The organism is Elstera cyanobacteriorum (assembly GCF_002251735.1).
Taxonomy (GTDB): domain Bacteria; phylum Pseudomonadota; class Alphaproteobacteria; order Elsterales; family Elsteraceae; genus Elstera; species Elstera cyanobacteriorum.
Genome location: NZ_NOXS01000029.1, coordinates 112,064 through 165,234, shown reverse-complemented (window position 1 = coordinate 165,234; position 53,171 = coordinate 112,064). Strand labels below are relative to the sequence as shown.

The window sequence follows — 53,171 nt, the reverse complement described above, 5'->3', positions numbered from 1 at the left end:
CATCCGTCATCGCGTCGATTTTACTGAACGCACTTTTCAGCTTCTCGCCGTCATTATTGAGCAGCGACCCAAACTCTAAAGCCAGACGCGGCATGATTACCTCACGAAATAGAGATTAACAGTGTCGGACAGCGCGCCAATCAACCGCCAGCGCGGGTTGACCGTTTGTCCGGCCCGGACCGGGATTTGCCCCAGCAGGCCGACCAGCGACCATTCGGCCCGCTGCGAGCGCCGGACATAAGGGCGGGATGGGTCGAACGCCGGGTTTAGCGCCCAGCGGCGGAAGGGTTCGCCATCGTCGGTAACCCCTTCCTCCCAGATCGGCGCCCCGAAATCGTCGGTCAAATACTGCCGCGCCCAATGGGCTTCGGCGGCATTGCCGATCAACGCCGCGCGGGTTTCGCGCGGGCGGGTCACCCCGATGATATGGCTGGGGCGGTCGCGGGCGGCATCGAAGCGGCGCACCCCCTCCGCCCCCAGCACTACCGTCACGCCGACGCCGATATCGGGCTGCCCTTCAAACCATTCAGCATAGTCGGCGGCGCCGATGCTGGCGTTGCTGGCAAAAATCGATCCGGTCATATCGACCGCGAATTTCCGCACCCCGCCGGGATTGGCCGGGACCGAATTGGACGCCGCGACGTAGAAATTATGGTCCGGGCTGGGATCGCTGAAAATCGTCGCGTGGAACAGCCCATTCCCCGATCCCGCGAGCGGCTGCCCTTCGTAGACCGACGAGCGAATATAGCCATTGCCGCAACTAATGACGCCGGAAACGCCAAGCTCGCCATTATCCCAGGAAGCCTGTTTGCCGCCGCCTTGCGCAGCGCGAAGGCCGGTCCCCGAGCCAATCGCCAAAATCCCATCGGGAATGGCCGGACCTTCCCCGCCGCCGCTGCCCCCGCCCGCCGCTGTCAGGGTAAAGGTACCGGCCAGCACATTGATGGTGCCGGTCACATTACCGCCGGACGGGGTAAGGCTGGTGGGGATCGTCGGGCCAGCGGGGGCGTTTAACCGAAACTTGCCGCCCTTGATGGTGCCGGTCACATTGCCGCCATCCTGCACATATTCGAAACTCTGCAGAATATCGGTAACGATCTTGGTCGCCCCGGCCATGATCGCGTCCCACAGGTCGAGGTCGCGGCCTTTGGTAGCCGGAATCCCCCCTTCGCGCAGGCAGCGCATAATATTTTCTTGCAGATCATTCAGCCAGCCCTTGGTGACGACTGTCGGGATTTCCCCTGTTAATGGGTTGCCCTCGGTAAACCGCCCGTCCGGGGTTGCCCCCTCCCCATCGATCCTATGCATTTTTGAACCTATCCATTAGGTCAGGGCACAACACGTTCCACAGCAGCAGCGTGTGCGCCGGTTTGTTCCGGTTAATCAGGCAGAGCAGCCAAACGAGGTTATCCTCGTAGATCCGCAACGGGTCTCCGGCCCGACCCAGCGCCCCGATTTGCGCCGGGTGCGGCTTGGCCCCTGCCCTGAATTTGATTTCTTGCGCGCCGGGTGGCGCGCTGGCGGGATCGCAGAGGCAGACCGACCAGACGAAACGCCAGTCGTTGTTCGACAGGGGCGCGCCCGCGTGCCCGTAGAATTCGGACTGCAACCGCCGCCCGACGACAAAGCCGGTCGGTGCCGCCCCCCCAGCGCTCTGCGCGTTCACAGCACCGGGCGCATAGACGGGATCAATCGACGGGCGATCCGGCCCGGCCCGAAACGGGCGGAATTCCCGCACGCACAGGCTGATCCCGAAGCTATCGCGCGCTAGGTCTTTATAGACCTGGATCGACTGCCCGCCCCGGTGATTGAGCTTCGCCACTACCCGGCGCTGGCGGGCCTCGATGGTTGATTCCCCCGGCGGTTCACATTCGTCCGGCAGGCCGGTGACCCGCTCCAAATCCGGCAAAAGCTCCACCGAGTCGGACGGCACCGCCTCCCGCGCCAGATCGCAGCCCCGATTATGGGCGCGGGCCAGTTCGGCGCCGAAGGCTAGCAGCAGCTTTTGCAGGGTACTGTCGCGCCGCCGGGGCCAGACCGGGCCGAGCGGCAGCAGGTCCGCCATCATTTGGCGGTATTCCTCGTCCGTCGCGCCGCAGGGCACCAGCAGTTCTTCCGGCAGCGCCGGGACTATAGGGGCAGCCATGTGATCGTCCCCAAAACCGGAATGCCGGTCGCGTCGGTCATGACGGCGTTGCCCCATTGATCGTTGGCGATGCCGGGGCCGGTCGGCGGATCGACCACATGGTCCCATTCGCCCAGGGCCGTGCTAATCGCTTCCCGAATGTGGGAGATCAGCAGCACGCCCCCCGGCGCCCCCTCGCGCATGAAAAGATCGAGCAGATTGGCGCGCACCGCATCGCGCACCGCTTGGGTCGGCGGCTTGAGCCGGATCACGAGGTTGATGGCAACGGGGCGCAGGGCAAAGACGAACAGCCCGGCCGTCACCGGGCGGCGGTCATCGATAGTGTTAAACACCAGTTGCAGTTCGGCGTCCGTCGCTGGCCGATCCGCGCCACCGCCCGCTTGCCACATGACCGCCACGCCGACGGTGCCGAGGCCCATCCGGTGCGGGTAGACCCAGGCGCGGCTAACGCCGGGCACTGCCAGCGCCCAGGCGAGGTAATCGTGAACCGCACCCCCTTCTGGCGGGCGCTGGATGCGCGCCAGCAGCCGTTCCCGCAGGCTCTCGTCATCCTCCACATCGGCGCCGCCCGACCAAGCGGTTTCAACCCGCGCATCGGGCAGCACGCCCGGCACGGCATTGACCAGCGATAGGCGCGCATCGGCGGGCAAACTGCCGCCACCCCCCGCTTCCACCGCGCGGGCCGATACAAGGGTAAAGCCCGCTGCGGGGATTTGCGCTTCCGCCACCGCCTCCACCAGTACGGTCGGCAGCACCTGCCCATCATCCCCAATACCGGGTTGATAGGCCCAGGCCGTGCCCGCTGGAATGACCGCGCCGACGAAGCCGGTGACGCGCAGCGCGCCAAAGGCCCGCGCGGCTGGTTTACGGGTAACGCCCCAGATGGCAGCCCAGCGGTCGAGATACGCGGTTTCGGCCGTATCGGGAAAAATCTGGCGCGCCAGCCAGGTCAGATAGCCATAGAGGCCATCGACCGCGCCCGCGAAAACGCGGGCCAGTACCCCCAGCACTGACCGGCGCAGCCCGGCATTAGCGCCGGGCAGGCGCGCGGCAATATCCGCCCCGATCCGCGCTACTTGGTCGCGCAGAGACGGTCTGAAGAACGGCATGGGATTGCCCTATTGCTGGAGTTTAAACAAATCCGACCAGGCCCAATCGAAGCGCCCGGTAAACACCGCGCCGCCGGTACGCAGGATTTCCACATACAGTTGAATGACCTGAAACGGACCGCGCGCCACCGCAACCGTCACCCGGTCGGCAACGCCATCGTCGATCAACCAGGCCAGCGCCTCTTCGGCGTAGAGCCGCAGGCGTTCGGCCACCGCCGCCGTCCATTTTTCGCGGGACAGCAACCAGAGGCGCGAGCCGATCCAATCGGCCCGCCCATCGGGCAGCGCGTCTAGGGTCGGGTCGGCCCACCAGCCGCGCCGCCCGGAAAGCACCGGAACAGCATCCCCCTCCACCCCGCGCCAGATGCTCACCCCATCGGGCAACGGATCGTCCGGCAACGCACGGCGGTCGGTGAACAGGCTGATCAGCACGGCGGTCATTAGATCGTCGTCATGCTGCAGGTCGGGCGGCAGAAACGACAGATCGCCGTCCCAGGTTTCCGATGACCAGATGATTTTAGGGTCCATAGCAAATCCCGCGCGGGCGCAACCCGCGACGACGCATTTGCGTCAAAAATAAATAGCAAATCCCGAGCGGGCGCGACCCGCGACGACGCATTTGCGTCAAAAAAGAACCTATCCCTAACCGGCCCTGACGATATCGGACCCGCCAATAATCGAGCCGGTCTTGCCATCCACCTGCACCGGATCGCCAAGCCGGGCGACCGGGCGTAGATCATCGGTGCCCAAGCGAATATCGCCACTATCGACAATCACTTGCGGCGCTGTGACCCGCGCAGCCGTTGGGCTGGTTAAGGCGAGTCCGGCTGCCGAGAGCAGCGCTTCATTGCCGTGGCGGTCGCGGACGCGGATTCCGTCGCGGTACAGGTAGACGTGCTGCCCCTGATCATCGTACAGCGCGACTTCGCCGGTTTTCAGCGGGCCGAATCGATACCGGGCATCCTCGACGGCGATGATGATTTGGTGGGACGCATCGCCCGCCAGCGCTACCACCACCGCCTCTGCCCCTGGATGCGGGCGGCTGGCAAAACCATAGTCCTGAAACACTTCGGTATCGTCGCGGGTTTCCTCGGCATAGCGCCCGGTCTGTGCCACCTGCCGCCCTTTGATCAGCCGAGTGACCCCAATGATTCCCCGCGCAATCATGCGCCCGGCGCGCCGCCCCAGCGGGGCGACCGCCCGACCCAGCGTATCCTGATCCATAAGGTTGCCCCTGGTTAACCGTTCACCCCGGTCGAAATTTCCCCGCGCGGACCGAACAGGCCCTGCGGCTTGGTTTTGCCGTCGCTATCGCGCCCGCCGCCGCTTTTGGGCTTTTTGGCTTTCAACGGCTCGGGCAGGTAGGCTTCTGCCGGGGCCAGGGTCAGCCGGGTCACCATGCCGCCCTGATTATCGAGGGCGAATTCCAACCCCGCGACGATCAAGCTGCGATCCAGCGCCGCCAGCGGGTCGGCTAGCCACACCGTGCCATTGGTTTCCCACAGACGGGCGGTCGCGCTGCGCCAACCGGGCACCGTATAGGTTAGCTCCAAACTCTTGCCCAAACGGTGCGCGGCTTCCCATTCGGCCCGCCCTTGGACGCCGCCCGCCTCCGCCGCCGTTTCGGCCTGCACCACCAGCAGCCGGTAGCGCGGCACGCCCGCATCGCGGGCAACGCCCTGGGCGACTGCCACCGCTTCGGCGCGGTCAGCGATATCGTCCCGATCCTCTGGGGCTACCGCCGGGCCGTCAGCCGCAGGCCCATCATTGTCCGTATCGTCGGGGTCGATAAGTTCGTCGTCGTCACTGGTGCGTCCGTAGGCGTCTCGGTGCAGGCTGGGGGACTGCCCGAAGACGCGGTATTCGGAATATCGGTCTTTGATCGAGAATTTGGCGTCTCCGGCCAGGATGGTTTTTCCGAGGGTGAGCGTGCCTTGATCGCGGCCACCGCCAGGCCGGGCAAGGATAAGATTTCCCCGCGCGTCGTCGCTCGCCAAAAGGCCGCGCAACCGGCACAACCGTTCGATGACATCGAAAACCTTATCCCCTTTCTCGACCGTAATGCCCGGTAACGGTTCGCCCGTATCACCGACTGCCAGCACCGTTACGCCATAGGGGCGCGCCAGCGCTTGCGCCACCTGCCCCAGCCGCTGCCCGCGAAAATGCCCGCCTTCCGCCGCCGCCGGGGCTTGCTTGACCGGTTCGGCCTGGGTCGCCAGCCCGGCGGTCACCGCTTTATCGCCGCGCACGCTGCGGGCAATTTCCCCGCGCTTATCAAACAGGCCGGACAGCGGCTTTTCCTTACCGCCCTTACCTGCGCCCGAATAAGCGGGATCGACCGAACAATCCACCAGATCGCAGGTTTTTGACCGGCCCGAAACGCGGATGGCGTGGCTGGTGGCGGTATAGCTGATCGACACATCATCGACATAGCCGGTCAGCACGATATCGCCGCCGATGGCCACCCGGCACTCCGCCCCGCAATACAGCCGCGCCGGGACCGCCACCCCATCCGGCCCCCGGCTTTTGTCGGTCAGCCCGAGGCTAAAATCTCCCGCAGCGTGATCAAGCGCGCGCGATACCCGGACTTCGGTCCAGCCTTCGATGGCCCCGCCGTCAAGGATCAGGGTCACCGGCTCCATTGGGGGGACCAGTGGGGTATCAATCATACCTTCACCTCCAAGGGCACCCCAGCGGGCAGGGCCAGCGGATGGATGATCCGATTGCGCAGAACGATATCGTCGGCGCCGCGTTCGTCCTCGCTCCGGTCATAGGCCAGCACCACAGCGGGCAGGGTCTGGGTTAGTGTCACTTGGGTTAACCGCACGAGGCTCGCCGCCGCATTCAGCGCGTCCGCCGCGCCGATAACGCAGGCCGTCAGCGCCTCGGTCAGCGCGGCGGATTGCCCCCGGTCGGCATCGGTTGCTACCGTATAGGTGGCATCCCATACCTGTATTCGATCCACCGCTTCATCCAGCCCCTCGATCAGCCGGTCGCGCCGGGTGATGGCGTCGCGGGTGCTGGCGGGGGTGTAGTCGGTGACATGGCGGGCGGTTTCGATCACCACCGCCTGCCCCAGAAGATCGGCCAAAGCCGAGCGGTTGCCGCGCAAAATCTGGCGATTGCTGGACATCGGCCAATTGGCAGCCCAGCCGGGTTGCGCCGATCCGCGCGGGTAGGCTACCCCCGTACCCGCCGCGCCCCATTGCGGCACATAAACCAGCGCGGCAAGCGCGCGCAACAGCGGGTCCGCCGCCAAAGTGCCCGCCACCGGATCGACCAACCCTGCCACAATGCCCAGCAGCCCTTCCGCCAGCGCCGCACCATCACCGATACTCTGGCGGTCCCCCGCCGTGAAATCGCCCAGCAAGCTACCCAGCAGGACGCCGCCCGCGCTGGTCAGACTGCCGGTATCGCTGGCAACCGCCGTGAGCGCCACCAGCAACCCGCCCCATTCATCGCCTAAAGCATCCGTCACAAGGCTCGACAGCAGCCCGCCGTTTGGCTGGCGCATGCGCCAATCCCCGGCAAACCGGTCACGCGCCGCCCGCCGGGCAACGGTAACCCGTTCCGCCGCCGCGTTCGGCCCGCCGCCCGCCGCTGCCGGATGCACCGGCTCCCCCGCCTCGGCAAACTGCAACGATATCCGACAGATGCCGCCTTCCTCTTTGCTTTCCGATAGGCGCGCGGGTGCCGCAAGCACCATTTGCTGGGCGGGCCAGGTCGGCAGGATCAGGGTTCCGGCGCCGCCGGTTTCAAGCGCCTTGAGCAGCCGGTCACGGGCATCGAGATAATCCTTGCCCAGCACATAGGCCGTTACCCCGAATTTCCGCTGCGCCCGCCCCAAATCTTGGGCGGACGGCAGGTCGCGCAGCGGATATTCGTGCAGCACCACCCGCCGCCCCGCTTCTAGATCAGCGGAATCGACAAAAAACGGCACCCCGCGAAAGCTTGCGGGCTGCAAACGGTCGCGCCAAGCCATGTTGATTTTACCCTTTGGTTTTACGCGATGCCCCAGGCCGGTCCTAGATCGGGACGGAAAGTCAGCCCGGGCGTGTCGCTGGTCGATTTCTCGACCGTCATGCCCGGCGGCGGGTTTTCAAACCGCACCACCATTTCGCCGCCAACCTGCGCCCGCGCCGGTCCCGCTGCCGGGGGGATTAACCCCGTCCCCTCCCGCAGTCCCCCGGCATTAACCACCGGCCCGCCACCGCTGCCCGCGCTGCCCGCCATCGGCGCCGCCCCGCCGCCCGTAATCGTATTGGTCACAAGCCCCGACACGGCCCGAATGGGCGCAGTGATCAGATCGACCAAGCCGCTAACCGCATCGGTAATCCAGCCCCACAGGCCACCCCAGGCCGATTTCAGCCCGCCCCATAAGGCGCCAATCCAGCGCCCGCCGATATCGGCAAACCAGCCGATCAGCCCGCCGAATAGCGCTTTGATGCCGTCCCACAGGCCGGTAAAAAAATCGCCCAGCGCGGACCAATTATTGATGATCAGGTAGACCGCCCCGGCAATAAGGGCGATCCCCGCCAGCAGCCAGCCAATAGGGGTCGCCAAGATCGCCGCGCCGACCGATATAATCGGTGGGATCAGTGCCATCAGCGCGGGCACCAGCCCGGCGAGCGCCAGGGCCAACCGCCCGCCCAAGCCCACCGCCAGCGCCGCAACGCGCAGGCCGAACCTTGCAAATCCGCCGGTTGCCGCCGCCAAGCCCGGCAGCAGCCGCGTGAGGGAGATGGCAATTTGCGCCGTGCCGCCTGCCACCGAGACCATCGGCCCCAGCAGCCCGGTCAGGCTCAAGGCCAGCAGCGTCAGGGCGTTTGACCAGCCGCCCAGAAAATCGACAATCCGCTGCACCCCCGCCGCAAAATCGGTAATCCCCTGCAAGACCGCATCAAAATCAATGCGCTGCAGCCAGCCTGCCAGTTTCTCGACAAACTCCCCGGCCTTGGTGGCGATCAGCTCGCGATTAGCGGCGATCCAGTCGGTCATCCGCAACACCAGCGGCTCAAGGTAAGGGATCACCTTGACGGCGATGCTGCGCGCCAGCCCCTGGATCGACTGCATTAAGGTACTGACGTTATCGCCAAAATCCTTAACCGCATCGATGCCATCGCCCCCCATAACGATGCCAAGGCGCTTGGCCTTATCCTCCATCTCCCCGATGGATTTTGACCCACCTTCAAAGAAGGGGAGAAGCTGCGCGCCCGCCTTACCAAAAATCGCCATTGCAGCGGCAGATTTCAGGGACGGGTTTTCGATCTTTTCAAAACTATCGGCCAGCTTTCGCATAACTTCATCGGGCGATAGTTGTTTCAATTCATCGACCGACAGGCCCATTGCCGCGAACATTTCAGCGGCTTTTTTATTCCCTGAACGGGCATAGGCGATGTTTTTATTCAGAATATTGAAGGATTTGGACAGAACCTCGGTCGGCACATTGGCCTGATCGGCAGCATAGGCCAGGGCCTGAAACTGTTCGACCGCCACCCCGGCGATCTGCGCCGCGCCAGAAATCTCGTCGGCATAGTCGCTGGTCGCCTTGACCGCCCCCAGTATCCCGGCAATCGACGCCCCGCCGAAGAGCGCCGCGACCGGCGCCGCCAAGCCCGCCGCCTGCCCCGCAATCCCCTTAAGGTGCCCCAGCACGCCGCCCAACCCGGCTTTTAGCTTATCGAGGCCCTTGATTTCACCCAAGGCTGCCAGCGCCAGCCGCGCCCGCGCCGCCGCTGCTGTGATGCCCGACAACCGGGCTTGCACAGCGCGGATCGGGGCCGATGCCCGGTCGACTGCCGACAGCAGAATTTTAATCGCTGCCGAGATGTTTCCCGCCATTTTTGACTCTCTTCGGCGCAAACCGCAACTTATGGTGGAAGAAACAAAGGAAGCGACTAGGGCGACCGATGGGCTAGGAGCGCTGCATCTCCTGTGCCACGCGCCGGGTGTGCCGCACCCACCAGTGGAATTCGTCCGCCGTCATCGCCCGCACTTCGGACGGCGCCCAATGGTGCAGGCAGGCAAGATCGCCCGCTAGGCGGTCCCACCCAGGCCCGAAGTCGGCAACAAAGGGAAAAGCACTTCCGACACGGCCCCCAGATCGGCAACATCCATCTGGCGCGCGCTGGAGAGGGGGATTTTGAACGCCCCAGCGATCAGCCCCGCCAGCTTGCCGATTTCGCCCTTTTCATTGTCCATCAATTGCAGCGCGCCCAAAGTCAGCCGCGTCGGCACGGTCAATTCGGTCACGTCTTTGCCGTCCACTTGGATCGGATGCGTCAGTGTAATCACCGCCATGTTAGGCCCCCATCTGTTCGGTAATGTCCATGCCTTCGAATTTCACCGAAAACTTACCGTCCTCGGTTTCGATCGACAGTTCGGAAACCAGCCAAGCTTCTGACAAAACATAGGTTTTGCCGTTCACAAGCTCGACCGTCACGGTGGCGTTTTCGATCTGGCTGAGTTTATCGAGGCTAAGTTCGCCCCGGTCCGTCACTTCCCCTTCGACCGAGGGAATCGCCGGTTTTTCCGTGTAGCCATGCACGCGGTCCTGGCCCGCCACGCCTTCGCGCACGGTTCTCGCGAAATTGACTTTCCAGGCGCCGCGCGCCCAGAGCATCTCGCCATCGACCCGCACATAGATCGTCCCGGCAATGCGGTTCGAAAACGCCTGGCCCGCGCTGCCGTTGGCGCGGGTGGCGGAGGTAAAGCCGGTCATCGCTTAAGCTCCAAATTCTAGGCGGAACTGCACAACCCCGGCGATAAACCGCAGTTGGTTCACCAGGTCCGGCGGCAGCAGCAGGTTGACGCGGTTCGGGTCGGCAGGATCGCGTTCAACGATCAGGTACTCGACAAACGCGCCGATATTTTCGACCAGCCCCAGGCGTTCCAGGGTGGTGTAATGGGCCAGCACCTCCGCCTTGATCGTCGCCAGTGTGACCACCGCTTGGCCCGGGCTGATCCGCGCCCCATCCCGCGCCAGCTTGGCGCGGGGGAACTTCAGCCGCAGTCGCTGCCGTAGGGAGCGGACGTAATAGCTGAGGGTGGCGGGGGTGGTCAGGTCAAGGTAGGACGGGTCCGGCTCCCCCCATTCATTCACCCGATAGGTGGAGATTTCGCGCTGGATGCGCAGGGTGCCGTCCGACTCGGTCTGCGCCGTCGCGATACCGCGATAGAGCAGACTGTTACTGTCGGTAATTGTCAGCCGGTCGCCCTGGGCAGGCGGCAGAATGCCGGTCAGCGGCAGGGTCTGCAACGGGCGGGCCGGGTCGATCCCCAGGGATAGGGCGGCTTGACCGCCATAGGCGGCGGCAATTTCCCACGGCGGGGCCGGACAGGCGGGGATACCCATCACCGACTGATAAGGGCCGTTCAGGGTTTGGCCGTAGTCCAGCAGATCATCCAGCGGCGCAACCAGGGCGGAAAACGCCAACCCATAGACCTGCCGGTCCGGGTGCCAGCGCGCCGCCATTTCTTCCTGCACCACCTGCTGCGCGTCGCCTGCGGTATAGGGGCAGACGATGGCAAACCACTGCTCGTCCCCCAGCTTCGGCAGATAGGTCAGCATCGACGGGTCACCCGCGCCGCCCGCCATTGGCGTCAGCACCACCGCCGCGCCGGTCGGCAGCCGTTCCCCGGCAATCGCGCCGCGATAATTCAGCCGCAGGTCGATTTGATTGGTGATTTCGCCCCGGTGGCGGGCCGTCAGCACCACGCCATCGCCGTCCGTCACGGCGGTTACGGGCAGATCGAGGGCTTGATTAATGGCGATGGTGGTTTTAACGGCCAATTGCACCGGGCCGTCCGCCTTCGCCGCCGTAACCCGCACGCGCTGCCCGCCGATATACAGCGTGATCACCCCCGCCGCCGTCACCGCGCTACCGGTGTAATCGATGCGGCCGGTGGCCGGGATCACCTCCCCGACATAATCAATCGGGATATCCTCGTTATCGATGGTCAGATCGTCGGGCAGGGTCGCCAGATCGTTGACCGGCAGGCACCAAAGCTCCGCCGTGGCATTGTTGCGGCGGAAAATCTCCACCATGCGCGCCAGCATCGACCCGCGCCCAAACTGGGTTTTCGCCTGATCGACGCCCTGCACCCGTTCGAGCACGCCCGCAGGCGCGGTGCCGGTCGGCAGGCGCGCGCCGATCAGCACCACCCGCACCTGTTCCTGAAAATACCCGGCGCGGCTGCTGTCAAACTCGAACGACTGCCCCGGCACCCGCCGATCCGGCGGGATCAGGTTGAAGGAAATAGCCATGTTATCCTCAGATGTTGGCCTACCGCGCCTTGCGCTACTTGAGGCCTGTGGCAACTATTTCGCCCGGTGAATAATCCCGGCGTCGATTTCGATGCGCCCATCGGGGCCGGTCGGGCGCGGCGGATCAAACCGCCCCAGCCGGTTCGGGTCGGCGGCGGGGTCGATCACATCGACCCGCATGCCCAGCACCAGCGTGCCCGCCGGGGTTTCGGCCAGCGCTTCCATCGGGTATTCCAGCCGAAATTCGATCATGGCGCTGCCGGGCACAAACGCCCCCTCCGCCGCAAACCCCATCCGGGTGTTTACATCGGTGATCGTTGCAACGCGGTTCAGCCAAGGGTCGAGGAAAAGCGCGGTTTCGACCTGGGTACAGAGCCGGTCTAGGACGCTATCCCAATTTTCCTCTTCATCCGCGCCATCGGTGCGCCCTTGGTGATGACCTTCCGCCGCAATCACCTTTAGCTCGACCGCCAAGGTCAGGCTGCAATCGTACAGCGTCGGGCTGTTCGGCTGCTGCTTGCGGGTTTCGGCCATCGTCCAGACCACCAGCGCCGCCGGAATATCCTCCGGTATCGGGTGGACTTTTGACCGGTAGACAAACTGCCCGGCATCGGTGCGATAGATCAGCAGCGCCGCCACATGGTCGCGGATCAGGGTGCGCGGCGGCGCGGGCAAGCGCGGTAGCGGTGCCAGCACCTTCGGCGGCGGAAAGGGATAAGGATCCATCAATCTATTCCCTCGGGGTCGGTGATCCGCCGGGTCGAATCGATCCGGTCCGGCTTGCGCCCATCGGGGCGCTGCTGGGTTGTGGTTAGGATCAGCAGGCTGCCGATGTTCGGCCCATCGGGCTGCACATCGGCCACCTCGTAGACCCGCCCGCGAATGACGATCCGATCAGACTGCCGGGGCGGCGCCGGAAAATCGCTGTCCACGATCCCCAAGCTTGGCGCGGTGGTGGAAAAATCCACCTCCCCCTCGCCCGATAGCGCTGTGTGTGCCGCATTAAAAACGCCCCGAACCGGGAAGGCCGGGGCGTGTTGCGGGCGGTACTCGACCCATTCGGCAAAGGCACGCTGCGCAGGCCGAAGCGCCAAGCGCGCCAGCCGCGCGGGGTCCATCAGATACCCTTCACCAGCACTTTCGGGTTCAGGCACATCGGGATGATATTGCTTTGCGCGTCAATGCGCCGCCCCAACTTGGGATCGGACAGGCTTTCAAGCGCCGCATAGAGCGGAAGGCCGATGGTATTGGTAACGCCTTCCCAGGGGGCAGGCGCAAAAACCTTATCGAAGGTCTGGCGCGTTCCTTCGGGGTAGAACCGCGCTGTTTCTTCATCGATGTACCGCTGCGGCACCCCCTTCGAATTCGACACTTCAGCCGAATATTCCTCGAAGGTAATGCCCTGAAAGGTAAAGCCGCTGCGCACGTCATCCCGAACTGGGTGCAAGCCCACCCAGGTTTCATAGGCTTTAACAACTTTCGGGTGCGAAATAAACTGATCAAACCATTCCGGCGAACACAGCGCGCGGACGCCGGTAGAAACATCCCCCTGAAGGTTCTTTTCGATCAGCCGCTTGACCGCCCGGCAATGGCCGGGAACGTCAGAATTCGCGTTGGTCAGATCGAAATTGACCGTTTCCTCGGTAAACCCGAAGGTCTGGAAACAGTCCAATAGAACTTCGCCCAGCGGATCAATAACGATACCGTGCAGCGCCCGCGCGTACAGAAACTCCCACGTCGCATCAAACTGGGCGCGCAACAGGGCTAACCGCTGGTCAACCAGGTCCATGACCGTCACGAATTGGTTGGTCGAGCCGAAGGCCAGAACCCCGGTCGTTTCGTCCGCCAAAATCGTCGCTTCTTTTGGGAAATGCGGGACCAAAATCGGCACTTTTTTGCGGGGTGCCGTTTCCAACTGAACCGCCGGGGTACCGCGCGGCTTGCTGTCGATCAGCACCAGCTTGTTGCGCTGATACTCGACGACTGCCGTCGCTGTGGTGATGCCACGCCCCGGACCGAAGACCTTCAATTGACCAATGCGACCGGGAACCGGCGGCTGCTGGTTCAGGGCGTGCGTCATTTCAACGACGCTAAAGGCATCGCTGTTCCAAACATCCTGCATAAGCATGGAAAAAACTCCTTAAGCCTGCGGCAGAACGCGGATACCCAGCGTTGCCAGCAGGTCAGCATCCTGCGCGGCTTTTTCGGCCACGGTGTCGATGGATGGGTGACGGATCAGCGATCCCTCGGTAACAGAGGCGGGACCGCGCCGAAGCACTGCGACCCGCACCGGCGGGCCGCTGACCGGCACCGTATCGTCGGGATACTGCCGATAGATCAGGATGGCCGCGACAGCCGCGCGCCCATCGGTTGCCGTTGGGTCGTGCGGGCCAAATTTGCCCTTATCCGCCCCATCTTCGGTAACAATTCCCAGGATAAGGCCTGCCGGATAGGCGTGCCCGCGCAGCAAACTCGCCTCCTCCCGGCAATATTTGGCGTCGGTCTCGTGAACGATCTGCAGGGCCACCGCCGACTGAGTTAGGGTTTTAGCCATTGTTCTGGCCCTCCCGTTTCCGGCGGCTAAACTCCGCCATGCCCATCTTCAGCGGCGACCCGGCCAGCCCCTGACCGGTGCCCGGCTGGCCCGAATCGACCGGCCCGCCCGCCGCGTCCGACGCATCGGCGCGGGCGCGTTGCAGACTGACCGCCGCCGCTTCCAGCGCGCTGCCGTCCGTGATCAGCCCGGCGGCGCGCTTCGGCATTTGCGCCACATCGCACAGGGCAACAATACCCGCCGCCCGCTCACGCTCCGCCGCGACGCCTTCTTTACGGCCCTCTTCCCGCGCGGCAGCGATTTGCGCTGCCAGGCGGTCGCTCAGGCTTTGCGAATCGGCGGCAGTGCCCGCCGACGCGCCGGGGGCCGCGCCCCCTGCTGGATTACTCATGGATGTGTCCCCGATTTGTGTTTTCAGCCAGTCTCGCGCCTGCGGCGCCCCGCCCAGCGCATCGGCCAGACCGGCGCTTACGGCAGCCGGGCCAGACAGGCAACGCGCCTGCAGGCCCTGAATTTTGGTACTGGATAGCCCGCGATGGGCGGCAACCAGCCCGATGAAATCCGACCAGACCGCGCTAATTTCAGTTTTAATATCGGCGCGGTCGGTATCGTCCAGCGGCTCCAGCATGTTCGGGCGCGCTTTACGCTCACCCGCCCGAAAAACGGTGGTGGTTACTCCAGCCTCCGTCAGCATCCGGCTGATTTCCTGATGCACTTGGATCACGCCGATGGACCCCAGCCCGCCGTCCTTCGGCACGAACAGCCGGTCGGCGGCGCAGGCCAGGGCATAACCGCCCGAATAGGCTTCCGGCGCAGCAGCGGCGGCTATCGGCAGGGGGCTGCTGCGCAGCCGTTCCGAACAGCTAAAACAGCCCGCCGCCGCCCCGCCGGGACTATCGACCAGCATCAATACGCCGCGCACATCGCCGCGCGCTTCGGCCCGGCTGATCACCAGATCGATGGCGTCATAGGACGTCAGGTAATCGCAGTACCACAGGCCAGTCGGCACCAGCAGGCCCCGGACGCGCAGGGTGATAATCCCCTCGCTATCCGGCACCCACGGCGGCGGGCCGTACCAGCGCGTATCGTCGGGATCGTCGCTGAAATTCTCGTCCTGCCAGCCCAGCCGATGCCCGGCGGGCGCCGCCGCCATGCGGGCGGGCAGGCCGATCAGCGACGGTTGCGCGGCCTCGTGCAGGATCATCTCCCGCAGGCCGGTCAAACGCCAATCCATGTCTGTCTCCTTACGCCGCGATGGCGACGCCGCTATAGGGCAGGCCCAGGTCAGCCGCCCGTTGCCGGTCGGCCTGCTGTTCGGCGTCGATGGTTTCGACATCTTCGCCCTGGGACGCGACGACGCGGGCACGGCTGGTCAAGCCGTTCTCGATAGCCAGAACGCTGGCCTTAATGTCCTTTTCAGGATCAACCCATTGCCACGCCGGGGGCATCCACCGCGCCCGCGACCATTTGCGAAAATCGGGATCGCGGGCGAACTGCCGGGGGAAATGTTCGATCAGCACCGACCGCAACCAAGCCCGCCAAACCGGGCGGCAGAACTGATGAATGATCACCTGGTGCTGACACATTTCCACCTGGCGGCGGAATTCCAGCAGCCCGGCGCGGATGGAGGAATAGTTTACCCCCGTCAGGTCACCCACCAACTGTTCATAGGTAACGCCCATACCCGCAGCGATGCCGCGCAACTGTGCGCGCATAAACTCCACATAGCTGCCATCGTCTTTGGGCGCGGCGAAGTCGACCGTTTCGCCGGGGTACAGAAACTGCACCGTCCCCGGCATCAGTTCGGCCAGCGCGCCATTCAAATCCCGGGCAAACTGCTGCCCCATCGGGTTATCATGATCACTGACGGCGTTAGCCGATGTGACGAACGCGGTGAACATCGCGCTGATTTTTTTGCGCGTTACCTCCGCCCCATCATACTCATCAATCTCCGCCAGCCGCGCCAAAACCCACGACAGCCACGGCACGCCCCGGCTTTGGCCCGGGCGCAGCGGCTGAAACAGGTGGATGACCTGATCGGCAGGCACGCGGCTTTGCTGGATCGCGTCGGTATCCCAAACCGCCGCGCCAGGATGAGACCGATACAGCCAATAGGCCGCGCGCCGCCCCAGCGGATCAAACTCAATCCCGCCCTTGATCCGGTTGCTGCCGTTCCACCCGTTGTGATGCAACGGCAGATGCTCGCTTTCGATCAACTCCACCTGATAGGGCACCGACAGCCCATCTTCGGGGCGGCGCTGCCGATGGCGCGCAAACACCTCCCCGCCTTCCAGCATCGACCGCACCGCCAGCGCTTGCTGGCCGTACCAGTCCAGCAATCCCGCTGCGTCCGATTCCTCGGCCCAATCATCGAATAGCTGGTGTAGATCGGCCCGGATCGCCGGGTCGGGATGGGCGGACCGCACCACAATGCCCGTGCCGATGGCGTTGGACACATATTTGTCGATGCCGCTTTTGGCGACGCCATTCTGCGCCGCCGCCGCGCGGGATCGCGCCCGCACCAGCCCACCCTGGCCGAACACGCGGGCGTCGCTATCGTGATACTCCGCGCCCCAGCCGGTCGAACGGTAGCTTTCCGATGCCGCAGGCCACGCGCCGCTGTCCGGGGCGTAATCGCCGGGCGGGCGGGCGCTGACCTGCGCCAGGGCCGACCCAGGCATGGCCCGGCGACCAGCGGGCACACGGATGCGCTGCTGCATTCTGGGGTTTCTCCGTTAGGGGGCTAAAATCCCCGGCGCGTCCTGATCCGCACCTGGCGAACGCTGCGCACCGGGGTCATTTGCTGCTGCAGATCGTCCATCAGGCGTTTGATTTCGGTCAGGCTGCGGTATTCGACCTTGCGGTCGGCATATTCCACCACCCGGACGCCCGAGATGTACGCCTCGCGCAGCGCCGCATATTCCTCCGCCAGCCGGACCGGATCGATGCCCGTCATCGCTTCAACTCCGCCAGCAGCGCCTTTTCAAGCTCCGGGCCGAAGTCGGTCACAGCGATGCGGCTGACGATCTTTTGCATGTCGAGGCGCGGGGCGATCTTCGCTTCGTCGGCCAGCACATACAGCACACTGACCGGCAAACGCTTTTTGCCTTTGCGGCGCGCAACGGCACGGCTGCCGTTTTTCAGATCCATGACGAACACCCGGCGCTGGTCGCGCAACGGGCGGGGCTTGGCCGATTTCGGCACCAGCCCGCGCTTATTGCGGCGGGTCTGATCGGTCGGCACGGCAACCGACGCGGCGCGGGTCGGGGTTTTGACGCCGCCGGTTTCATGCATCACCATGTAATCGGCCTTCGGCGTCAGATAGACGGCGCTTTCAAGGTCGGTCTTTTTCGCCGCTGCGATCCGCACCTGATTCTGCGTAAAGCGGTTCCGCAGGATAAAGGCGGTTGCCATATGGTCCTTCACCGCCGCCTGCCCAGCCTGCGCCGTGCGGGTTAGGGCAAGGGCCGTCGCGAAGGGGAATTTTTCCGCCAGATCGCGCAGCAAACGCGGCGCGTTGCCGGAAACCGAAATGCTGGCATCCATCATAGCTTCGCCCTCCCTTCCGCCGTCACGCGCACCACAGGCCCAATCGCCACCACCCGATCCACCTGCACCAGCCGCCGCCAGATCAGCGGATCAAGATGCGAGGCATTGCCGTACAGCCGCCCGTCGATATGCAGGGTTTCCGGCTCCACCCGCCCCGGCTCCAGCCGGTTCGGGATGCCGTCCGTCTCGGCAGTGTGCAAGGTGCGCAGCAGCGCGATATGCCCCGGCCCCGCCGGGGTGAAATCCGCCCAGTCAGGGATTGTCCATGTCATTTAAATCGCGCCCCTACGCCCGTGCGCCCACTGCGCTGCAGATACGATGACTGCACCACCCGGCCCGCGCGGTGTGCCGCTGGCGGCGGCGCCCGGCGCGGTTCCGGCAGGGCTGCCGGTTCGGGGGTAACGTCCGTTTCGAACGCCGATAACCAAGCGGGCGGGTTCGACCAATCGAACCGGTTTCCGCCTAAATTGTAGAGTCCCGCCAAGTTATAGCCCGCGAGGTCGAAACTCTCGTTTCGCACGCGGGTCTGTATCCACTTCCCGCCGCGCTGATGTTCGGCGGTCAATTCGGCGAATAGCTTATCAGATGCTGCGAGCGACAGATGAATGAACCCCGGCCCCGCCTCTTCCCGCTTTAATCGGGCATAGACGATGCTTTTCAGCCGGTCCACATCCAGTAGCAGCACGCGCGTATCGCCGCCCGCATTCCGCTGGGCGGTTAGGCGCTGGTCGGGATTGCTGGGGCGGATCAGCGGAATGTTCTTCCCGTGATCGCCCTTAATCAGCATCACCCGCTTGTCAGAAAAGCCGCGCAACCGCATCCGCGCCCGGAACGCCTTGGCGTTGCTCGACACACCGTCCTCGCCGCCCGTGTCGATCACCACCGTGGCCGGGGTAAGCCCCCGCGCGGGGTTGCCCGCCAGCGGGTAGGCCCGCGTCCAGATCGGCCCCAGCAAATCCCAATCCTCGGGGTAGGACGCGGGGGAAACCGCCCGCTCCCCCGTCACCGCAATTTGATAGCGGTCGAGGATCCAGCTTTCTTGATCGGCGCCCCAGGCCGTCACCATCACCTCGAAGCTGCTGCCCTGCACGTCGACCGCAGCGGTCAGCAAATGCGCCCCGTCCGGCACAACCCGCAGCGGGAAATCTTCCGCCCTGGACTTAAGTGTTACCTCATCCAGCACGCCGCCATCGGTTTCGACCTTCGATTCGTAAGGCACCGCAAGGCGAAGCTGATAGTGCGTCTTTAAGGCGTTTTCATCGCCGGTTCGTTCAAAATCCTCCTGCGCCGCCAACTGCTTGCGCGCCAGCTTCTCCCACGGCACGAAGGCCGACTGGAACCCCGATAGCCAGAAACTATCAATCTTGCTACGCGGGGCGCGCCCGCTGATCCGCCCTTCGGGGCTAATGGTCTCGCCCCAAGCAACCCAACCGTAACCATCGGCGGTCATTGTCCGCGCCAGCATCCCCGGCTTGTCAGCTTCCGCAATCAGCACCCCGCAGTGCGGGCATTGCATGCCGAAGGCGATCACCTCGTCGGTGCTGCGCGCGCCCGGCTCGATATAGAAATCTTGAGGCTCCGGGGTAAACCATTCGCCGCAATGCGGGCACGGCCAATAAAAGCGGCGCATCGTGCCGCGCATGTAGCGCGCCAGAATGCCGGTGGTCGGCGGCGCATGGTGGCGGCTTTCAAGCGCAAGCCGCGCCTGCGATGTCCGGCGCACTAATTTCTTTGGGCTGCTTTCGATGAACAGCTTACCCGCCGCGCCGAAGCTCGCCACACGAACTTCGAACATGTCCACAGGATCACCTTCCGTGCCCATATCGTCAGGCATGGAATCCCGCTCAGACATCCAAACGCGCGGAACCGGCTTTGACGCGGCTTTTGAACCAGTCGCCCACAGCACGGTCGCCAGCATCCCGCGAAATTCATACTGAAGCTGCTTTGATTTTTCTAACCGTTGCCCCACTTCGCGGGTTGCGGAAACCAAGCGTGCTAGACGACGCACCGCAAAGTCTTCGGCCTGATCTTTTTCGTCCAAGACCAGCAGCATATCAGCCGGATCAAAGACCACCGATTTCGTTAGCCAGTTTAAGCCGATTTCGGTTTTTCCGCATTGGCCGGGACCGACGAAAACCGTTTCACCATACGATTGATCATCCAGGCTTGCCATCGGCCCCATGAGGTAGGGGGCCATCGCATTGCGCCACGGGCCGCTATACCCACCAGACGGATTATCAACCACCCGCACACGCTCTGCCGCCTCTGGCAGGGAGATTGCGACCGGCGGCTTGATCAGCCACGCCAAACCGGCGCGGATATCCGCCGGTCGGGCGTAGCGGATCGGCTCCATCTTAATGCATCTCCTCCGGTTCTACCGGGCGCAGGTCCGGGTCGGCAATCTGCATAGCAAGCTCGACCAGCAGCGCGCGCATATCCTGTCGCACAATCGCCGCTTGCGCCGGGGTCAAGCCCGCCGACCGTGTTAGCAGCGTATCCAGCGACAGCAGCCGCTGCCGCAGGCGGGCGAACATCGCCTGATAATCGGCGCGCACATCCTCGACCGGCACCAGTTCACCACGCTGTTTCGCCAGCTTGTCCTGCAGCAGCAGGGCGTTGATCGCATCGATGCGCGCCTTGCCGGACAGGCCGGGGCTAACCCCCTCAATCTCAGCGGTCGCGCCGCCGTTCAGGTCCATCGCAAGCTGGTTAATATCAGCCTCGCGCGCCGACCGCGCCGCCTCTTCCCGCTCGGCATCGTCGCGCGCCCAGGCGATCACCGCCTCAACGTCAAACTGATAGGGCTTCCCGTTCCCGCCGCGCTGCAGTACCGGCAGGCCCCGGTCCATCATTCGGTCCAGCGTGGGTTCCGACACCTCAAGAATGCGGGCCATCTCAGACCGATTAACGATCCGTTCCCCCATTCCTGCCCCCTAAAACATAAACAAGAACAACAACATAACGCTAAAAAATCAAACAAAACCCCAAACCCCGCGCGGTCGCCCGTTACCCGCGCCTGGGGGGTTGGCGGGAAGGACCCGGAGGCTGAAATGGAAAAACCCCGCTATCGCTAGCAGGGTTTGGTTGGCTTTGGTTTCTTCGCCTCCGACACAATGTCAAATCGAGAGCATGGGCGCAAGCGTTTTTTTGTGGTCAATCCGCCCAAGGGGTTCCTGAGACGGCTGGAAAGAGGGGCAAATAGTCGATCAAACCGCCCCCACTCGATAGCACTTCATATATAATTATCAATGCTTTATACCAGCATTCGTATCCGTTTTGTAAATCGCCCGCAAGGGTAAGAGGCGGTTCCCAGGAAATCGGGCAGTAGCGATTAAATTTGCCCCCCATTGTCAGATATCCCGCCGCCCCTTCTTCGACCGGAACCGGCCCCGGCAGCGGCACGCCCGCCGACCATTCCGGCACGCCGCCGGTTTTGCCGCATTCGAGCAGCAGCCCGACTTGAACGGGGGTGAGCGCCCGCCGCGCCAGCAGCACGCCGATTTGCGCGTGGATCGCTTCCGCGTCCGGGTGCAGGTCAGCCGCCGCATAGCCGCCGCCGTCAACCCGCGTGCCGAGAACGCCCTGCCGTTCGACAATTGCGCACCCATCTGCCGAGATGCCCGCGCCCGCCAGCCAATTGCGTTCGCGGTTATCGGCCCGCCCTAACACGAGATCGGCGCGCTGCACGCGGTAGACCCATTCTAACAAGTCTTCAATCGGCAGCGCGCGCTTGCCTGTCCCCGCCCCGTCTTTCATCGCCGCTTCCCTTCCGGTGCTTTAAAGAAATCATTACCGAACCGCGCCGCCAGCAGCGACCGCACGCGCGCCTTATCGGCTTCCCGCTGTTCGGCCGTCAGCGCTTCGCGCGGCGGCGGCTGCAGGGCGCGGCGGGAGTGTTCATCGAGGTGCAGACGGCACAGCCGCGCCAGTTCCGCGTGATCCGCTGCGCAATCCTTCAGCACGCGCGCCAAGTCGGGCCGGGCCGGAAAGCGCTTTGCCGTGCGGGTTAGGTGATCCACCGCTTGATCGCAGATCAGGGCGGGGTGTTCCCACAGCAGCCCGCCCAAGGTTTCCCGGTACCGGTCCACATCGGCCAGGGATTTCGACGGCCATGCGGCTAGGATCGCGTCGAGACCGCGCGCCACCACCGCACCGTGCAGGGCATGGACCCGCGCCGCCTGAACACCATCCAGCGCCGCCGCCAGGGCGCGGCAGTCGTCGGCATCGCGGAGCCGCAGACTATCCAGCGCGCGCACCCCTGGCAGCGACGGCAGCGCGGGCGGCGCCAGGGCAGCGATTTCGGCCTTGATGGCCCGCCAGCCCAAATCGGACGGCTGCAGAATGGCAGGCACCCCGCCCGCCCCGGAAACCGAGCTTGTCATGCTTGCCCCCTTTCGAAAACGAACCGCGTTGCGGGCGGAAAGTGCTGGCGGAAATGGGTTTCGACATACTCGCGAATGAAGGCGCTGGGCAGCAGAAGGGTGATGCCATCCCCATCCTGCCGCACGTCTGCTTTCGCAAACCAAGACCGATAGGAAACATCCCCGATCCGCTTTTGCACATCGGCCAGCACGGGGCTAACCGGCACTACCGCCGCGTCGATTTTTGGATCGTGCGCCCCGCCAGAGGGGATCATAAGCCTAGGGGGCTTATGATCCCTCTGGCTTCTGGCCTCTGGCCTCTGGGGCTTAACCCCTGGGTTATCCGGTGGCTTAACCTCCGGGTTATCCGACGCCGGATTTTCTTTGGAATTACAAAGAGTTGGATTGCCGCCCGCTTTGCCGTTTTTACGGGCTGTTCCGGCCTTTTTCGCGTCACGGGTCATGCGCCGGGAGTAGATGACGCCCTTGCTGTTGACCGAGTAAACACCCGCCGTTTCCAACTCGCCAAGCAGATCGGGGAGTTGGTCGGGGAGAGTGCCTGTCAGTAATGCAAGCTGCGCCACCGTCACGGGCCGTCCGTTGACCGTCAAATGACCGTAGGGGGTGGCATCATGCATGATCGAGATCATCTCGATCCAAAGCCCCCGCGCTGCCAAAGAGCAGGAGCGCAGGGACGCATCCGCCCGCCAATCGGCGGGATAGAATTTAAACCAGGGGTTATCGCGGCTCATACCGCCTCCCTAACCGCAATTTTCGCCGTTCGGCGAATTTGTGCCTTGACGATTTTTCGCCTAACGGCGAATATCAGCCCATGACGATCACCTTGCGCCGCACTGCCGAGTTTGACCGCTGGCTGACCAGCCTGAGCGATGACCGCGCCCTGGCGCGCATTCAAACCCGGCTGTTCCGCTTGACGCAGGGCAATCCGGGAGACGTGGAGCCGGTCGGCAACGGCCTGTCGGAACTGCGCATCAACTATGGCCCCGGCTACCGCGTGTATTTCGGCAAGCGCGGAACCACGCTGATCGTGCTGTTGGCGGGCGGGGACAAGCGGACGCAAAGCCGCGATATCCGCCACGCCAAGGCATTGTGGGACATTTGGCAGCAGGAGAATTAGACGATGACCACCGCCCCCCTTACCCCTGAAACGCCCCCTGTTGACGCGCCCCGCCGCAAGCGCGGACGCCCGCCCGCCGCCGTTCAAACAATCGTAACCGCGCCCTATGACCCGGCGGACTATCTGACGACGCCCGCCCGCGTTCACGCGCTGCTGGAAGCGGCTTTTGAGGAAGATGACGGCGACGGTAAGCTGATTACCCACGCCATCGGCGCCGCCGCCCGGGCGCGCGGCATGGCTGAGGTTGCCGCCGCCGCCGGGCTTAACCCGACGACGATCTACCGTTCCCTTAGCCCCAGCAGCAGCCCCAGCCTGCCGACCGTGCTGAAAGTGCTGCGCGCACTTGGCTATCGGCTGGTGCCAGAAGCGATCTTTGCAGAAACTGCAAAGAACCCGGAGGGGGACTAGGCCGGTCATGGTCGAGGGCCAGTCATCGCACCAGCCCCCCTTCATTGATCAGGTCATAGCGCTCTTCGCCCCAGCCGTTGCGCCGGTCCCAGATCACGAATAGCGCGCCGACCGGTGAGGATCCTTTGCCTTTGAAATCCACCCGAAAGGTGGTTTGCAGCAGGCGGGCGGGCGGCAGGTGGCGCCACAGGCCCGCCCGGTTTTCGGCATTGAAAAACGATTGTTTGAGCAGCAGCGCCAGATACTCCACCCCCAGGCGTTCCAGGGCGTGGACGGCGAATTTGATGGGCAGCGGCACGCCATCGGCATCTTCGGCATAGGGCGGATTGGTGATCACCCGCCGCACCCGCCCCGACAGGCCGATGGTTTGCATGAAATCGACCCCGCCTTGCCCGAACCCGGTATCCGTCCGCAGGTCGCTGGAAAGGACCGGGCACCCCAGGAAGGCCGCGATTTCCCGCGCCATATGCCCTTCCCCACAGCAGGGTTCCAGCACCGGCCCGTCATAGTGGCGCAAAAACGCTTCTTCGGCCCGCAGGAACGCCCGCGTAGCCTTGGGGGGCGTGGGGTAGTAATCGGCGGGGCGCCGCAGGTTTTGCCCCGCCTGCTGCCCGCCCGCGAGCATGGTAGCGACCGAATAGCCGGTTTTCAGCGGCAAGGGCTGGCCGTCGATGGTCAGGGGCAGAAGATCGCCGGTCATCGCCCACCCACCCCACTCCCCCGCACCCGGCGGCGCTTGGGTTTCGCGGTTGCCCCTGCCGCTTCGCGCGCCAGAAAGCCCACCCGGCGCACCGCGCGCTCCACCAGCGAAATGCGGGTGACGGGCAAGACCGCCAGATTGCCCGGCAGCACGAGACGAAATTCCGCCGCTGCCGGATCGAACGGCAGATCATCGCGCGCGGGCAGCACGCTGCCGCCCTGCTGCTGAAAAAACGCGATTGCCGCTTCTACCGCGCCTTTCTTATCGGCGGTTAACCCTGGATCCGACAGCAACGGCACGCCCCCGCGCGGCGGCGGCACCTTTTTAGCCACGCGCATGATCGGCCTTCCCGGTTAGAATGTCGGCCGCCTGCTGCATAACCGCTGCCGCAATGGCGTTTGACAGGCTTGCCGCCGCGACCAGCCCCAGGCCGATCAGGATTTCCGGCGCATCGGCCCCCGGCCATGCAAGGCGCAGGTAAACGCCGCCATCCGGCGGGCGCACCGACGACAGGGTGAGCGAGGGGCCGGGCGGTTTCGGCGGGGGAACGTACAACCCGGGGATGCCTTTCATCCCACTCATGCCGCAACCCTCCCCAAAGCCCCGGCGAACACCGCATCGGCGGTTTTCAGCCAATGGCCCGCCGCATCCACCCCCAAATCGATCAAGAAGCCTTGATCGACCAGGTCTTGCAGCGTGGTTACCAGCGCGCGGTGTTCGGCCACGCTGCCGCGCGGCGCCAGGGTTAGGATCAGCCGATGTTCCAGTGCCCCCAGGGCGCAGATATCGGCAATTTGCTGTAGGTCAGGCGGTAGCATCGGCACCTCCGTTAGATTGATTGAAGCCGCCCGCGCGCGGTTTTAACCGGCGCAGGCTTAACCAAGCGCGCCGCCACCGGGCGCATTGCATGCGGATCGGGGGATGTATCGAGGCCGTGCCACAGCAGCACCGCTGCCAGCACCGCCCAGGCCACCCGCCCGCTTAACGCCCCAGCCAATGCCGGGCGCGCCGCAGATGGGCTTGCGCCCGGCGGCTGAGCAGCCACGCCAGCAGGTAATGGCCCCAGGCCCGCGCCAGCCGATACCGCCGAAAGCCCATCTGCCACTTCCCCCTGAATGATTGTCAGTTCCCGCGCCAACCGGTCGAGCCGATGCGCCAGCGGCGCTTCCCCCAGCACCGGGGCAAACACATGGGCGGCAAAGCCTTCCCCCCACGCCTCCACCATCGCCAGCAGGTGGCGCATTTGCGGAAAATGCCCGGCGCGCCAGCTTTCCGCCGTTTTGACCGACACGGCAAAGCGCGCCGCCAGCACTTTGGCGGGGTAAGGATCGACCCAGGCCGCAATCCGTTCCCCCACCGGGTGAACGCCCTGCCCTGCCGATAGAAAATCGATGGGAAACGCCCCCATTGGTTTAGCCCTCCCGCCGCGCAAGGCTGGGGGCCGGATAGATCGAGCGAGTGCGCATCATGACCCCTCCTAAACAAACAATCCGCCTGACCGCGCGGGATGCCGCGCGTTTGGCAGAACAGGTTTTCGGTGTGCCGCAGCGGGCCGGTCAGGCGGCGGCGGCGCCATTCCCCGGCGAATCGCGCGCGGGCGGCGCGGCATCGTCCAAGCCCCACAGGTCAACCGATGGGGGCCAGGGGTGATCATCCGGCCAGTGATCGCGGAACCAGCGCTTGATCTTCAGGAAGTTATCGACGCTGACCGCCCGCCGCTTGCCTTCAGCATTCGGCAACAGGTCGATAAAGAACCGCCCCTGGTTCATGATGATCGTCCCCAAGCGCGCCCGGCTGAGGTTGACCCGCGCGCCGTAGGTATCGACAAGGGTGAGCAGTTGATCGCGGTAGTCCATGCCCGTGACGTTAGCGGCGTTTACGCCGCATTGTCAACGGCAAACACGCCGCATGAAATTCAGGCGCAATCGCGGCATATTCGCCGCATGCGTAAGACAGAGACCGATCACGCCGATGACGACGGGCTACCGCCCGGCCACCCGAATATTGCCCTGCTGGCGTTTATTCGGGACCGGTTGGCGGCGGTCGGTCTGAGTGAACGGAAAGCCTGTCTAAATGCGGGCTTGAAGGTGGATGCCGTCCGCCAAATTAAGCGCGGGCATCGCCCCCACATCGATAAGCTGCAAGCCTTGGCCCCGGTACTGAAAGTGACCGTTGCCGATCTGCTGGGGGCTTTAGGACCAGACATGGCGGGCGACATCCCCGCCAGCGCGCCCGCCTTAGCCGCGCCGATCAGCCTGCAACCGATTCCGGTGCTGGGTGAGGTGCAAGCAGGGCATTGGAATTCGGCCTATGAATGGCCGGAAGAAGACCGGTATTTCGTTGCCGCCCCGCCCCTGTCGCGCTACCCAAATCTCTCGCGCTTTGGGCTGGTGGTCATCGGCGCTTCGATGAACCGGGTCTATCCCGAGGGTACGATTGCCATCGTCGCCCGCTATGAGGATATGGCCCGCACGCCGCAACCGGGTGACCGCGTGGTCTGCCTGCGGCGCGCGACCGATACCAACGACTTCGAAGCGACGATCAAGGAATATGCCCTGGGGCTGGATGGGCAACACCTGCTCTGGCCCCGCTCCACCGACCCAGCCTTTCAGGCGCCGATCATCCTCCCCGGACCACCCAGTGCCGGTGAATGGATGCACGAGGTGGGCGAAGCTGATATCCTTATTCAGGCGATGGTGGTTCAGACGTTACGGGTCGAACCGAGTTTAAGTTTCTGAACTTGTTCGTTCTTTACTGAAAAGTTGAAAATTTAAAGCGTAAGAAATAACCGCGCCAAGACGGTTTTTTAGTTGAATAGTTCCACTCGCCTCGCTTTGCGTTTTCAAATAATAGCCAAGAAATTTTCCACTCCCATTATAAACCCTGTCACCGTCCTGGATAACTGCGCCAGTATCGGCAAACTTTCTCGCGATTCTATTATAATTCATTCTAGGCGGGATTGGTATCGGAGACCCACTCACAGACTCAGAGGTTTTATAGTGATATTTATCAAATAAAGAGCGCATCTCCATGAGAATAAACTTGGCATCCTCTGAGAACTTCGGCAGGTGATCAGCATCGCTACTTGTTGCAGGAGAAATTTTCGCTATATCTATAAGTGAATTAGTCTTTGATTTTAAATCAGAAACAGTTTCTAAAATGAATGACACTATCTCTGGTATTGACTTCTGAACAGAATCTATTCTTAGAGAGGATTCATATTGCAAATATCGAAGCGATTGAACATCAAATATTTCAGAAGTTTTGTCATCTTTAATTAAAACAGTAGGTCTTGAAAATGCATGACGTATACCGAGTTCATACATTACATTCGGATTTTTACTGCTCAAATCACAAATAACCAACTCAGCATTTACAATATCCCTAATAATTGTTATCGGGATGCAATCCGTTCTCTGGTAGTCGTCGGCTCGAACCGGCAGATAACCTGATTGCGATACTGCTGGCGCAATTAGATGCTCATATACCCTTCCGAAATGACCAGCAGAATAATCCTTGTTATCGGAGATCGGCATAATTACAAAACATTTCTTTTTCTCATCAATATTATCGGTTCCTTCATTTAATTCGTTCTTATTTTCTTTCGCAGTCATCTACAATCTCACTGGCTAAGTTGTTCACTTGATTTACGGTTTCCAACAAACCCCTTAGGCACCTCAACTCCAAGCCGCCGGTGAATATCCGCGAGCGTGTTCCGCTCTGCATCGTGCAGAACCTTGTCCGACTGCGCTAGTCGGACGCACAGCGCGCAGAGGTCAGCCCGCCACGCCTCGGGACGGTCAGCCAGCGCCTTGAGGTGGTACCGCATCTCCCCAACCTCGATGGGCGGCAGCTTCTTGATTTCTGCATCCAACACTTCAGCCGCCAAGGCGGCGCACGCGGCGCTGTCCTGCTGCGCAAACGCCACGATGATAGCGCGTTCCGGTTTGCGCATCGCCCCATCCCTGCGGGCAACATAGGCCAGAACATTCAGCGCCGGGCGCAACGGACGCAGCGCGGCGAAGATCGGCCCGCGCCGCACATCCTCAATCCGCCCGAGGGTTTCGGGAGCGCCGGGCGTTAGAATTTCGCCCGTTTGCAGTTCAACCAATTCGGCCATTCGGTCCCACCGGAACTGACGTTGATCGCCCGCTTCGAGGCAGTGACCATAGGCATAATCATTGGTCGCGCCCGCGACAGCTACGCGGCGCGTGCTTTCGATCCCCGCCGCATTGGTGTAGCGCATCCAGACAAGATAAGACCGCTCGAAGCGAGCCAACTCCGCCGCCGTTAGGGGCTGGCAGGCCGCGCGATACTGCTTTTTGTCCTGGTCGGACGTGCGCCCCTCTGCCCCAGCGCCGGGCCGGGCGCCCTTGGGCTTTCGACCAGCCCAGCCCAAGGCGCCCAGCGTTAAAATCAACGCCAGCCACCAGGGCAGCACGAGGGCCGAAAAGGCACCGGCCAGAACGATTACAATAGCAGTCACAGGGCGCATGTTTTTCTCTCTTAACGAGAGCCTGCCATAGCCGCGCCGGAATCGCATGCGGCGTGTTAGCCGCAAATTCGCATTGACATGAGGCGTAAACGCCGCATAAATCATATCACTCGCCGCGCCCATCTGACCTTGCGGCGGCACATTCGAGATTGTCCCCTTTTCTGGTCGCTGAGGAGCCACCTATGGCCCATCGCCCCAACACCACCCCCGCCGCCGATATCGCCCGCGACATGCTGTCTGTTCTGGCAGCACGCGGCGATGATGCGGTGGTCACCGACGATGATTTGATCGAACGCGGCTGGTCGCGCGCCGATTTAATCGCCCACGGGCCGGAAGCGCGGCAGATTGCCCGCAAGCGCCTGTCCCGCCCGCTTGACCGCCGCAGCCCGCGCTTTGGGGTGCTGCAGGGCGGCATGGCATGATGCCGCCCGCCGCCACCCACGGCACGCGGCGGATCAGGGCGCACCTGCGGCGCACGACCGCCCTGTATTCCGGCGACACTGTTGCCATGATCATCCAGCTTTTTCCGCCGGGCGGATACCTTGGCCCGGTGGAGATTGTTCGCGTGGCCTATGGGCGGCGGTCATGAACCCCTTCGCCCGGCTGATCGGCCCGCTGCAAGCGGCGCAAAGCGTTACGCAGCTTGCCTTAGCGTCCACATCCCGCCGCGCCCTGGCGCTGCTGATCCCCGACCCGCTGCAGCCCATCCGCACGCTGGAATGGCTGCTGGCCTGCCTTTACCCCACCCAAAAACGCCGCGCCTAACCCGCGCTGCCCCACGAGGTTCCCATGAGCCAAGAGTATTTTACCCTGCCCGCCGCTTTGTTGGGGCAGATCACCCAAATGCTGGCCGTCACGACGACGCATCACGCGATGTCGTCGGTGGAATTGGCCGATAACCCGGCAGCGCGGCAGCCGCACGACCAAATTGCGCGCGGCTGCCAGACCCTGATGGGGCAAATCCGCGATGCCCTGGCTGCCCCGGCCCCCGCGCCGCAGATTGGGCTGAATGAGGGGGATTTGTTTGCCCAGGGGATGGGCGACCGCTATCGCAGCACGCTGCCCTGGGAGCAGTCCCCCGACGCCGTGCTGCGGGAATACAAGGAACTAACCCCCATTCGGATTCTGCGCACGCGGTACTTGCCTGCGATTTACGGCGTTTCGCATATCGGCATAGCGCATGTGTTTGCGACCGAGGCGGAAGCGGCCGAGTTTTGCGCGCGGCATTCCCCGCCCGCCGAACCGGCCACCGATACGGCGCTGCCCGATGCCCCCGTTGGCGCCGCCGCCCCAGCCGGGGCCTAGCCCCTAACCGAAAGGCCCGCCGCGATGCTGATTTGGCCCGCCTTGGGGCTGCTGCGCTGGTGGCAGCAGCTTATGACCCCGCCGCCCCGGCCCGCGTTTTTGGCCGTGGATGCCCCGGCGCATCTGCCCGGCCTAGGCACGGTGACGGTGCTGGCGCTGTTCGATTTTACCGCCGATGTGCGCCGCGACGGCGGCAAACCGATGACGGTGGATATCGGCAGCCTGCAGCCGCTTGCCGCCGCCGCGATGGCCGATTGGCTGCACTACCAGCGGCGGTTTGCCCCAGGACCACCGCGCCCTTCGGCACTGATCTACACCTTCCCACCCCCGCGCCAGCCAATTTTACCCGGCGCGGCGCAATCCGCAGGAGCAGAGAATGTCGGAAATCGATGAAAGGGCATTTCAGTTGCGCACGGTTACGCAACTGATCGAGCGCACCAACGGCGGTGATGATTTTGATGGCCTGAATAAGGACATGAACAAAATCGTCGAAAGCCTGCAAACGCAGATTTGCGACCATCACGTCGATACAGCCAAGGGCAGCCTGACCATCACCATCGAGTTTACAGCCGACCGCAAAGGCTTGGACGTGGTGATCAACTCCAAGGTCAAAACGCCCAATCGCCCGGTGACGAAAGATCGTTTCTTTGTCACCGACACCAACTGGATCACCCTGCGCAACCCCAACAAGGGCACGATGTTCGAGGGTCACGACCTCGGGCGCGCGCCCCGCCACAACCACAGCTAACCCACCGAGGCGATGATGAACACCCAAACCCCGCTTGACCTTTCGACCCTGTTTGATAAAGCCGCTGGGCTGACCGATGGCAGCGGCTGGACCTTTCCGCACCCTGAAAAGCCAGACGAAACCGTCCAAGTCGCTGAAATCTCGACTGGGCGCACGCTGGTCAGCACCAAGAAGCTGATCGACGAATATCGTACCCAGCCCGAACGGTTGACCGCGACGGCGAAGATCGAAACGCTGCAGAGCCTGATCGACTACGCCAACCGCTTTAAGCGCCCGGAGTCGGCGCTGCACGCCACGCTGTTCGAACCCTATAAGCTGACCGTGAAGATCGATTATCACGGTCAGGGGGCGGACGCCGCACCCAGCTTTAACACGCACCGCGCCGATTACGCATTTCCGCTGTCCGAACCCATGAAGGCTTGGATGAAGGCGGCAAACGGCGATTTGATGACGCAGGAAGATTTCGCTTTCTTCTTGGAAAGCCGGGCGGTCGATATCCACAATCCGCCCCACGACTGGCAGATGCTGGAAGCCAGCCAGTTGCAGTTGATGCTGGACCTGCTGAACCTGCGCGACGATATCAGCCTGACCGATGCCGCAGGCCGGTATATCGACCAGGAAGGCAAGCTGATCGATAGCGACGGGCCAGAGCCGACCGATGACCGCTACATCCCCCGCAAGGCGATCTACAAACTGCGCCGCAAGCGGTTTGCGACCGAACTGCATATGGAAAAATTCGCGGCGGGAATTGAAATCACCAACAATTCCAAAGTGGCGCAAAGTTTCGACCCGAAGACTGGACAAAAGACGCTGAACTATAAAGACCAGCATCAAGACAGCGAAGGCCGGGACGTGAAAGTGCCCGAGCTATTCTTGATCAACATCCCGGTTTTCGAAAATGGCAAGCGGCACCTGCTGCCGGTGCGCCTCTATTACCGCCTCCTCGGTGGGTCGGTGAAATGGGCGCTGCAGTTGATCGAACCCGAACGGATGATCCGCATTGCCGTCGAAGCCGCTGCCCGCCAAGCGGCGGAAGAGACCGCGCTGCCGCTGTTTTTCGGCACCCTGTAACCGCGCACCCCCGGCGGGCAACCGCCGGGGCTTTCCCCGCAGCCGATGAGGCCCGCCCGCATGACTGCCCTAACGCTGATCCCCCTGCCCGATGCCCCTGCCGAGGGGCGCGGCCCTTGGCTGCAAACCCATTCCGGCGGGCGCTGGTATTATCTCGACCCACGCCCTTCGGACGTGGTGTGGCGGGACATTGCGCAAGCGCTGGGGCAGGTGGTGCGGTTTGCCGGGCATCTATCGGCCCCCTATTCCGTGGCGCAGCATTGCGTTGAGGTTGCCGACTTGGTTAGCCCCGATGCCGCGCCCTATGCCCTGCTGCACGATGCGCACGAGGCCTATTTAGGCGATTGGCCGACGCCGCTGAAACAGGCCCTTGCCGCCTATGGCAAGCGCCCGGCGCTACGGCACCTCGAAGATGTTTCGGCCCTGGCGATCCACCGGGCGGCGGGGCTGGAGTTTCCACCGCCGCCGGGCATTGCGGCGGAAGTGAAATACGCCGATGGCGTGCTGCTGGCGACCGAAGCGCGCGACCTGCACCCCGGCGCCCCCCAGGGCCTGCCCGGCGCCAACCACCCGCTGCCACGCAAACTAAAACCCCAGCGCTGGGCGAACGCCGCCGATACCTGGCTTGAGCGCGCCCGCATTCTGCTGCCCCGGATGGATTAAGGAGTAAGGACGATGAACGAACCGATTCAGCTTCTAAAGATCACCGACGTCTGCGCCCGCCTCGCCATCGGGCGCAGCCAAGTGTATCGCCTGATCCAGCAAAAGGTGCTGCCGCCGCCGATCCATATCGGCAAGCGAAGCGCCCGGTGGGTGGCGAGTGAGCTTGAACGGGCTGTAAGTCGATACATCGACAAAAGTTAATCCGGCTAATTGCTAAGTACGATTTGAAGGCTCACCTGCAAAATAAAAAATAAATCCGCAAAACCAATGATAAAAGTGATATTCAAAATACTTATCATTTCTCACAAATTGACAAAACTCTTTGACCAACGAGTTGTTTTTCATTAAATTCTCCACTATACCGCCACCCCAGACCGGCCAATTGAATTCATTAATCTCCCGAACATCAGATAAGTGGTATTTTCTCAATACCCACTCAATTGATCTTGAATCGTTAGCATAATCCAGAATTCTCGCGTGTTCTATTTTTGTCTTCAGATCGTAGTACAACCATATGCAATCATCAACAATGCCTCCTCCTTGCCTCTCAAATAACCTGTCTATTATTTTTAATCTATCTGCTCCCCCTTTAGCGAGAGGAATTCTTTTTAATATTTCATATGGAATGAAATTCTCAACTTCTCGACCGGGTGTTTCACATACTCGGCCAATAAATTTTTCTATTTTTTTTGCCTCATCCAGAATAGCCAACAATGTTTGACCAAACCTTCCAGTCGGTGTTAATTTATCGGTATCGCCAAGGCAGACAACAACCCGTCTACGGTCAACCCGAGAAGTAAAATTTGCGGCAGTTGTGTCACCACCGCCAATATCAATTTCATAAACTAGCTTTCCAATGTTATTTTTTTTCCTTACTTCCTCCATCATTAACTCATAAATGCGACCCTCCTTACCCTCAACAAGCAATATAGGTTGGTCTAGATATTTAGACGATAACAATGCGCGCAGTCCAATTCTATATTTATTTTTTTCATCACATTCTAAGGGGGCTTCAAGATCCGGCATCACTTCAAGAATCGACGCATGTTTATTTTCTAGTACCCCACCTCGGGTACCATATTTCGAGCCAATGCTCTGCAGACGAGCATTAGATTCGCCACTAAACAGGCCCGAATCGATTAGGATCTTGGTGGACTCAGGTTCAATTACGACATAATGCGTACCGTCTACGTAGGCAATCAATACGCGATTTATTACATCATGAATAAATTTTTTGTTCTGGTTCACAATAGCGAGATGATTCCAGTTGATATAAATTATCATGGCACTTCTCAAATAAAATCAGGGTTTAGCGATTAAAAAAACCGAATGGCCAATCTAATAGTCGGCCTTTACGATCAAACTTCGCTGTGGTTATGTTCACGCCACTCGATTTCTCCCCATCTTCATCACTATCATCAAAGATAATAATTTGTATGTCATCGGGATCTATTCTTCCGTCGACAACTAAATCCCCGAATCGATTAATTAAGGCCTCACTATGAGTCTCAATCAGAAATCGCACATCATTTGCTTCACTTTTAGATGCTTCAACGAATGCATCTGCTAGTTTAGCCTGATATCCTGGGTGAAGATGCAATTCAGGCTGCTCAACAAGAACAGGAGTTATCAATCCCCGTATACCAAGACCACGGGGATCAACTTTCGGATAACGGCTCAGCCAGATCAAAGATAATATCGGCAGAATTTGAGATATGCCAAAACCTGTATCGACAATATTAACTTTCACATCATTCTTAATCACAACAATACTAACATTAGATTCTTTCCTTTGTAGATCAACACCGAATCCAAATATACTCTTAATGAAATCAGAGAATTTTTCTAATTCTCGTTTACTTAAGGAATTTAGCCACATAGCTAGATTGCTACCATCCGACTCTATTGAAGATGTCTGGAGATCATAAACTCGATAAAATCTTACAGGATTAGCACGAAGTGGGCCGATCATCACGGTATGATTAATTATATTAAACAAGTTATCAGAATATTTCTCGATCAATAGGCACGACAAAAGTTCTGCCCCTATTTTCTTAAACCTTTCAATTGAGACATCTCCCTTTTTTATTATTTTCAGATAGCAATTACGCACCCATTCTTTTTGTTTAGAATTTTCTAATAATGAATTAATATGATTAACATTGAGGTCAGGATTGACCAACAGTGGAAGCAGAGAAGATACGACTTCGGAAACATCGTTGACGTTACCGTGAGCATTCAATCTCACAAAATCCTTAACTTGCTCTTCTGCTCGTGCATAAAAGCTACTTGTAATACCAGGTTGGTTATTCCTTATATAAACGGGGAGTAATTTAGGTAACAGAGTATCTGATATATCTATAAAATTTGCATTGTCGTCACGAAACTCCATAGATTTTCCTGTAACAACATCCTTAAGCTGCAAATTCTCCAACGCCGCAATCGCATTATTTTCCTCAGTATGCGCACTTTTTCGATATTGCAGAGTCAAATCCTTTTTCCGACCATCAATATAATTGAAGGAAAAAACTATTTTTCTTTTGACCGTCTTCCCATCACTCTCGCCGATATGAGCCTTCATAGAAACATCAATCGACCACAACCACTTTATGAAAGTATCCTCAATGTATTTATTAGGAAAGAAGGCTCCTCTTTTGGGGTTCGCCTTTATTTCCCCAATTCGAAAATTAAACTTGATAACATCCTCGCTTGTATGCCTATTTTTAGACGAGTTAAAATCGCCAAAATCCACATCATCGTCACGCCCACCGTACCACATCACGGGAGCACCAGATCGGTTCGAAAGAGAGCGCTTGATCAACCATAAAGACCGTAAAAAGCTACTCTTGCCAGCACTATTTTTTCCCACAAGAATAGTAATTTTTTTAAAGTCAACTAGATCCATATCCTTAATGGATCTTAAATTATTTACACTATATCCGAATTTTAATGTCATTACTAATTCACTCCAGCCAAAACTTAATTGAAAGCCGATTACATTCGAAATCGTGGCTTCTACGGTATTATAATTAGCTAAAACGGTTAGCCCATTCAACCATTAAGAAGCCCCGCCGCTCCAGGTGATCCGTTCGCAGATACGCTGCAACCGTCTTATCCTTTAGGGTGTGCGCGAGTGCCGCCTCCACAACATCGTGAGGCGTATCGGTCGTCTCGGCCGCCCAATCGCGAAAGCTCGACCGGCACCCATGCGCCGTAACAGGGCGCGGCCACTCCAGCCGCCGCAACAACTGGGTAAACGCCATATCGGCCAGGGCTTGCCCGGTCTTGGGCGATGGGAAAATCAAATCGCCGGTCTTGAAGGCTTTGGCCTGCGTCAACACTTGCTGCGCTTGTGGGGCCAGCGGAACGCGGTGCTGCCGCCCGGCCTTCATGCGCTCGGGCGGGATAACCCACACCGGGCCAATTCCCTCGATCTCCACAATTTCATCCCAGCGGGCGCCGCGTACTTCGCCCGACCGGGCAGCGGTTAAGATTAAGAACTCCAGTGCCAAGCGGGTAACTTCGGCAGCGGGCGCGTGCCGAATGGCCTTTAGCAGCGCAGGCATCTCCGCGTGCGGCAGCGCGGCAAAATGCCCCCGCTCCCCCCGCTGCGGCGGCAGCCCCTTTACAACAACCTCAATCGGGCTTGGCTCTGTTCGCCAGCCTTTCGAAATGCTGAAATCAAGAACCATCCCCAACCGTTGCTTTAAGCGCCGCGCGGTTTCGGGGGTTGTGGTCCAAATGGGCAGCAGAACATCCCGCAAATGCCCCGGCCCAATCTCGGCAACTTTGGCACGGCCTATCTTGGGAAAGGCGTGATGCTCCAGCGTGCCGAGCCATTGATCGGCATGCTTGCCGCTTTTCCACGAGGGGCGCCGTTCCGCAAAAAGCGCGCGCGCCGCTTCCTCAAAACAGGGCATCGACCGAATCGCAATCCGTTCGGTTAGCGGGTTTTGCCCGGCAGCCACCTGATCGCGAAGACTTTGGGCGGCAATCCGCGCGGCGGCAAGGGAAACTTCAGGATAGCTCCCCAAGCCCAAATCATGCCGACGCCCTTGGATGGAGATGCGGATCAACCATTTGCCATAGGCCCTTCCCGCCTCGCGCCGGTTGACCTTGATCATCAGCCCGCCGCCGTCATAGTAGGTACCAACGGCTGCTGAGCGAAGCGCCGCATCCTTCAGCTTATTAAGAACATGCAGCCCCACAATTCAGCCCCACATTTTTAGCGCGACGCCCGCGCATCTCGGGGGACAGTATGCGACGAAAAATCCAATTATATCAAGGGCATTAATCACTTAAGGTTGTGCCAGAACGTCCCCGATTGTCCCATTGTTACGGACATCCCCTCCGCCATTCTGCTTCGCTCTTCGAGCTTCGCCGGATTGTAACGCCCCCAAATACGAAGCAGGATGCCCTCCGAAGCTTTAGCGAAGGAGGGCCGACGTCTGTTCTATGTCTAGCTTATTGAAAGCCTGTCCAGTTCTGGCCAACGCTATGTTGGTCTGACGGCTGATCTGAGGCGGCGCCTGCACAAGCGTAATGCAGGAAAATCCAGTCATACGTCTAAATACCTGCCGTGGCAGCTTGTCACCTATATCGCTTTCGCCGATCAGGTAAAAGCTGAAGCCTTCGAGCGCTATCTCAAATCGGGTTCTGGGCATGCTTTTGCGGCCAAGCGGTTCTGGTAAGGCAAAAAAGCCGCTTTTAATTCTGCGTCGCAATGGTATATAAGTCGCTGTACGATTAAAAGCTGCAAGGGAGAAACCCGATGCACCACAAGCGTAAACGCCCGCGCACTCGAAGCGACAGTGACGGCCAGATGACTCCCGGCAGTCGCCACGGGGAAGCGCCCTCACGCTGGAATATCCTCTTCGCGCACCGCCCGCGCCGCCGTCGCACCCGGAAAACGATTGAGATGCTGTTGCGCGGAGCCGATGCCGATGCCCTCACCTGGGATTTGGGCAACCGCAAGCCACACCATTACTATTGGTGAACGCCCGAGGCTAAGCCCGGTAGAGGGAATAGCGCTCGTGCGGGTCTTGGACGATAACGCCGAGGCGCTGGAACTGTTTTACAACCATTATAATGTCGCGGAATTACCCGGAAAGGTTATGCTGGAACATCCAGTGTCAGCGTAATTGTCTGCATGATACGATCGGTTTCCAGCAGGATTTTGATGATCTGTCGATAGTGCTTAACGTCATCGAAGCTCAAGGCGCGGCCCCTCCGGTCCTTCAGCCATTTTTGAGCGGGCTGATAGCCACCGATCACGGCATCCCACGCAATCTTCGGCACATCGGCGAAATGCTGAGTTTCGTTAATCCAGACCTTGCTGTCCTTGAAAGCTGGTTCGGTTATTATTCCATCCCCTTCGCCCTGGAATGGGTAAGGTGTCTCTCCGATGGCCACGGGTTCCATCAGGTGCAGGCGGCGAAGCTGCCTGCCCTTTTCGGCCACGTCCCAGAACTCGGTGGGGGATGCTGGCCAGGGGATGCGGGGAAAGTCGATCTTCAAAAACTCTGCAAAGGTCTTGCGGTAATCGGGGCAGTGCAACACGCCGTAAATGTAATCGAAGGTTGCCAGTTCGTCGGGTTCGCCATGGGAGGGATGAGTCGCCAGCTTGCGGAGCTTTTTCCAGAGCTTGGCGTCAAAGTTCACGCGGCGAGTCTGGTCAATGTCCTCCCGCACATAAAGCGGCGCGAAGCTTGATCCATCTTTGATCTCAACATAGACGGCGGGGGTCGGAAATTTCGATACCACCCCGTGTTGCCACGCTGGGGATTTGGTCTGACGCACGAAATTCAGTCCGAAGTTGTCGGCAAATAGGGCATTCTTGAGAAGGGTCCAACGAGGATAGTCCATCGCCGTTTCATCCAGCATACAGAATCGCCGATCAAAAGGCCGATAGTCACAAGGCACAATACGATCCTCTAGGCCTGCATCCGCTTTTGCACGACTCCTTGCTGTTTGAACTTGCCAATCCCGATTGTCGGTCAGTTTATAGCGCCGTCTCAGATCATCATCCGACAGCCGTTCATCGAGCATGTCAGCGAAGCGCTTTTTCATCACATTCTTGTCGAAGGCGACGGCAAAGCCGTCCCGGTGCGACTGGAATCCGATCTGGTTCATAGGCATGAACTGCGAAAGCTCAAAGCCTGCGTCATAGGCTTCCAAGAGCTTCCGGTTGATCGGATAGAACATCAGATATTTTGGGTCAGGGTCCAGCTTGGTCCAGGATAGACTATCCAAACTGGACTGTTGCAAGCGGCTATACTTTTGCCGCCGTGCCCCCCAGAATTCAGCATGGAATACCTCAGCTGGACCGGGTAGCTTCTTTGCGGCCTCGCTCTTCTTGCGATGTTTCACGCCGATCAGGACGGCCACGCCCTGCATAATATCGAAAACGTTGACATCATTTGATCCATCGGGTGCGACTTCTTTCTTCTTCGAGTTGCCGTGCAGGTCGAGGACATAGAGCTTGTCGAAGCTCTGCATCAGATGCCAGCGCATCCCCCGGAAGGTTGGGCTATCGATGTAACCGTGGTTGGTGATGAACCCTAGAACGCCCTCGCCCGTCTTGGAAATCATATGTTCGGCAAAACGAATGAACTTCACGTAATCGTCATTGACCCACTTAGGGTTCCGCTCTTTGAGCTTTACCTTACCGCCGGGTTCTTTCTTGTAGGGGTCTATCAGATTGGTGGCCCATTCACCCGTGTTGGAACTCACACCGGAATAGGGCGGGTTCCCAAGGACGCACATGATCGGCATGTCGCGCTTGATGATGTTTGCCTCTTGCGCCTCGCGGGTCAGCCATTGCGCCATAAACAGATCACGAACCTCGCGTTCGCCCTCTTCGAGGCTGTTGGTTAGATAGACGGACAGCCTGGGTGGCGCTTTGCTGGGGCGATAGCCTAACTCGCCCAGGATCATGTCCAGCTTCATGTGGCACATGGCATAAGAAGCCATCAGCAACTCGAAACCGTGCAGGCGTGGGATCAAATCACGCTCTATGTACCCCGACCACATACCTTCGGCCACGCCTTTGACCTTGGGGGCAATCTGCTTGATAACTTCTGCCAGAAAGGTTCCGGTTCCAGTAGCAGGATCGAGAATTTGAACCCTGTGGATCTCCCGTTTCTCGCTGATTGCCTTTCCTTTGGCATCATTGAACTTGGTGTCGATGTTGATTGTTATTTTAGATGTATCCGCCAGCCCATCTGCCAGACCGAACTCGGTGAGTAAAACCTCGTCCACCGCGCGAACGATGAAATTGACCACGGGTTCCGGGGTGTACCAGACGCCCCGCGCCTTGCGCTTTGCCGGGTTATACGCGGCAAGAAAGGTTTCATAAAAGTGCAAGAAGGGGTCGTTTTGCCCGGTCAACTTCCCGAAATCTTGCATCAACTCGGCAACATTTGCGGCCTGGAAGACGTTCGCCAAATCATCAATGATCCAACGGATACTGTCATCAAGGTTTGGCCCGGCCACAAAGCTGAACAGGTTACGTAGAAACGGATTAGATTTGGGCAGTAATTCCAGCGCCTCTTGCCGGGTAAACGTATCCAAATTTGTATCATGTAAGCGAGCAGCGAACATACCATAAGCGATGGTTTCGGCGTAGATGTCGGCAAAGTCCTCGATTTTGATGTCGTGGATCAGGTGTTCGCGGAACGCCTTATATTGCCCGCCCAAATCGGTCTGCAATTCTTTGTCGTCCCGCAGCACCTTGAACAGTACGTCCTTGATGAGACCCGCTTTGCCGGCCATCATCTCGGCCAGTGTACGTGACGAAGTGATAGATTGCGGCTTCTGAGCAATGAACTCGCGCAGCAAATTTTCGAGACGAACATATTCCTCCGGCCTCGGTTGAATGCCCATCAAATAGTCGGCGATAGTCACGGAAGCGAAGCGTTCACCGTTTCGGTAGAAATCCCAATCTAGGCAGTTAGTATAGACTAAGTTCGGTAGAGCCTTAAGATAACGCTGCTGCTGATCCTTGTTCGCATCCCGCATGGCACGCAGGTCAAGGCCGATGTCTTTAGCCTCGACATGGCCAACAACGATCTCGCCTCGCTGCACAATAAAGTCCGGCGCACCACACTTCACCCGCTTGGGTTCGTTGAGGGCGGTGGTACCCTTTTCTAACCCGCTTAGTAGCGTTTCCAGCGCGGGACGGTAGGTATGTTCGGTGGCTGCACCGGTTTTGTGGATGGACTGAACTTTGGCAATGAAATCAGAAATAAGCGTCATGGTAGCCCCCTAGAATTCTGCATCAACAAGATTATCAGTAGTTCGCCCGCTCCTGCCCGCCCTCGTTCCCCTGCCATCGCGTGATAAACGCTTCGATCATCCCATCACACTCTGATCCAATCTCGCCTTAGCGTTGCACCATAGCCGGGGTGTGCGCTCGGTCCAAGGATGATAGAGCGTAAAAAAATTTGTCTGTTTGACTTAAAGTCGCCCAGCGAACGGGGCGAATACCAGACCGCCTATTCCCCCCGCACCTTCTTCCAACTCAGTCCGAACCGGGTCAGGTATTTGCTAAGCCGGTCGGCGTCGTTGCTGGAGGTTCTATGGGCTAAGGAGGCGGCGAAGAGGGTGCGGCCCGCGTCGGAGAGCGAGCGGCTGGTGCGGCAGGTAGCGATCACATGGGCCAGTTGCACCCGGTCGAACGGATCGAGCGCCGCCAGGGTTTCCGGGGGCAGGAGAGCGGCTAAACCATCGTCGGCAGGCCCCCGGTGCCACAGGCGGGTCAGGCGGTCGATTTCGGCGGTTACGGTGGCAAGGTCGATGCGGCCCGCCGGACAAAGGGTCGCCATGCGGGTAACGCTGGCGGCGAGATCGCGGAAATTGCCGGGCCAAGCCGCGTCTGCCCCGGTAGCGAAGGCCAGAAAGCGCAGGCGCGCTTCTTTATTGAAGGTCACGCGCGTGCCCTCCCGCGCCGCGAACCGGTCGAGTTCATAGTCAAGATTGGGGGCTATATCCTCCCGCCGCGTGGCAAGGCCGGGCAGGGTAAAGGTCCAAAGGTTAAGGCGGGCCAAAAGATCGTCGCGGAACTGCCCCGCCGTCACCGCTGCCGCAAGGTCGCGGTTGGTTCCGGCGATCACCAGAAAATCGCTCGTCACCTCCCGGTCCGCGCCAACGGGCAGAAAGCGCTTGTCCTCAATCGCCCGCAGGATCATCGCCTGCTCGTCGAGCCCAAGCTCGCCGATCTCATCGAGAAACAGCATGCCGCCGTCGGCACTGCGCAGCAACCCGGGGCGATCCGCGACCGCGCCGGTAAAGGCCCCCTTACGGTGCCCAAACAGCGCACTCATCGCGCCATCGCCCTTTAAGGTCGCGCAGTTCACCTCGACGAACGGGCCTTTCACCTGATGCTTCAGGCGCTTCAGGTCGTAGATGCGGCGGGCGAGTTGGCTTTTCCCGGCGCCGGTCGGCCCCATCAGCAGCATCGGCGCCCGGCTGCGCGTCGCCACCCGCTCGATTTCATCGATCATCCGGTTAAAGGCCGGGTTGCGGGTCTCGATGCCCGATTTCAGGAACGAACTGCCCTCCGCCGCCTGCACGGCAAAGCGGCTGGCGATGCTGTCATACCGCGAAAGATCGAGATCGATGATCGAATAGAGGCCCGCCGCCTCGGCACTGCCGCTTTTGGGCTGGGTTTGCAGCAGCCGCCCGGGCAGATAGCGCGCCTCCGTCAGCAAAAACAGGCAGATCTGGCCAACGTGCGTGCCGGTGGTGATATGAATCAGATAGTCTTCCGTCTCGGGATCAAACGGATAGGCTCGGGCGAAATCGAGAAGCCTTCCATAAACTTCTTCAAAATCCCACGGGTCGGAAAAATCGAGCACATGCGGCTCCACCCGGGTTTCAGGGGAAACCGCCGCAATATCCCCCGCCACATAGGCCGCCAATGGGCTATGGACCGAACGGTGCAGCAGCACCAGCCGATCCACCCGCAAATCGGGGTGCATCGTCAGGCCCACCGTTGGACGCCACTTCATCCAGCGCGACGGCGCAAATTTGCTGCCGTCCAGCGTGGAGCCGAGAAAGCCAATGACGACGAGCGGTTTCATCCTTATCTTCTAGGATAAATTTTTATCGATGTCGATAAATTTTCCCAATCCAGGGAATGGGTAACCGGGTAAGACTGCGACTGCGCTTTAGAAATGATCAAAACATATCAATCGATTAGAAAATTATTTCTGTGGACCGACCGGTTTGGCATGCGCCTCGCAATCATAACGGCGTCGGGTTGGATCGCATAATCCGGCAGCGGCAGGTTGGGGGGCGGCTGGATCAGGCCCGTCGCCCCCCTTGGAGATAAAAATAGGAACAAAAATGATGCAGTATGATTTAGAGCCGATCCCAGGCGGCGTGCCGTTGAAAATGTGGACGCGCGGCGTACCGGTGGAAGACAAGGCGCGCGAGCAGTTGGCGCGGGTGGCGCAGATGCCCTTCGTTTGCCACCATGTGGCAGCGATGCCTGATGTTCACGTTGGCATCGGCGCAACCGTGGGATCGGTCGTTCCAACAAAGGGCGCCGTAATCCCGGCGGCCGTTGGGGTGGATATTGGCTGCGGCATGATGGCGGCCCGCACCTCGCTCATGGCCCAGGATTTACCCGACAGTCTGGAAGCGATCCGCACCGCTATCGAGCGGGCGGTGCCCCATGGCCGCGACGTGCGACGGGGCAAGCGCGATCCTGGCGCTTGGGGCGATCCGCCGCCCGCCATCATCGCCGCTTGGGCTACCCTCGCCGACCGGTTTAAGCGCTTGACGGATAAATACCCGCATCTCGCGAAAGCCAATAGCCTGACCCATCTCGGCACCCTTGGCACGGGCAACCATTTCATCGAACTCTGTCTTGATGAGGCCGCCTGCGTTTGGGTGATGCTCCATTCCGGCTCCCGCGGGGTCGGTAACGCGATTGGCACCTTCTTTATCGAGCTTGCGAAGGAAGATATGCGCACCTGGCAGATCAATCTGCCCGACGCCGATCTTGCGTATTTCCAGGAAGGCACCGCGCATTTCGATGATTATGTCGAGGCGGTTGGCTGGGCGCAGGATTTCGCGGCCTTAAACCGCAAGGTGATGATGCTGAACGTGATCGCCGCGCTGCGCCGGGTGATCCCCAAACCCTTCGACGCCGAATTGGAAGCGGTTAACTGTCACCATAATTATGTGACGCGCGAGCGGCATTTCGGCGATGACCTATTGATCACGCGGAAAGGCGCTGTTCATGCGGGCAAGGGGGTTCTCGGGATCATTCCGGGGTCGATGGGGGCGAAATCCTTCATCGTTCGCGGGCTTGGGAATCCCCAGTCGTTCCATAGCTGCTCTCACGGGGCCGGTCGCATCATGTCACGCACCGAAGCGAAGAAGCGCGTCTCGTTGGCGGAGCATATTCACGATACCGCCGGCGTCGAGTGCCGCAAAGATGACGGGGTGATCGATGAAACGCCGAAAGCCTATAAGCCCATCGATGCCGTGATGGCTGCCCAGACCGATTTGGTGGAGGTTATTCACACGTTAAAACAGGTCGTTTGCGTTAAGGGCTAGAAGCATGATCACGATTGATGGATCGGCGGGGGAAGGCGGCGGCCAGATTTTGCGCTATGCCTGCGCCCTGTCCCTGATCACCGGGCAGCCGATGCGGGTGACCGGAATTCGCGGTGGGCGACCCAAGCCAGGACTGATGCGCCAGCATCTGACCAGTCTGGAGGCCGCCTGCACCATCGGCACGGCGACGTGCGAGGGGTTGGCGGTCGGCTCGACGGAGATCATTTTCCATCCGGGAAAAATCGTTCCAGGGGAGTATCATTTCGCCGTCGGGACCGCCGGATCGACGGGCCTTGTGCTGCAAACCCTGCTGATGCCCTTACTTCTGGCCGATAAACCGTCCCGCCTTGTGCTGGAGGGCGGCACCCATGCCCTGGCGGCGCCGCCCTTCGATTTTACCGCACGCACGTTGATCCCTATTCTCAATCGCATGGGACCCCAGATCGACGCGCGCCTAGTGCGCCCGGGGTTTTATCCCCGTGGCGGCGGGCAGATCGAGGTGTCGGTCACCCCTGCCCCCCTGCGCCCCGTGTCGCACTGCGAGCGGGGGGCCTTACAGGCGCTTTCCGCCAAGGCCCTCTATGCTGGGATTCCCGCCGATATTGCCGTGCGGGAAATTAGATGCGTCCGCAGTCAAATGGGGCTTGATGAACAGCAGGTGCAGATTGAAGAACTCCCCCCCGACCAGGGGCCGGGAAATGCCCTTCTGCTGGAAGCCCGGTTCGACCAGGTAACGGAAATCGTCGCGGGCTTCGGGCAGTTGGGGGTTCCAGCAGAGCAGATCGCCAAGACAGCCGTCGCCCGGATGCAGGGGTACCTCACCTCAAACGCCGTCGTAGGCCCCTATCTGGCCGATCAACTACTCTTGCCGTTTGCCCTGGCCAATGGTGGCAGTTTTACCACTGTTAAACCGAGCGCCCATAGTCTTAGCGCTGCTGTGATCATCCGGCAATTCTTGGGTCGGGATTGCCGTTTTGTGCCCCAGTCGGATGGCAGGCATTTGATGACCGTCGCCTCAACGTCCTGATAGCCCCGGTCCCGCCTATGACAAGGACGTGGAGAGGAGATACACTCAAGCCCGCTACGCTAACCGAATGGTGATTATGCCGACCCTCGACCCCCTTCTCACCCGCCTCGCCATCGCCCTTGCCATCGGACTGCTCGTCGGGCTGGAGCGCGGCTGGCAGGCGCGCGAGGGGGAGGATGGCGCGCGGGTGGCAGGGGTGCGGACCTATGCGATTACCGGGCTGCTCGGCGGCGTCTGCGGGTTGCTGGTGCCACTCACCGGGCCGCTGGTGCTGGGGCTGGCCTTCGTGGGGTTCGCCGGGGTCTTTGGCGCGTTTCACTGGCGCGCGGCGGTCGGGGAGAAAAACTATAGCGTGACCGGGGCGATTGCTGGGCTGGCCACCTTTGCGCTGGGGGCCTATGCCGCGCTCGGTACCGCCCATATCGCCATCGCCGCCGCCGTCGCGCTGACCATTCTGCTCGCGCTCAAGCAACCGCTGCACGCCTGGGTGCGCAACCTGACGTGGCCGGAGGTGCGGGCGGGTCTGGTGCTGCTGGCGATGAGCTTCCTGCTGCTGCCGATCCTGCCGAACGCGCCGATTGACCCGTGGCAGGCGATCAACCCGGCGGAAATTTGGGTGCTGGCGATTATCATCGCCGCCCTATCCTTCGTCGGCTATGGCGCCGTGCGGATTATCGGCGCGCGGGCGGGGATTGCGCTGGTGGCACTGGCGGGCGGGCTTTCGTCCTCGACGGCGGTGACCGTCACCCTCTCCCGCGTCTCCAAAACCGAACCCCAGGGCACGGCGGTGCTGGCCGGGGGAATATTGCTGGCGGGCGCGGTGATGATCTTGCGCGTCTTCATCGTCGCCGCCTCCCTAAACCGCGCGATCATTCTGCCGCTGGCGGTGCCGCTGGGGGCAGCGGGCCTCGTGTTTCTCGGGGCGGCGGCACTCTTGATGCTGCGGGGGCAGGCAACCCAGGACGGCACGGCGCTGACCCTGCAAAACCCGCTTGAACTCGGCGTGGCGCTGAAGCTCGCCGGGTTCATTGCGGTTACTATGCTGGCCGCCAAGCTGATCGCGGCGCATTTCGGCGATACGGGTCTCTATATGCTCGCGGCAACCTCCGGCCTCGCCGATGTCGATGCGCTCACCCTCTCGCTGGCGCGGCTCAGCCAAGAAAGCCTCGCGGTGCCGACTGCCGCCATCGGCATCGCGATTGCGGTCACGACCAATACGTTGTCGAAGGCGGGAATGGCGATTGCCCTCGGCGCGCCCCGGCTGGGGCTGTATATCGCGGTCAGCAGCCTAACCGCGATTGCCGTGGGGGCCGGGGCCTATTGGCTGGCAGCGTGAGCGGCCCGCCGCTCCAGCCACAGCGACACGCCAAAAACCCCCAGCCCGAAGACCGACATCGCTGCCCCCACATAACCCGTCGCCGGATAGCCGAACCCGGCGGCGATCACCCAACCGCCCAGCCAGGCACCGAGGCCGTTGGCGATATTGAAGGCGGAATGCATCGACGCGGCCGCCAGCGTCTGCCCATCGCGCGCCACATCCATCAGCCGGGTCTGAACCGCCGGTCCTGCCGCAAAGGTGCAGCCGAGCAGGAAGATGGTCAGGCATAGCGCCCAGGGCAGATGCGCGGTCAGCCCGAAACCGGTCATCACCAGAATATTGAATACCAGCATGCCGCCAATGGTGCCCATCAGCGATTTATCGGCAAGGCGCGACCCGATCAGGTTCCCGGCATTCATCCCAAGACCAAAGAGCACCATGATCACCGGCACCATCGCCACGGACAGCCCGGCATAATCGGTCGCGGTCGCGGCGATATAGCTGAAGATGGAGAACATGCCGCCGAAACCGGTTGCCGCCAGCAGCAGCGTTAGCAGCACCTGCGGGCGCATAAAGGCGCTGAGTTCCAACATAACGCTGGCTTTGACGGTCGGTTTATCCTGCGGCAGATGCAGCCACAGCAAAGTCAGCGTCAGCGCGCCGATCAGGCCGACGGCAAAGAACATCACGCGCCAGTTCAGCGCTTCGCCCAGAATCGCCATAATCGGCGTGCCCAGCAGCGTCGCGACCGTTAGCCCGAGCATGACGTAGCCCACCGCCTGGGTGCGTTTTTCGAGCGGCACCAGGGACGCGGCGACCAGGGCGGCAACACCAAAATAGGCGCCATGCGGCAGACCGGTCAGAAAGCGGATGATCAACAATTGGTCGATGTTGCGAACGGCGGCACTGGCGAAATTGCCAAGCGTAAAAGCGATCATCAACAGCAGCAGCAAGCGCCGCCGCGATAGCTTCGCCCCGGCAACGGCGATCAAGGGCGCACCGATCACCACACCCGCCGCATAGGCCGTGATCACCCAGCCCGCGTGCGGGATGCTGACGCCGAAACTAGCCGCCACATTCGGCAGCAGCCCCATAATCGCAAACTCGCCGGTGCCGATCCCCAGCCCGCCACAGGCCAGGGCTAGGATGATCAGAAACAGCTTCATCCCAGAAAGGGTAAGGGCATCGCCGGGCAGTGCGGGGGCGTCAGCGCGCATCGGCTGATCCTCTTAATCGTATGATCAAAGCTATGATCGAACGATAAGAGGAATGAGCGATAAAGAAAATCGCTCAACCTCGGTCATAAACGCAATGGTGCGCTGCAAAAACGCCCGGACGGGGCTATTGGTCGGCGACCTGGAACCCTTTCCAGAACGGGTCGCGGTCATCCACGTAGATCGTGTTGAGCCCGGTCACCCGCGCCCAGCCTTGGATCGACGGAATGATCGCCGGGCGGCCTGCTACCTCGGTTTCCGCCGCAACCCGCCCGGTGAAGGTGGAGCCGATGATGCTTTCGTGAACGAAATCCTCGCCGACCTTCAGTCGCCCGGTGGCGTGCAATTGTGCCATACGGGCGGACGTGCCCGTCCCGCAGGGCGACCGGTCAATCGCCTTATCGCCATAGAAGACCGCATTGCGCGCCGTGCCACCCGGCGTTTGCGGTTTGCCGGTCCATAGCACATGGGTCAGCTTATTCAGCGCCGGATTGGTCGGGTGAACGATGCTATGTGTTGCGTTGAAAGCTGTGCGCAGCTTGGGGCTAAGCGCCAGGATTTCCGACGGCTGCAAATCGGTCAGATCGGCATACCCCGGCTGCGGTTCGACGATGGCGTAGAAATTGCCACCAAAGGCGACATCGACGCTGATCGGCCCGAAACCCGGCAGATCGACCTTATAATCGCGGCCCAGCAGGAAGGACGGCACATTGGTCAGCGTCACGCTGGTAACGAACGGCCCGTCCATCGTATAGCGCGCTTCCACCAGTCCGGCGGGAGTATCGAGCTTCAGCAGGCCGGGTTCGCGCGGGGTTACCAGCCCGTGTTCGATCATCGTCGTCACCGTGCCAATGGTGCCGTGGCCACACATCGGCAGGCAGCCGGAGGTTTCGATGAACAGAATGGCGACATCGCAGTCGGGCCGGGTCGGCGGATACAGGATGCTGCCCGACATCATGTCGTGCCCGCGCGGCTCGAACATCAAGCTCAGGCGAATCCAATCGAATTCTGCCAGAAAATGCTGGCGACGCTCGAACATCGTGTCGCCCTTCAACACCGGGATCGACCCGCCGGTAACGACGCGGACGGGATTGCCGCAAGTGTGGCCGTCAATACAGAAAAACGTGTGGCGCGCCATGATCTTAGAACCTCTGGGCGGAGAACGGCGCGGCGTTGAGCGGCGTGGGTCGCCCCAAAACCTGCGCCGCAAGGATTTCGGCGGTGATCGCGGCTTGGGTCAAGCCATAGTGACCGTGACCGAAGGCATGAAAGACCCGGCGGGCAGTGCGTGATGGGCCAATGACCGGCAACGAGTCGGGGATCGAGGGCCGGAAGCCCATCCAGCGCGTGCCGCCATCAAACCTCCCGTTCGGAACAAAGCGGCGGGCGCGGGCAATCAGCGCATCGACGCGGGCATAGTTCGGTTCGGCCTTGAGGCCCGCGAACTCCACTGCGCCGCCCAGCCGGTCGCCGCTATCCAAGGGCGAGATGACAAACCCGTGGCCTTCAAAGATCACGGGGCGGGTTAGCCCCAGGCTGCCCGATGGGAGGGTCACATTATAGCCGCGCTCCGTATCCAGCGGCACGGCATCGCCCACCTGCGCCGCCAGCGGCTTGGCCCAGGCCCCGGCGGCGAGGATGGCCGCGTCCGCCACCAGGATTTCGCCACTCGCAAGCACGACGGAGGCGCGCGACCCATCGTCCGATAGGCCCCGCACCTCCGCCTGCACCAAGCGTGCGCCCCGTTCCAACGCCGCCGTGCCAAGCGCCCGGGTTAGCACGGCCGGGTCGGACACATGGCACCCGGTCGGGTACCAAATGCCGCCCGCCGAGGCCCCATCCTCCAGCACGGGTTCCAGCGCCGTCACCCCTGAACGGTCGAGCACTTGGGAGGGAATACCGTAACCGCCCTGGGTTTTGGCCAGGGCGGCCATCGTCGGGGTTAGAGCGGGATTATCCCAGACGGTCAGAAAGCCGCGCGGGCGCAAATGGTGACCGAGACCGAGCCCCGCCAGCCGGTCCTCCCAAGCGCGCAGGGCCTGACCGTTGAGATCGGCCAGCGCGCGGGTGCTGGCTTCCACCCGATGTGGGCGACTCGCGGCCAGAAAACGCAGCAGCCAGGGCGCCAATGTCGGCAGATAGGCCGGACGAATGGCGAGCGGCCCCAGCGGGTCCATCAGCCAACGCGGCAGATTGCGCCAAGCTTTCGGTGAGGCGAGCGGCAGAATATCAACATGGGCGATCCACCCGGCATTCCCCTGCGAGGCCCCGGCGGCAATGCCGCCGGGATCAACCAGCGTCACCTCGCACCCAGCATCGAGCAGCGCATGGGCCGCCGTCACGCCGATAATGCCCGCGCCGATGATCATAATCCGCATCTCGTCCCCCGCCCCCATTCGGGTTGAGGGGGCTTTCCGACCGAACCCCAGGGATCGGCCCGGCGGAAAGCCCCTTCCCACGGTGGCCTAGGCCACCGATTTCCTGTGTTTACGCGGGCGGCAAGCCAACGTCCGGCAGGGACGGCCGGTTGGCGAGCGCCGTTTTCATCATTGCCTCGACCTCGGCCCGTTCCGACGCATCGAGCGCCAAGCGCGGCGGGCGGGTCAAATCGGTGCCCCGGCCCATGATATGCTCGCAAAGCTTAATGCACTGCACGAGGTCGGGGCGGGCATCGAGATGCAACAGCGGCATGAACCAATCGTAGATCGGCATGGCTTCGGCCAAACGCCCGTCGCGCACCAGGCGGAACAGGGTTTCCCCTTCACGCGGGAAGACGTTCGACATGCCCGAAACCCAGCCGACTGCGCCGAGGGCAACGCATTCCAGCACCACATCGTCCAGTCCGCAGAAGGGAATGAACCGGTCGCCGGTCATATTGCGCACATCGACGAGGCGGCGGGTATCGCCCGACGATTCCTTGAAGGCGACGATCGTATCGACATCCGCCAAGGTCGCCAGCATCGCCGGGGTAACGTCGGTCCGGTACGACGGCGGGTTGTTATAGATCATAATCGGCAGATCAGAGGCCGCCGCAACGGTGCGGAAATGCGCCAGCGTCTCGCGCGGTTTGGCCGGATAAACCATCGGCGGCATGACCATCAGCCCATCGGCGCCCTTCGCCTGGGCCAGCTTCGCCGTTTCGGCCGCAAACACCGGCGTATATTCCGCAACGCCGACGATGACCGGTACGCGCCCCTTGGCGACGGAAGCGGCGAGCGCGATCAACTCCCCCTTCTCATCGCGGGTTAGGGAGCAGTTTTCACCGACCGTACCGCACATGACGAGGCCCGAGACCCCGTCGCGGATCAGGGCTTCGATCACGCGCCCCGTCGCCGGAAGGTCCAGCGAGAAATCGGCATGAAACTGCGTCGTGACGGCGGGGAACATGCCGCGCCAAGTTTTGCGGGGATCGGACATTCGGGCCTCCCAGGCTGAAGGGGTTATGTCGACATCTTGTATCCAAAAGAAAGCGCCCGTCAAGACCTGTCGACAAACTGCATCGACTTTCGGTAAACTCCGGCCAGTTTTTACGAGAGAGACCCGCCCGCATGCCCGAGACGCCCGACGCGAGCCCAGCCCCCCGCCCCGCGCCGCGCGGCTCCGCCTCTCCGGTGATCTATGAGGCGCTGAAGCAGGATATTCTGAACCTCACCCTGGCGCCCGGCGATCCGCTGGATGAAACCGGCCTGTCGGACCGCTTCGGCACCTCCCGCACCCCGGTTCGCGAAGCCTTGGTAAGGCTCGTCGCGGAAGGGCTGGCCTCGACCCTGCCGAACCGCAACACCATCGTTTCGGTGCTCGATTTCTCAAGCCTGCCGCCCTATCTTGATGCGTTGACGCTGATGTATCGCCTGTCCTGCCGCTTGGCCGCCCAGCGCCGGACGGAGGCCGATCTGGATGCAATCATGGCGGCCCAGGCTAAGTTCCTAGCCGCTGTTGACCGGCAAGACGCGCTCGCTATGCTGCACACCAACCGCGATTTTCACCTCGCCATCGCTGCGGCGGGCCAGAACCCCTATTACGCCGAGTTTTTTGCCCGGCTGCTGAACGAGGGCATGCGCCTATTGCGGCTTTACTACAAACGGTTCGATGACCGGCTACCCGCGCAATATTCCGACGAGCATGAGGGGCTGATCGAGGCGATTGCTGCGCAAAACGCCGATCTTGCCGAAATCCTGGGCGGCGATCACGCTATGCAAATCGTCGTTCAGTTGCAGACTCTGCTGGTCCCATCCGCCGGTCTTGTTTTAGACTTACGCGCCTCCCCCTAACCTTGGCGAGACGCGCATGACGACCGACGATGCGACGCTTCAGGCCCTGCTCAGCAGCACCCCGCCCCGCCCGCTGTTCATCCTGGGCAAAGGCCCCCGGTTCGACGATCCCGAAACCCAACCCCAGCAGTGGGAACATGCCCGCCATATGGTGGACCGGCTGCGCGATGGGTCGCTGGCCATCGTCTGTGCGATTTTCGGTGATAGCGATGTGCTGGGCGTCGCAGTGGCCGCCCCAGGAAAAACAGAGGCAGACCTTCAGGCCGTGCTCGCCGCCGATCCTGCGGTAAAAGCCGGGCGGGTTTCGGTGCGACTGGCGCAGGGAATTGCCTTTACGCCTGCAACCGTCGCGGGGTAACGCCCGTAAGACACCTGCGAATAATTCTTAGAAAGCGCGTGGTTTTCCATAGGCAGGCGCGCTGTTAACGAATAGTCTTACGCTCTGTGGGGGAATACAGGGCGGCACATGACACGGGATCATCATACACGGGATCGCTTAGACGCGGGCGGCAGGCCGGATTTTTCCGGCTTCGGCGACCGGGTCTTATCGGCTTTGCCGCCGCGCCTTCTGACCAAAGTGCAGCCAGCGTTTCATACCGATGCCGATCTGCGTGATCATAGTCATCGGCTTGGCCTGTTGACGCATTTCCTCGGCTCGAAAACCAACCGCTATGATGCGGGCGGGCTGGACCGGCTGGCGGAAGCCGCCGTACTGCATGATATCGGCAAGGTACGGTTGGATCAGCAGATCGTTCTGAAGCCGGGGCGGCTCACGCCGGACGAAGTTGGTCATATCCGCAGCCATAGCACCCTCGGCCACGCGCTTTTGACGGAGGACGGCGGCGAGGCCTATGCGCTCTCCGCCCTTGTTGCCCGCAGTCACCATGAAAAATTCGATGGGTCGGGATACCCGGATGGGTTGCGCGGCGAAGCCATTCCGCTCGAAGCGCGGATCGTCGGCCTCTGCGATGTCTATGATGCCCTCCGCTCGCCGCGCGCCTATAAGCCGCCGGTCAGCCACGCCGAAACCATGACGATCCTGCTGAAGGGCGACGCCCGCACAAAGCCGGAACAGTTCGACCCCGCCCTATTGGCCCTGTTTCAGCACCACGGTCCCGAGATCCAGCGCCTCTACGATCACACCTAGCCTTTCCTGACTGTCATCCCAGGCATAAGCATTTTATATAGCCAAATCCCTGCAATTCCTGACAGTATCCCCCAAAGCGAGCAGAAATAAGCGATTTTGCACCCAAAACGCTT

The 53,171-nt window shown here is 61.2% G+C and carries 64 protein-coding genes (1 of these 64 cut by a window edge); 21 read left to right on the top strand and 43 right to left on the bottom strand.

The features are described from left to right. The 9 genes from CHR90_RS05920 to CHR90_RS05880 all read right to left on the bottom strand — a co-directional run. A protein-coding gene (locus tag CHR90_RS05920; protein WP_094408067.1) for a hypothetical protein crosses the window boundary here: on the bottom strand, window positions 1–94 show its start. 1,505 nt of this gene lie to the left of the window's left edge; 94 of the gene's 1,599 nt are visible here — the first part of the coding sequence; the start codon lies at window positions 92–94; the stop codon falls past the left edge of the window. Between the two features lie 2 nt (window positions 95–96). After that, window positions 97–1,308, bottom strand: a complete 1,212-nt coding sequence (locus tag CHR90_RS05915) for a peptidase G2 autoproteolytic cleavage domain-containing protein (RefSeq protein WP_094408066.1) — start codon at window positions 1,306–1,308, stop codon at window positions 97–99. Continuing rightward, entirely contained in the window at window positions 1,301–2,146 is an 846-nt protein-coding gene (locus CHR90_RS05910; protein ID WP_170941306.1) for a YmfQ family protein, read from the bottom strand. Before CHR90_RS05910 ends, CHR90_RS05915 begins: the two co-directional genes overlap by 8 nt. Further along, window positions 2,131–3,255 carry a baseplate J/gp47 family protein gene (locus CHR90_RS05905; protein WP_094408064.1) on the bottom strand — a complete coding sequence of 375 codons (1,125 nt, stop codon included), beginning with the start codon at window positions 3,253–3,255 and terminating at the stop codon, window positions 2,131–2,133. The genes CHR90_RS05910 and CHR90_RS05905 overlap by 16 nt, the downstream gene beginning before the upstream one ends. A gap of 9 nt (window positions 3,256–3,264) precedes the next feature. Further along, window positions 3,265–3,783, bottom strand: a complete 519-nt coding sequence (locus CHR90_RS05900; protein ID WP_094408063.1) for a phage GP46 family protein — start codon at window positions 3,781–3,783, stop codon at window positions 3,265–3,267. Between the two features lie 114 nt (window positions 3,784–3,897). After that, window positions 3,898–4,479, bottom strand: a complete 582-nt coding sequence (locus CHR90_RS05895) for a phage baseplate assembly protein V (RefSeq protein WP_094408062.1) — start codon at window positions 4,477–4,479, stop codon at window positions 3,898–3,900. A 14-nt stretch (window positions 4,480–4,493) separates the two neighbouring features. Next, complete coding sequence (locus CHR90_RS05890) at window positions 4,494–5,924, bottom strand: phage baseplate assembly protein (RefSeq protein WP_141210885.1); 1,431 nt, start codon at window positions 5,922–5,924, stop codon at window positions 4,494–4,496. Next, entirely contained in the window at window positions 5,921–7,237 is a 1,317-nt protein-coding gene (locus tag CHR90_RS05885) for a DNA circularization protein (RefSeq protein WP_094408060.1), read from the bottom strand. Before CHR90_RS05885 ends, CHR90_RS05890 begins: the two co-directional genes overlap by 4 nt. A 20-nt stretch (window positions 7,238–7,257) precedes the next feature. Then, window positions 7,258–9,096, bottom strand: coding sequence for a phage tail tape measure protein (locus CHR90_RS05880; RefSeq protein WP_094408059.1), 1,839 nt, complete (start codon window positions 9,094–9,096; stop codon window positions 7,258–7,260). A gap of 31 nt (window positions 9,097–9,127) precedes the next feature. Between CHR90_RS05880 and CHR90_RS19405 the strand changes: the two genes are divergently transcribed. Next, complete coding sequence (locus CHR90_RS19405; protein ID WP_170941305.1) at window positions 9,128–9,295, top strand: hypothetical protein; 168 nt, start codon at window positions 9,128–9,130, stop codon at window positions 9,293–9,295. Here CHR90_RS19405 and CHR90_RS05875 read toward each other — a convergent pair. The 17 genes from CHR90_RS05875 to CHR90_RS05795 form a co-directional block, all read right to left on the bottom strand. Further along, a complete protein-coding gene (locus tag CHR90_RS05875; RefSeq protein WP_094408058.1) occupies window positions 9,292–9,555 on the bottom strand; it encodes a phage tail assembly protein in 264 nt (87 codons plus the stop codon). The two genes, CHR90_RS19405 and CHR90_RS05875, sit on opposite strands and share 4 nt — an antisense overlap. Before the next feature lies 1 nt (window position 9,556). Then, window positions 9,557–9,976 carry a phage tail tube protein gene (locus CHR90_RS05870; RefSeq protein WP_094408057.1) on the bottom strand — a complete coding sequence of 140 codons (420 nt, stop codon included), beginning with the start codon at window positions 9,974–9,976 and terminating at the stop codon, window positions 9,557–9,559. A 3-nt stretch (window positions 9,977–9,979) separates the two neighbouring features. Continuing rightward, the gene (locus CHR90_RS05865) at window positions 9,980–11,521 is read right to left on the bottom strand and encodes a phage tail sheath C-terminal domain-containing protein (protein WP_094408056.1); all 1,542 of its coding nucleotides are present in this window, start codon (window positions 11,519–11,521) and stop codon (window positions 9,980–9,982) included. Between the two features lie 54 nt (window positions 11,522–11,575). Beyond that, window positions 11,576–12,247, bottom strand: a complete 672-nt coding sequence (locus CHR90_RS05860) for a hypothetical protein (protein ID WP_094408055.1) — start codon at window positions 12,245–12,247, stop codon at window positions 11,576–11,578. Beyond that, window positions 12,247–12,639: a head-tail joining protein gene (locus CHR90_RS05855; RefSeq protein ID WP_094408054.1), complete on the bottom strand. Its 393-nt coding sequence runs from the start codon at window positions 12,637–12,639 to the stop codon at window positions 12,247–12,249. The genes CHR90_RS05860 and CHR90_RS05855 overlap by 1 nt, the downstream gene beginning before the upstream one ends. Further along, on the bottom strand, window positions 12,639–13,649 hold the full coding sequence (locus tag CHR90_RS05850; protein ID WP_094408053.1) for a major capsid protein: 1,011 nt from the start codon (window positions 13,647–13,649) through the stop codon (window positions 12,639–12,641). The genes CHR90_RS05855 and CHR90_RS05850 overlap by 1 nt, the downstream gene beginning before the upstream one ends. A gap of 12 nt (window positions 13,650–13,661) precedes the next feature. Continuing rightward, entirely contained in the window at window positions 13,662–14,075 is a 414-nt protein-coding gene (locus CHR90_RS05845) for a head decoration protein (RefSeq protein WP_094408052.1), read from the bottom strand. Further along, entirely contained in the window at window positions 14,068–15,309 is a 1,242-nt protein-coding gene (locus tag CHR90_RS05840; protein ID WP_170941304.1) for a S49 family peptidase, read from the bottom strand. The genes CHR90_RS05845 and CHR90_RS05840 overlap by 8 nt, the downstream gene beginning before the upstream one ends. A 10-nt stretch (window positions 15,310–15,319) precedes the next feature. Further along, window positions 15,320–16,795, bottom strand: a complete 1,476-nt coding sequence (locus tag CHR90_RS05835) for a phage portal protein (protein ID WP_094408050.1) — start codon at window positions 16,793–16,795, stop codon at window positions 15,320–15,322. A 23-nt stretch (window positions 16,796–16,818) separates the two neighbouring features. Then, on the bottom strand, window positions 16,819–17,031 hold the full coding sequence (locus CHR90_RS05830) for a phage head-tail joining protein (RefSeq protein ID WP_094408049.1): 213 nt from the start codon (window positions 17,029–17,031) through the stop codon (window positions 16,819–16,821). Then, a complete protein-coding gene (locus CHR90_RS05825; RefSeq protein WP_094408048.1) occupies window positions 17,028–17,624 on the bottom strand; it encodes a phage tail protein in 597 nt (198 codons plus the stop codon). The genes CHR90_RS05830 and CHR90_RS05825 overlap by 4 nt, the downstream gene beginning before the upstream one ends. Next, window positions 17,621–17,896 (bottom strand): hypothetical protein, encoded by a 276-nt coding sequence (locus CHR90_RS05820; RefSeq protein ID WP_094408047.1) that lies wholly within the window; start codon window positions 17,894–17,896, stop codon window positions 17,621–17,623. Before CHR90_RS05820 ends, CHR90_RS05825 begins: the two co-directional genes overlap by 4 nt. Continuing rightward, the gene (locus tag CHR90_RS05815) at window positions 17,893–19,977 is read right to left on the bottom strand and encodes a terminase gpA endonuclease subunit (RefSeq protein ID WP_094408046.1); all 2,085 of its coding nucleotides are present in this window, start codon (window positions 19,975–19,977) and stop codon (window positions 17,893–17,895) included. Before CHR90_RS05815 ends, CHR90_RS05820 begins: the two co-directional genes overlap by 4 nt. Window position 19,978: 1 nt before the next feature. Beyond that, window positions 19,979–20,548, bottom strand: coding sequence for a terminase small subunit (locus CHR90_RS05810; RefSeq protein ID WP_094408045.1), 570 nt, complete (start codon window positions 20,546–20,548; stop codon window positions 19,979–19,981). 229 nt (window positions 20,549–20,777) lie between these two features. Further along, complete coding sequence (locus CHR90_RS05805; RefSeq protein WP_094408044.1) at window positions 20,778–21,380, bottom strand: hypothetical protein; 603 nt, start codon at window positions 21,378–21,380, stop codon at window positions 20,778–20,780. Further along, window positions 21,377–22,006 (bottom strand): hypothetical protein, encoded by a 630-nt coding sequence (locus CHR90_RS05800; RefSeq protein ID WP_094408043.1) that lies wholly within the window; start codon window positions 22,004–22,006, stop codon window positions 21,377–21,379. Before CHR90_RS05800 ends, CHR90_RS05805 begins: the two co-directional genes overlap by 4 nt. Next, on the bottom strand, window positions 22,003–22,737 hold the full coding sequence (locus CHR90_RS05795) for a DnaA N-terminal domain-containing protein (RefSeq protein ID WP_094408042.1): 735 nt from the start codon (window positions 22,735–22,737) through the stop codon (window positions 22,003–22,005). Before CHR90_RS05795 ends, CHR90_RS05800 begins: the two co-directional genes overlap by 4 nt. Before the next feature lie 80 nt (window positions 22,738–22,817). Between CHR90_RS05795 and CHR90_RS05790 the strand changes: the two genes are divergently transcribed. Together CHR90_RS05790 and CHR90_RS05785 are read left to right on the top strand one after the other, a co-directional pair. Next, window positions 22,818–23,123: a type II toxin-antitoxin system RelE/ParE family toxin gene (locus CHR90_RS05790; RefSeq protein WP_094408041.1), complete on the top strand. Its 306-nt coding sequence runs from the start codon at window positions 22,818–22,820 to the stop codon at window positions 23,121–23,123. A 3-nt stretch (window positions 23,124–23,126) separates the two neighbouring features. After that, window positions 23,127–23,531: an addiction module antidote protein gene (locus CHR90_RS05785; protein WP_094408040.1), complete on the top strand. Its 405-nt coding sequence runs from the start codon at window positions 23,127–23,129 to the stop codon at window positions 23,529–23,531. A 22-nt stretch (window positions 23,532–23,553) separates the two neighbouring features. Here CHR90_RS05785 and CHR90_RS05780 read toward each other — a convergent pair whose 3' ends face one another. The 6 genes from CHR90_RS05780 to CHR90_RS05755 form a co-directional block, all read right to left on the bottom strand. Beyond that, the gene (locus CHR90_RS05780; protein WP_094408039.1) at window positions 23,554–24,231 is read right to left on the bottom strand and encodes a hypothetical protein; all 678 of its coding nucleotides are present in this window, start codon (window positions 24,229–24,231) and stop codon (window positions 23,554–23,556) included. Then, window positions 24,228–24,569, bottom strand: coding sequence for a hypothetical protein (locus CHR90_RS05775; RefSeq protein WP_094408038.1), 342 nt, complete (start codon window positions 24,567–24,569; stop codon window positions 24,228–24,230). Before CHR90_RS05775 ends, CHR90_RS05780 begins: the two co-directional genes overlap by 4 nt. After that, a complete protein-coding gene (locus CHR90_RS05770; protein WP_141210884.1) occupies window positions 24,556–24,813 on the bottom strand; it encodes a hypothetical protein in 258 nt (85 codons plus the stop codon). Before CHR90_RS05770 ends, CHR90_RS05775 begins: the two co-directional genes overlap by 14 nt. Further along, window positions 24,810–25,049 carry a hypothetical protein gene (locus CHR90_RS05765; RefSeq protein ID WP_094408036.1) on the bottom strand — a complete coding sequence of 80 codons (240 nt, stop codon included), beginning with the start codon at window positions 25,047–25,049 and terminating at the stop codon, window positions 24,810–24,812. The genes CHR90_RS05770 and CHR90_RS05765 overlap by 4 nt, the downstream gene beginning before the upstream one ends. A gap of 11 nt (window positions 25,050–25,060) precedes the next feature. Then, a complete protein-coding gene (locus CHR90_RS05760) occupies window positions 25,061–25,639 on the bottom strand; it encodes a hypothetical protein (protein WP_094408035.1) in 579 nt (192 codons plus the stop codon). Between the two features lie 148 nt (window positions 25,640–25,787). Continuing rightward, entirely contained in the window at window positions 25,788–26,087 is a 300-nt protein-coding gene (locus tag CHR90_RS05755) for a hypothetical protein (protein WP_094408034.1), read from the bottom strand. An 87-nt stretch (window positions 26,088–26,174) separates the two neighbouring features. Between CHR90_RS05755 and CHR90_RS05750 the strand changes: the two genes are divergently transcribed. Beyond that, the gene (locus tag CHR90_RS05750) at window positions 26,175–26,969 is read left to right on the top strand and encodes a LexA family protein (protein ID WP_141210883.1); all 795 of its coding nucleotides are present in this window, start codon (window positions 26,175–26,177) and stop codon (window positions 26,967–26,969) included. Here CHR90_RS05750 and CHR90_RS19150 read toward each other — a convergent pair. Together CHR90_RS19150 and CHR90_RS05745 are read right to left on the bottom strand one after the other, a co-directional pair. Beyond that, complete coding sequence (locus tag CHR90_RS19150; RefSeq protein ID WP_141210882.1) at window positions 26,958–27,845, bottom strand: hypothetical protein; 888 nt, start codon at window positions 27,843–27,845, stop codon at window positions 26,958–26,960. The two genes, CHR90_RS05750 and CHR90_RS19150, sit on opposite strands and share 12 nt — an antisense overlap. A gap of 8 nt (window positions 27,846–27,853) precedes the next feature. Continuing rightward, complete coding sequence (locus tag CHR90_RS05745) at window positions 27,854–28,726, bottom strand: tellurite resistance TerB family protein (RefSeq protein ID WP_094408032.1); 873 nt, start codon at window positions 28,724–28,726, stop codon at window positions 27,854–27,856. 182 nt (window positions 28,727–28,908) lie between these two features. On the opposite strand from CHR90_RS05745, the gene CHR90_RS05740 reads away from it, so the two are divergent. The 9 genes from CHR90_RS05740 to CHR90_RS05705 are packed head-to-tail and all read left to right on the top strand — an operon-like array spanning window position 28,909 to window position 32,714. Then, window positions 28,909–29,148: a hypothetical protein gene (locus CHR90_RS05740; RefSeq protein ID WP_094408031.1), complete on the top strand. Its 240-nt coding sequence runs from the start codon at window positions 28,909–28,911 to the stop codon at window positions 29,146–29,148. Then, on the top strand, window positions 29,145–29,315 hold the full coding sequence (locus CHR90_RS19400; protein ID WP_170941303.1) for a hypothetical protein: 171 nt from the start codon (window positions 29,145–29,147) through the stop codon (window positions 29,313–29,315). The genes CHR90_RS05740 and CHR90_RS19400 overlap by 4 nt, the downstream gene beginning before the upstream one ends. Further along, a complete protein-coding gene (locus CHR90_RS05735; RefSeq protein WP_094408030.1) occupies window positions 29,312–29,491 on the top strand; it encodes a hypothetical protein in 180 nt (59 codons plus the stop codon). Before CHR90_RS19400 ends, CHR90_RS05735 begins: the two co-directional genes overlap by 4 nt. 24 nt (window positions 29,492–29,515) lie before the next feature. After that, window positions 29,516–30,031 (top strand): hypothetical protein, encoded by a 516-nt coding sequence (locus CHR90_RS05730; protein ID WP_094408029.1) that lies wholly within the window; start codon window positions 29,516–29,518, stop codon window positions 30,029–30,031. A gap of 24 nt (window positions 30,032–30,055) precedes the next feature. Next, window positions 30,056–30,424, top strand: a complete 369-nt coding sequence (locus tag CHR90_RS05725; protein WP_094408028.1) for a hypothetical protein — start codon at window positions 30,056–30,058, stop codon at window positions 30,422–30,424. Continuing rightward, window positions 30,408–30,779 (top strand): hypothetical protein, encoded by a 372-nt coding sequence (locus CHR90_RS05720; protein WP_094408027.1) that lies wholly within the window; start codon window positions 30,408–30,410, stop codon window positions 30,777–30,779. Before CHR90_RS05725 ends, CHR90_RS05720 begins: the two co-directional genes overlap by 17 nt. Before the next feature lie 15 nt (window positions 30,780–30,794). After that, window positions 30,795–31,850: a DUF2303 family protein gene (locus tag CHR90_RS05715; protein ID WP_170941302.1), complete on the top strand. Its 1,056-nt coding sequence runs from the start codon at window positions 30,795–30,797 to the stop codon at window positions 31,848–31,850. Between the two features lie 60 nt (window positions 31,851–31,910). Further along, window positions 31,911–32,513, top strand: a complete 603-nt coding sequence (locus tag CHR90_RS05710; protein WP_094408025.1) for a hypothetical protein — start codon at window positions 31,911–31,913, stop codon at window positions 32,511–32,513. 12 nt (window positions 32,514–32,525) lie between these two features. Next, a complete protein-coding gene (locus CHR90_RS05705; RefSeq protein WP_094408024.1) occupies window positions 32,526–32,714 on the top strand; it encodes a helix-turn-helix transcriptional regulator in 189 nt (62 codons plus the stop codon). A gap of 12 nt (window positions 32,715–32,726) precedes the next feature. Here CHR90_RS05705 and CHR90_RS19145 read toward each other — a convergent pair whose 3' ends face one another. The 3 genes from CHR90_RS19145 to CHR90_RS05695 are packed head-to-tail and all read right to left on the bottom strand — an operon-like array spanning window position 32,727 to window position 36,721. After that, window positions 32,727–33,797, bottom strand: a complete 1,071-nt coding sequence (locus CHR90_RS19145; RefSeq protein WP_141210880.1) for a hypothetical protein — start codon at window positions 33,795–33,797, stop codon at window positions 32,727–32,729. A gap of 25 nt (window positions 33,798–33,822) precedes the next feature. Next, entirely contained in the window at window positions 33,823–35,568 is a 1,746-nt protein-coding gene (locus tag CHR90_RS05700; RefSeq protein ID WP_141210879.1) for an AAA family ATPase, read from the bottom strand. Beyond that, on the bottom strand, window positions 35,543–36,721 hold the full coding sequence (locus CHR90_RS05695) for a tyrosine-type recombinase/integrase (RefSeq protein WP_094408022.1): 1,179 nt from the start codon (window positions 36,719–36,721) through the stop codon (window positions 35,543–35,545). Before CHR90_RS05695 ends, CHR90_RS05700 begins: the two co-directional genes overlap by 26 nt. Window positions 36,722–36,979: 258 nt before the next feature. On the opposite strand from CHR90_RS05695, the gene CHR90_RS19910 reads away from it, so the two are divergent. Both CHR90_RS19910 and CHR90_RS19140 read left to right on the top strand, forming a co-directional pair. Further along, window positions 36,980–37,204 (top strand): GIY-YIG nuclease family protein, encoded by a 225-nt coding sequence (locus CHR90_RS19910; protein ID WP_094408078.1) that lies wholly within the window; start codon window positions 36,980–36,982, stop codon window positions 37,202–37,204. An 80-nt stretch (window positions 37,205–37,284) separates the two neighbouring features. Then, on the top strand, window positions 37,285–37,509 hold the full coding sequence (locus CHR90_RS19140) for a hypothetical protein (RefSeq protein ID WP_141210878.1): 225 nt from the start codon (window positions 37,285–37,287) through the stop codon (window positions 37,507–37,509). Between the two features lie 116 nt (window positions 37,510–37,625). Here CHR90_RS19140 and CHR90_RS05685 read toward each other — a convergent pair whose 3' ends face one another. Together CHR90_RS05685 and rtcR are read right to left on the bottom strand one after the other, a co-directional pair. Next, a complete protein-coding gene (locus CHR90_RS05685; RefSeq protein ID WP_094408021.1) occupies window positions 37,626–40,769 on the bottom strand; it encodes a type ISP restriction/modification enzyme in 3,144 nt (1,047 codons plus the stop codon). Window positions 40,770–41,008: 239 nt separating this feature from the next. Next, on the bottom strand, window positions 41,009–42,595 hold the full coding sequence (gene rtcR / locus CHR90_RS05680; protein ID WP_170941301.1) for an RNA repair transcriptional activator RtcR: 1,587 nt from the start codon (window positions 42,593–42,595) through the stop codon (window positions 41,009–41,011). A gap of 265 nt (window positions 42,596–42,860) precedes the next feature. On the opposite strand from rtcR, the gene CHR90_RS05675 reads away from it, so the two are divergent. From CHR90_RS05675 to CHR90_RS05665, 3 genes are all read left to right on the top strand, one after another. Continuing rightward, a complete protein-coding gene (locus CHR90_RS05675) occupies window positions 42,861–44,081 on the top strand; it encodes an RtcB family protein (RefSeq protein ID WP_094408019.1) in 1,221 nt (406 codons plus the stop codon). Between the two features lie 4 nt (window positions 44,082–44,085). After that, on the top strand, window positions 44,086–45,108 hold the full coding sequence (gene rtcA, locus CHR90_RS05670) for an RNA 3'-terminal phosphate cyclase (RefSeq protein WP_094408018.1): 1,023 nt from the start codon (window positions 44,086–44,088) through the stop codon (window positions 45,106–45,108). A 67-nt stretch (window positions 45,109–45,175) separates the two neighbouring features. Further along, complete coding sequence (locus CHR90_RS05665; protein ID WP_212668623.1) at window positions 45,176–46,444, top strand: MgtC/SapB family protein; 1,269 nt, start codon at window positions 45,176–45,178, stop codon at window positions 46,442–46,444. Here CHR90_RS05665 and CHR90_RS05660 read toward each other — a convergent pair. From CHR90_RS05660 to CHR90_RS05645, 4 genes are all read right to left on the bottom strand, one after another. Then, window positions 46,426–47,643, bottom strand: coding sequence for an MFS transporter (locus CHR90_RS05660; protein WP_094408017.1), 1,218 nt, complete (start codon window positions 47,641–47,643; stop codon window positions 46,426–46,428). The two genes, CHR90_RS05665 and CHR90_RS05660, sit on opposite strands and share 19 nt — an antisense overlap. 124 nt (window positions 47,644–47,767) lie before the next feature. After that, complete coding sequence (locus CHR90_RS05655; RefSeq protein ID WP_094408016.1) at window positions 47,768–48,778, bottom strand: 4-hydroxyproline epimerase; 1,011 nt, start codon at window positions 48,776–48,778, stop codon at window positions 47,768–47,770. Between the two features lie 4 nt (window positions 48,779–48,782). Further along, window positions 48,783–50,018 carry an NAD(P)/FAD-dependent oxidoreductase gene (locus CHR90_RS05650; RefSeq protein ID WP_094408076.1) on the bottom strand — a complete coding sequence of 412 codons (1,236 nt, stop codon included), beginning with the start codon at window positions 50,016–50,018 and terminating at the stop codon, window positions 48,783–48,785. Between the two features lie 109 nt (window positions 50,019–50,127). Then, on the bottom strand, window positions 50,128–51,057 hold the full coding sequence (locus tag CHR90_RS05645; RefSeq protein ID WP_094408015.1) for a dihydrodipicolinate synthase family protein: 930 nt from the start codon (window positions 51,055–51,057) through the stop codon (window positions 50,128–50,130). Between the two features lie 131 nt (window positions 51,058–51,188). Between CHR90_RS05645 and CHR90_RS05640 the strand changes: the two genes are divergently transcribed. The 3 genes from CHR90_RS05640 (at window position 51,189) to CHR90_RS05630 (ending at window position 53,058) form a co-directional block, all read left to right on the top strand. After that, a complete protein-coding gene (locus CHR90_RS05640; protein ID WP_094408014.1) occupies window positions 51,189–51,911 on the top strand; it encodes a GntR family transcriptional regulator in 723 nt (240 codons plus the stop codon). 16 nt (window positions 51,912–51,927) lie between these two features. Then, a complete protein-coding gene (locus CHR90_RS05635; protein ID WP_094408013.1) occupies window positions 51,928–52,269 on the top strand; it encodes a hypothetical protein in 342 nt (113 codons plus the stop codon). Window positions 52,270–52,377: 108 nt separating this feature from the next. Continuing rightward, window positions 52,378–53,058, top strand: coding sequence for an HD-GYP domain-containing protein (locus tag CHR90_RS05630; RefSeq protein WP_094408012.1), 681 nt, complete (start codon window positions 52,378–52,380; stop codon window positions 53,056–53,058). The last annotated feature ends 113 nt before the right edge of the window (window positions 53,059–53,171 follow it).

What these genes read in the sequence shown, in the direction of transcription:
- CHR90_RS05710 (WP_094408025.1), top strand. Translation starts at nt 31,911, where the DNA reads ATGACTGCCCTAACGCTGATCCCCCTGCCCGATGCCCCTGCCGAGGGG.
- CHR90_RS05800 (WP_094408043.1), bottom strand. Translation starts at nt 22,006, where the DNA reads ATGACAAGCTCGGTTTCCGGGGCGGGCGGGGTGCCTGCCATTCTGCAG.
- CHR90_RS05900 (WP_094408063.1), bottom strand. Translation starts at nt 3,783, where the DNA reads ATGGACCCTAAAATCATCTGGTCATCGGAAACCTGGGACGGCGATCTG.
- CHR90_RS05765 (WP_094408036.1), bottom strand. Translation starts at nt 25,049, where the DNA reads ATGCTACCGCCTGACCTACAGCAAATTGCCGATATCTGCGCCCTGGGG.
- CHR90_RS05860 (WP_094408055.1), bottom strand. Translation starts at nt 12,247, where the DNA reads ATGGATCCTTATCCCTTTCCGCCGCCGAAGGTGCTGGCACCGCTACCG.
- CHR90_RS19140 (WP_141210878.1), top strand. Translation starts at nt 37,285, where the DNA reads ATGCACCACAAGCGTAAACGCCCGCGCACTCGAAGCGACAGTGACGGC.
- CHR90_RS05825 (WP_094408048.1), bottom strand. Translation starts at nt 17,624, where the DNA reads ATGATGGATGCCAGCATTTCGGTTTCCGGCAACGCGCCGCGTTTGCTG.
- CHR90_RS05685 (WP_094408021.1), bottom strand. Translation starts at nt 40,769, where the DNA reads ATGACGCTTATTTCTGATTTCATTGCCAAAGTTCAGTCCATCCACAAA.
- CHR90_RS05885 (WP_094408060.1), bottom strand. Translation starts at nt 7,237, where the DNA reads ATGGCTTGGCGCGACCGTTTGCAGCCCGCAAGCTTTCGCGGGGTGCCG.
- CHR90_RS05720 (WP_094408027.1), top strand. Translation starts at nt 30,408, where the DNA reads ATGTCGGAAATCGATGAAAGGGCATTTCAGTTGCGCACGGTTACGCAA.
- CHR90_RS05665 (WP_212668623.1), top strand. Translation starts at nt 45,176, where the DNA reads ATGGTGATTATGCCGACCCTCGACCCCCTTCTCACCCGCCTCGCCATC.
- CHR90_RS05870 (WP_094408057.1), bottom strand. Translation starts at nt 9,976, where the DNA reads ATGACCGGCTTTACCTCCGCCACCCGCGCCAACGGCAGCGCGGGCCAG.
- CHR90_RS05845 (WP_094408052.1), bottom strand. Translation starts at nt 14,075, where the DNA reads ATGGCTAAAACCCTAACTCAGTCGGCGGTGGCCCTGCAGATCGTTCAC.
- CHR90_RS05895 (WP_094408062.1), bottom strand. Translation starts at nt 4,479, where the DNA reads ATGGATCAGGATACGCTGGGTCGGGCGGTCGCCCCGCTGGGGCGGCGC.
- CHR90_RS05910 (WP_170941306.1), bottom strand. Translation starts at nt 2,146, where the DNA reads ATGGCTGCCCCTATAGTCCCGGCGCTGCCGGAAGAACTGCTGGTGCCC.
- CHR90_RS05805 (WP_094408044.1), bottom strand. Translation starts at nt 21,380, where the DNA reads ATGAAAGACGGGGCGGGGACAGGCAAGCGCGCGCTGCCGATTGAAGAC.
- CHR90_RS05650 (WP_094408076.1), bottom strand. Translation starts at nt 50,018, where the DNA reads ATGCGGATTATGATCATCGGCGCGGGCATTATCGGCGTGACGGCGGCC.
- CHR90_RS05890 (WP_141210885.1), bottom strand. Translation starts at nt 5,924, where the DNA reads ATGATTGATACCCCACTGGTCCCCCCAATGGAGCCGGTGACCCTGATC.
- CHR90_RS05855 (WP_094408054.1), bottom strand. Translation starts at nt 12,639, where the DNA reads ATGGACCCCGCGCGGCTGGCGCGCTTGGCGCTTCGGCCTGCGCAGCGT.
- CHR90_RS05810 (WP_094408045.1), bottom strand. Translation starts at nt 20,548, where the DNA reads ATGGGGGAACGGATCGTTAATCGGTCTGAGATGGCCCGCATTCTTGAG.
- CHR90_RS19150 (WP_141210882.1), bottom strand. Translation starts at nt 27,845, where the DNA reads ATGACTGCGAAAGAAAATAAGAACGAATTAAATGAAGGAACCGATAAT.
- CHR90_RS05775 (WP_094408038.1), bottom strand. Translation starts at nt 24,569, where the DNA reads ATGCGCGTGGCTAAAAAGGTGCCGCCGCCGCGCGGGGGCGTGCCGTTG.
- CHR90_RS05840 (WP_170941304.1), bottom strand. Translation starts at nt 15,309, where the DNA reads ATGGATTGGCGTTTGACCGGCCTGCGGGAGATGATCCTGCACGAGGCC.
- CHR90_RS05835 (WP_094408050.1), bottom strand. Translation starts at nt 16,795, where the DNA reads ATGCAGCAGCGCATCCGTGTGCCCGCTGGTCGCCGGGCCATGCCTGGG.
- CHR90_RS05820 (WP_094408047.1), bottom strand. Translation starts at nt 17,896, where the DNA reads ATGACATGGACAATCCCTGACTGGGCGGATTTCACCCCGGCGGGGCCG.
- CHR90_RS19400 (WP_170941303.1), top strand. Translation starts at nt 29,145, where the DNA reads ATGATGCCGCCCGCCGCCACCCACGGCACGCGGCGGATCAGGGCGCAC.
- CHR90_RS05675 (WP_094408019.1), top strand. Translation starts at nt 42,861, where the DNA reads ATGATGCAGTATGATTTAGAGCCGATCCCAGGCGGCGTGCCGTTGAAA.
- rtcA (WP_094408018.1), top strand. Translation starts at nt 44,086, where the DNA reads ATGATCACGATTGATGGATCGGCGGGGGAAGGCGGCGGCCAGATTTTG.
- CHR90_RS05795 (WP_094408042.1), bottom strand. Translation starts at nt 22,737, where the DNA reads ATGAGCCGCGATAACCCCTGGTTTAAATTCTATCCCGCCGATTGGCGG.
- CHR90_RS05850 (WP_094408053.1), bottom strand. Translation starts at nt 13,649, where the DNA reads ATGCTTATGCAGGATGTTTGGAACAGCGATGCCTTTAGCGTCGTTGAA.
- CHR90_RS05660 (WP_094408017.1), bottom strand. Translation starts at nt 47,643, where the DNA reads ATGCGCGCTGACGCCCCCGCACTGCCCGGCGATGCCCTTACCCTTTCT.
- CHR90_RS05905 (WP_094408064.1), bottom strand. Translation starts at nt 3,255, where the DNA reads ATGCCGTTCTTCAGACCGTCTCTGCGCGACCAAGTAGCGCGGATCGGG.
- rtcR (WP_170941301.1), bottom strand. Translation starts at nt 42,595, where the DNA reads ATGAAACCGCTCGTCGTCATTGGCTTTCTCGGCTCCACGCTGGACGGC.
- CHR90_RS05740 (WP_094408031.1), top strand. Translation starts at nt 28,909, where the DNA reads ATGGCCCATCGCCCCAACACCACCCCCGCCGCCGATATCGCCCGCGAC.
- CHR90_RS05735 (WP_094408030.1), top strand. Translation starts at nt 29,312, where the DNA reads ATGAACCCCTTCGCCCGGCTGATCGGCCCGCTGCAAGCGGCGCAAAGC.
- CHR90_RS19145 (WP_141210880.1), bottom strand. Translation starts at nt 33,797, where the DNA reads ATGATAATTTATATCAACTGGAATCATCTCGCTATTGTGAACCAGAAC.
- CHR90_RS05815 (WP_094408046.1), bottom strand. Translation starts at nt 19,977, where the DNA reads ATGGAGCCGATCCGCTACGCCCGACCGGCGGATATCCGCGCCGGTTTG.
- CHR90_RS05780 (WP_094408039.1), bottom strand. Translation starts at nt 24,231, where the DNA reads ATGACCGGCGATCTTCTGCCCCTGACCATCGACGGCCAGCCCTTGCCG.
- CHR90_RS05770 (WP_141210884.1), bottom strand. Translation starts at nt 24,813, where the DNA reads ATGAGTGGGATGAAAGGCATCCCCGGGTTGTACGTTCCCCCGCCGAAA.
- CHR90_RS05760 (WP_094408035.1), bottom strand. Translation starts at nt 25,639, where the DNA reads ATGGGGGCGTTTCCCATCGATTTTCTATCGGCAGGGCAGGGCGTTCAC.
- CHR90_RS05645 (WP_094408015.1), bottom strand. Translation starts at nt 51,057, where the DNA reads ATGTCCGATCCCCGCAAAACTTGGCGCGGCATGTTCCCCGCCGTCACG.
- CHR90_RS05790 (WP_094408041.1), top strand. Translation starts at nt 22,818, where the DNA reads ATGACGATCACCTTGCGCCGCACTGCCGAGTTTGACCGCTGGCTGACC.
- CHR90_RS05785 (WP_094408040.1), top strand. Translation starts at nt 23,127, where the DNA reads ATGACCACCGCCCCCCTTACCCCTGAAACGCCCCCTGTTGACGCGCCC.
- CHR90_RS05725 (WP_094408028.1), top strand. Translation starts at nt 30,056, where the DNA reads ATGCTGATTTGGCCCGCCTTGGGGCTGCTGCGCTGGTGGCAGCAGCTT.
- CHR90_RS05640 (WP_094408014.1), top strand. Translation starts at nt 51,189, where the DNA reads ATGCCCGAGACGCCCGACGCGAGCCCAGCCCCCCGCCCCGCGCCGCGC.
- CHR90_RS05715 (WP_170941302.1), top strand. Translation starts at nt 30,795, where the DNA reads ATGAACACCCAAACCCCGCTTGACCTTTCGACCCTGTTTGATAAAGCC.
- CHR90_RS05830 (WP_094408049.1), bottom strand. Translation starts at nt 17,031, where the DNA reads ATGACGGGCATCGATCCGGTCCGGCTGGCGGAGGAATATGCGGCGCTG.
- CHR90_RS05750 (WP_141210883.1), top strand. Translation starts at nt 26,175, where the DNA reads ATGCGTAAGACAGAGACCGATCACGCCGATGACGACGGGCTACCGCCC.
- CHR90_RS05865 (WP_094408056.1), bottom strand. Translation starts at nt 11,521, where the DNA reads ATGGCTATTTCCTTCAACCTGATCCCGCCGGATCGGCGGGTGCCGGGG.
- CHR90_RS05730 (WP_094408029.1), top strand. Translation starts at nt 29,516, where the DNA reads ATGAGCCAAGAGTATTTTACCCTGCCCGCCGCTTTGTTGGGGCAGATC.
- CHR90_RS05705 (WP_094408024.1), top strand. Translation starts at nt 32,526, where the DNA reads ATGAACGAACCGATTCAGCTTCTAAAGATCACCGACGTCTGCGCCCGC.
- CHR90_RS19405 (WP_170941305.1), top strand. Translation starts at nt 9,128, where the DNA reads ATGGTGGAAGAAACAAAGGAAGCGACTAGGGCGACCGATGGGCTAGGA.
- CHR90_RS05915 (WP_094408066.1), bottom strand. Translation starts at nt 1,308, where the DNA reads ATGCATAGGATCGATGGGGAGGGGGCAACCCCGGACGGGCGGTTTACC.
- CHR90_RS05755 (WP_094408034.1), bottom strand. Translation starts at nt 26,087, where the DNA reads ATGGACTACCGCGATCAACTGCTCACCCTTGTCGATACCTACGGCGCG.
- CHR90_RS05655 (WP_094408016.1), bottom strand. Translation starts at nt 48,778, where the DNA reads ATGGCGCGCCACACGTTTTTCTGTATTGACGGCCACACTTGCGGCAAT.
- CHR90_RS05745 (WP_094408032.1), bottom strand. Translation starts at nt 28,726, where the DNA reads ATGCGCCCTGTGACTGCTATTGTAATCGTTCTGGCCGGTGCCTTTTCG.
- CHR90_RS05875 (WP_094408058.1), bottom strand. Translation starts at nt 9,555, where the DNA reads ATGGCGGTGATTACACTGACGCATCCGATCCAAGTGGACGGCAAAGAC.
- CHR90_RS05635 (WP_094408013.1), top strand. Translation starts at nt 51,928, where the DNA reads ATGACGACCGACGATGCGACGCTTCAGGCCCTGCTCAGCAGCACCCCG.
- CHR90_RS05630 (WP_094408012.1), top strand. Translation starts at nt 52,378, where the DNA reads ATGACACGGGATCATCATACACGGGATCGCTTAGACGCGGGCGGCAGG.
- CHR90_RS05880 (WP_094408059.1), bottom strand. Translation starts at nt 9,096, where the DNA reads ATGGCGGGAAACATCTCGGCAGCGATTAAAATTCTGCTGTCGGCAGTC.